This is a genomic window from Candidatus Poriferisodalis sp. (assembly GCF_965208925.1).
GTDB lineage: Bacteria > Actinomycetota > Acidimicrobiia > Acidimicrobiales > Poriferisodalaceae > Poriferisodalis.
This window is the reverse complement of record NZ_OZ242364.1, coordinates 115,344-171,767: the sequence shown is the minus strand read 5'-3', so window position 1 is coordinate 171,767 and position 56,424 is coordinate 115,344. Positions and strand designations below refer to the sequence as shown.

General features: G+C 68.2%; 54 protein-coding genes and 1 pseudogene (1 of these 55 cut by a window edge). 34 read left to right on the top strand and 21 right to left on the bottom strand.

Going from position 1 to position 56,424, the window contains the following annotated elements; genetic code table 11:
• The first annotated feature begins 20 nt into the window (after positions 1–20).
• Genes ACOGI5_RS00695 through ACOGI5_RS00680 form a run of 4 tightly spaced genes read left to right on the top strand, consistent with a single transcriptional unit; the run spans position 21 to position 1,605 of the window.
• Positions 21–317, top strand: coding sequence for a 4a-hydroxytetrahydrobiopterin dehydratase (locus tag ACOGI5_RS00695; RefSeq protein ID WP_419862552.1), 297 nt, complete (start codon positions 21–23; stop codon positions 315–317).
• A gap of 10 nt (positions 318–327) precedes the next feature.
• Positions 328–882, top strand: coding sequence for an NUDIX domain-containing protein (locus ACOGI5_RS00690; RefSeq protein WP_419862551.1), 555 nt, complete (start codon positions 328–330; stop codon positions 880–882).
• Positions 883–925: 43 nt separating this feature from the next.
• A complete protein-coding gene (locus ACOGI5_RS00685; protein WP_419862550.1) occupies positions 926–1,213 on the top strand; it encodes an AbrB/MazE/SpoVT family DNA-binding domain-containing protein in 288 nt (95 codons plus the stop codon).
• Positions 1,213–1,605: a PIN domain-containing protein gene (locus tag ACOGI5_RS00680; RefSeq protein WP_419862549.1), complete on the top strand. Its 393-nt coding sequence runs from the start codon at positions 1,213–1,215 to the stop codon at positions 1,603–1,605. Before ACOGI5_RS00685 ends, ACOGI5_RS00680 begins: the two co-directional genes overlap by 1 nt.
• 24 nt (positions 1,606–1,629) lie before the next feature.
• Here ACOGI5_RS00680 and ACOGI5_RS00675 read toward each other — a convergent pair whose 3' ends face one another.
• Positions 1,630–2,799, bottom strand: a complete 1,170-nt coding sequence (locus ACOGI5_RS00675; RefSeq protein WP_419862548.1) for an acyl-CoA dehydrogenase family protein — start codon at positions 2,797–2,799, stop codon at positions 1,630–1,632.
• Between ACOGI5_RS00675 and ACOGI5_RS00670 the strand changes: the two genes are divergently transcribed.
• The gene (locus tag ACOGI5_RS00670) at positions 2,733–3,056 is read left to right on the top strand and encodes a type IV toxin-antitoxin system AbiEi family antitoxin (RefSeq protein ID WP_419865410.1); all 324 of its coding nucleotides are present in this window, start codon (positions 2,733–2,735) and stop codon (positions 3,054–3,056) included. The two genes, ACOGI5_RS00675 and ACOGI5_RS00670, sit on opposite strands and share 67 nt — an antisense overlap.
• On the opposite strand, the pseudogene sufU reads toward ACOGI5_RS00670, so the two are convergent.
• The 5 genes and pseudogenes from sufU to ACOGI5_RS00645 all read right to left on the bottom strand — a co-directional run.
• Positions 3,006–3,302, bottom strand: a pseudogene (sufU, locus tag ACOGI5_RS00665) (Fe-S cluster assembly sulfur transfer protein SufU); the annotation flags it as partial. The gene ACOGI5_RS00670 and the pseudogene sufU overlap by 51 nt on opposite strands.
• 31 nt (positions 3,303–3,333) lie before the next feature.
• Positions 3,334–4,593 carry a SufS family cysteine desulfurase gene (locus tag ACOGI5_RS00660; protein ID WP_419862547.1) on the bottom strand — a complete coding sequence of 420 codons (1,260 nt, stop codon included), beginning with the start codon at positions 4,591–4,593 and terminating at the stop codon, positions 3,334–3,336.
• Positions 4,590–5,399, bottom strand: a complete 810-nt coding sequence (gene sufC, locus ACOGI5_RS00655) for a Fe-S cluster assembly ATPase SufC (protein ID WP_419862546.1) — start codon at positions 5,397–5,399, stop codon at positions 4,590–4,592. Before sufC ends, ACOGI5_RS00660 begins: the two co-directional genes overlap by 4 nt.
• A 70-nt stretch (positions 5,400–5,469) precedes the next feature.
• Positions 5,470–6,303 carry a class I SAM-dependent methyltransferase gene (locus tag ACOGI5_RS00650; protein WP_419862545.1) on the bottom strand — a complete coding sequence of 278 codons (834 nt, stop codon included), beginning with the start codon at positions 6,301–6,303 and terminating at the stop codon, positions 5,470–5,472.
• A gap of 29 nt (positions 6,304–6,332) precedes the next feature.
• Positions 6,333–7,706, bottom strand: coding sequence for a M20/M25/M40 family metallo-hydrolase (locus ACOGI5_RS00645; RefSeq protein WP_419862544.1), 1,374 nt, complete (start codon positions 7,704–7,706; stop codon positions 6,333–6,335).
• Between the two features lie 39 nt (positions 7,707–7,745).
• Here ACOGI5_RS00645 and ACOGI5_RS00640 point away from each other — a divergent pair, with 39 nt between their 5' ends.
• Genes ACOGI5_RS00640 through ACOGI5_RS00630 form a run of 3 tightly spaced genes read left to right on the top strand, consistent with a single transcriptional unit; the run spans position 7,746 to position 11,154 of the window.
• Positions 7,746–9,203 (top strand): amidase, encoded by a 1,458-nt coding sequence (locus ACOGI5_RS00640; protein ID WP_419862543.1) that lies wholly within the window; start codon positions 7,746–7,748, stop codon positions 9,201–9,203.
• 41 nt (positions 9,204–9,244) lie between these two features.
• On the top strand, positions 9,245–10,336 hold the full coding sequence (locus tag ACOGI5_RS00635; protein ID WP_419862542.1) for an ABC transporter ATP-binding protein: 1,092 nt from the start codon (positions 9,245–9,247) through the stop codon (positions 10,334–10,336).
• Positions 10,333–11,154 (top strand): ABC transporter permease, encoded by an 822-nt coding sequence (locus ACOGI5_RS00630; protein ID WP_419862541.1) that lies wholly within the window; start codon positions 10,333–10,335, stop codon positions 11,152–11,154. Before ACOGI5_RS00635 ends, ACOGI5_RS00630 begins: the two co-directional genes overlap by 4 nt.
• Positions 11,155–11,185: 31 nt before the next feature.
• Here the strand turns inward: ACOGI5_RS00630 and ACOGI5_RS00625 are convergent, their stop codons facing one another.
• Both ACOGI5_RS00625 and ACOGI5_RS00620 read right to left on the bottom strand, forming a co-directional pair.
• A complete protein-coding gene (locus ACOGI5_RS00625) occupies positions 11,186–11,827 on the bottom strand; it encodes an MBL fold metallo-hydrolase (RefSeq protein ID WP_419862540.1) in 642 nt (213 codons plus the stop codon).
• A gap of 138 nt (positions 11,828–11,965) precedes the next feature.
• Entirely contained in the window at positions 11,966–13,717 is a 1,752-nt protein-coding gene (locus ACOGI5_RS00620; protein ID WP_419862539.1) for a molybdopterin-dependent oxidoreductase, read from the bottom strand.
• A gap of 271 nt (positions 13,718–13,988) precedes the next feature.
• Between ACOGI5_RS00620 and ACOGI5_RS00615 the strand changes: the two genes are divergently transcribed.
• The 4 genes from ACOGI5_RS00615 to ACOGI5_RS00600 all read left to right on the top strand — a co-directional run bounded on the left by ACOGI5_RS00615 (position 13,989) and on the right by ACOGI5_RS00600 (position 16,662).
• Positions 13,989–15,101, top strand: a complete 1,113-nt coding sequence (locus tag ACOGI5_RS00615) for an acyl-CoA dehydrogenase family protein (RefSeq protein ID WP_419862538.1) — start codon at positions 13,989–13,991, stop codon at positions 15,099–15,101.
• 77 nt (positions 15,102–15,178) lie between these two features.
• The gene (locus ACOGI5_RS00610) at positions 15,179–15,625 is read left to right on the top strand and encodes a hypothetical protein (RefSeq protein ID WP_419862537.1); all 447 of its coding nucleotides are present in this window, start codon (positions 15,179–15,181) and stop codon (positions 15,623–15,625) included.
• A gap of 27 nt (positions 15,626–15,652) precedes the next feature.
• Positions 15,653–15,874: a hypothetical protein gene (locus tag ACOGI5_RS00605; protein WP_419862536.1), complete on the top strand. Its 222-nt coding sequence runs from the start codon at positions 15,653–15,655 to the stop codon at positions 15,872–15,874.
• A gap of 23 nt (positions 15,875–15,897) precedes the next feature.
• On the top strand, positions 15,898–16,662 hold the full coding sequence (locus ACOGI5_RS00600; RefSeq protein ID WP_419862535.1) for an alpha/beta hydrolase family protein: 765 nt from the start codon (positions 15,898–15,900) through the stop codon (positions 16,660–16,662).
• Here ACOGI5_RS00600 and ACOGI5_RS00595 read toward each other — a convergent pair.
• The 4 genes from ACOGI5_RS00595 to aceE form a co-directional block, all read right to left on the bottom strand.
• A complete protein-coding gene (locus ACOGI5_RS00595; RefSeq protein ID WP_419862534.1) occupies positions 16,659–17,141 on the bottom strand; it encodes a MaoC family dehydratase in 483 nt (160 codons plus the stop codon). The two genes, ACOGI5_RS00600 and ACOGI5_RS00595, sit on opposite strands and share 4 nt — an antisense overlap.
• 73 nt (positions 17,142–17,214) lie before the next feature.
• Positions 17,215–18,030 carry an SDR family NAD(P)-dependent oxidoreductase gene (locus ACOGI5_RS00590; protein ID WP_419862533.1) on the bottom strand — a complete coding sequence of 272 codons (816 nt, stop codon included), beginning with the start codon at positions 18,028–18,030 and terminating at the stop codon, positions 17,215–17,217.
• Positions 18,027–19,223 carry an enolase C-terminal domain-like protein gene (locus tag ACOGI5_RS00585; RefSeq protein ID WP_419862532.1) on the bottom strand — a complete coding sequence of 399 codons (1,197 nt, stop codon included), beginning with the start codon at positions 19,221–19,223 and terminating at the stop codon, positions 18,027–18,029. Before ACOGI5_RS00585 ends, ACOGI5_RS00590 begins: the two co-directional genes overlap by 4 nt.
• A gap of 31 nt (positions 19,224–19,254) precedes the next feature.
• On the bottom strand, positions 19,255–21,957 hold the full coding sequence (aceE, locus tag ACOGI5_RS00580; protein WP_419862531.1) for a pyruvate dehydrogenase (acetyl-transferring), homodimeric type: 2,703 nt from the start codon (positions 21,955–21,957) through the stop codon (positions 19,255–19,257).
• Positions 21,958–21,978: 21 nt separating this feature from the next.
• On the opposite strand from aceE, the gene ACOGI5_RS00575 reads away from it, so the two are divergent.
• Positions 21,979–23,043: an RNase H family protein gene (locus tag ACOGI5_RS00575; RefSeq protein ID WP_419862530.1), complete on the top strand. Its 1,065-nt coding sequence runs from the start codon at positions 21,979–21,981 to the stop codon at positions 23,041–23,043.
• On the opposite strand, the gene ACOGI5_RS00570 is transcribed toward ACOGI5_RS00575, so the two are convergent.
• The 3 genes from ACOGI5_RS00570 to ACOGI5_RS00560 all read right to left on the bottom strand — a co-directional run bounded on the left by ACOGI5_RS00570 (position 23,040) and on the right by ACOGI5_RS00560 (position 24,134).
• Positions 23,040–23,495, bottom strand: coding sequence for an SRPBCC family protein (locus ACOGI5_RS00570; protein ID WP_419862529.1), 456 nt, complete (start codon positions 23,493–23,495; stop codon positions 23,040–23,042). The genes ACOGI5_RS00575 and ACOGI5_RS00570 overlap by 4 nt on opposite strands.
• A gap of 24 nt (positions 23,496–23,519) precedes the next feature.
• A complete protein-coding gene (locus ACOGI5_RS00565) occupies positions 23,520–23,744 on the bottom strand; it encodes a hypothetical protein (RefSeq protein WP_323671563.1) in 225 nt (74 codons plus the stop codon).
• Positions 23,745–23,813: 69 nt separating this feature from the next.
• Positions 23,814–24,134 (bottom strand): hypothetical protein, encoded by a 321-nt coding sequence (locus ACOGI5_RS00560; protein ID WP_419862528.1) that lies wholly within the window; start codon positions 24,132–24,134, stop codon positions 23,814–23,816.
• A 226-nt stretch (positions 24,135–24,360) separates the two neighbouring features.
• Between ACOGI5_RS00560 and lpdA the strand changes: the two genes are divergently transcribed.
• Genes lpdA through ACOGI5_RS00540 form a run of 4 tightly spaced genes read left to right on the top strand, consistent with a single transcriptional unit; the run spans position 24,361 to position 29,850 of the window.
• Complete coding sequence (gene lpdA / locus ACOGI5_RS00555; RefSeq protein ID WP_419862527.1) at positions 24,361–25,824, top strand: dihydrolipoyl dehydrogenase; 1,464 nt, start codon at positions 24,361–24,363, stop codon at positions 25,822–25,824.
• A 39-nt stretch (positions 25,825–25,863) separates the two neighbouring features.
• Complete coding sequence (locus ACOGI5_RS00550) at positions 25,864–27,270, top strand: dihydrolipoamide acetyltransferase family protein (protein ID WP_419862526.1); 1,407 nt, start codon at positions 25,864–25,866, stop codon at positions 27,268–27,270.
• A gap of 2 nt (positions 27,271–27,272) precedes the next feature.
• A complete protein-coding gene (gene lipA, locus ACOGI5_RS00545) occupies positions 27,273–28,967 on the top strand; it encodes a lipoyl synthase (protein WP_419862525.1) in 1,695 nt (564 codons plus the stop codon).
• Between the two features lie 31 nt (positions 28,968–28,998).
• A complete protein-coding gene (locus tag ACOGI5_RS00540) occupies positions 28,999–29,850 on the top strand; it encodes a hypothetical protein (protein ID WP_419862524.1) in 852 nt (283 codons plus the stop codon).
• Positions 29,851–29,871: 21 nt separating this feature from the next.
• Here the strand turns inward: ACOGI5_RS00540 and ACOGI5_RS00535 are convergent, their stop codons facing one another.
• On the bottom strand, positions 29,872–30,696 hold the full coding sequence (locus ACOGI5_RS00535) for an enoyl-CoA hydratase/isomerase family protein (RefSeq protein WP_419862523.1): 825 nt from the start codon (positions 30,694–30,696) through the stop codon (positions 29,872–29,874).
• A 129-nt stretch (positions 30,697–30,825) separates the two neighbouring features.
• On the opposite strand from ACOGI5_RS00535, the gene ACOGI5_RS00530 reads away from it, so the two are divergent.
• The 6 genes from ACOGI5_RS00530 to ACOGI5_RS00505 all read left to right on the top strand — a co-directional run bounded on the left by ACOGI5_RS00530 (position 30,826) and on the right by ACOGI5_RS00505 (position 37,166).
• Complete coding sequence (locus ACOGI5_RS00530) at positions 30,826–32,211, top strand: 4-hydroxyphenylacetate 3-hydroxylase N-terminal domain-containing protein (RefSeq protein ID WP_419862522.1); 1,386 nt, start codon at positions 30,826–30,828, stop codon at positions 32,209–32,211.
• Between the two features lie 55 nt (positions 32,212–32,266).
• Complete coding sequence (locus ACOGI5_RS00525; RefSeq protein WP_419862521.1) at positions 32,267–33,214, top strand: ABC transporter ATP-binding protein; 948 nt, start codon at positions 32,267–32,269, stop codon at positions 33,212–33,214.
• The gene (locus ACOGI5_RS00520) at positions 33,211–34,161 is read left to right on the top strand and encodes a hypothetical protein (protein WP_419862520.1); all 951 of its coding nucleotides are present in this window, start codon (positions 33,211–33,213) and stop codon (positions 34,159–34,161) included. Before ACOGI5_RS00525 ends, ACOGI5_RS00520 begins: the two co-directional genes overlap by 4 nt.
• On the top strand, positions 34,158–35,183 hold the full coding sequence (locus tag ACOGI5_RS00515; protein WP_419862519.1) for an ABC transporter ATP-binding protein: 1,026 nt from the start codon (positions 34,158–34,160) through the stop codon (positions 35,181–35,183). Before ACOGI5_RS00520 ends, ACOGI5_RS00515 begins: the two co-directional genes overlap by 4 nt.
• Entirely contained in the window at positions 35,180–35,980 is an 801-nt protein-coding gene (locus ACOGI5_RS00510; protein ID WP_419862518.1) for an ABC transporter permease, read from the top strand. The genes ACOGI5_RS00515 and ACOGI5_RS00510 overlap by 4 nt, the downstream gene beginning before the upstream one ends.
• A gap of 136 nt (positions 35,981–36,116) precedes the next feature.
• The gene (locus ACOGI5_RS00505; RefSeq protein WP_419862517.1) at positions 36,117–37,166 is read left to right on the top strand and encodes a glycosyltransferase family 2 protein; all 1,050 of its coding nucleotides are present in this window, start codon (positions 36,117–36,119) and stop codon (positions 37,164–37,166) included.
• Here ACOGI5_RS00505 and ACOGI5_RS00500 read toward each other — a convergent pair.
• The gene (locus tag ACOGI5_RS00500) at positions 37,156–38,934 is read right to left on the bottom strand and encodes an acetyl/propionyl/methylcrotonyl-CoA carboxylase subunit alpha (RefSeq protein ID WP_419862516.1); all 1,779 of its coding nucleotides are present in this window, start codon (positions 38,932–38,934) and stop codon (positions 37,156–37,158) included. The two genes, ACOGI5_RS00505 and ACOGI5_RS00500, sit on opposite strands and share 11 nt — an antisense overlap.
• 81 nt (positions 38,935–39,015) lie before the next feature.
• Here ACOGI5_RS00500 and ACOGI5_RS00495 point away from each other — a divergent pair, with 81 nt between their 5' ends.
• Positions 39,016–39,918, top strand: a complete 903-nt coding sequence (locus ACOGI5_RS00495) for a biotin--[acetyl-CoA-carboxylase] ligase (protein ID WP_419862515.1) — start codon at positions 39,016–39,018, stop codon at positions 39,916–39,918.
• 114 nt (positions 39,919–40,032) lie between these two features.
• Entirely contained in the window at positions 40,033–41,529 is a 1,497-nt protein-coding gene (locus tag ACOGI5_RS00490) for a leucyl aminopeptidase (RefSeq protein ID WP_419862514.1), read from the top strand.
• Positions 41,530–41,544: 15 nt separating this feature from the next.
• Here ACOGI5_RS00490 and ACOGI5_RS00485 read toward each other — a convergent pair whose 3' ends face one another.
• A complete protein-coding gene (locus ACOGI5_RS00485) occupies positions 41,545–42,246 on the bottom strand; it encodes a hypothetical protein (protein ID WP_419862513.1) in 702 nt (233 codons plus the stop codon).
• A 161-nt stretch (positions 42,247–42,407) separates the two neighbouring features.
• Here ACOGI5_RS00485 and ACOGI5_RS00480 point away from each other — a divergent pair, with 161 nt between their 5' ends.
• The 7 genes from ACOGI5_RS00480 to ACOGI5_RS00450 all read left to right on the top strand — a co-directional run bounded on the left by ACOGI5_RS00480 (position 42,408) and on the right by ACOGI5_RS00450 (position 51,074).
• Positions 42,408–43,241, top strand: a complete 834-nt coding sequence (locus ACOGI5_RS00480; protein WP_419862512.1) for an SIR2 family NAD-dependent protein deacylase — start codon at positions 42,408–42,410, stop codon at positions 43,239–43,241.
• A gap of 135 nt (positions 43,242–43,376) precedes the next feature.
• A complete protein-coding gene (gene moeB / locus ACOGI5_RS00475) occupies positions 43,377–44,540 on the top strand; it encodes a molybdopterin-synthase adenylyltransferase MoeB (protein WP_419862511.1) in 1,164 nt (387 codons plus the stop codon).
• A gap of 147 nt (positions 44,541–44,687) precedes the next feature.
• Positions 44,688–46,055, top strand: coding sequence for an FAD-dependent oxidoreductase (locus ACOGI5_RS00470; RefSeq protein ID WP_419862510.1), 1,368 nt, complete (start codon positions 44,688–44,690; stop codon positions 46,053–46,055).
• Entirely contained in the window at positions 46,052–47,653 is a 1,602-nt protein-coding gene (locus ACOGI5_RS00465; RefSeq protein WP_419862509.1) for an LCP family protein, read from the top strand. The genes ACOGI5_RS00470 and ACOGI5_RS00465 overlap by 4 nt, the downstream gene beginning before the upstream one ends.
• A complete protein-coding gene (locus ACOGI5_RS00460; protein ID WP_419862508.1) occupies positions 47,650–49,029 on the top strand; it encodes a UDP-glucose dehydrogenase family protein in 1,380 nt (459 codons plus the stop codon). The genes ACOGI5_RS00465 and ACOGI5_RS00460 overlap by 4 nt, the downstream gene beginning before the upstream one ends.
• A 153-nt stretch (positions 49,030–49,182) precedes the next feature.
• Entirely contained in the window at positions 49,183–50,010 is an 828-nt protein-coding gene (locus ACOGI5_RS00455) for a hypothetical protein (protein WP_419862507.1), read from the top strand.
• 17 nt (positions 50,011–50,027) lie between these two features.
• Positions 50,028–51,074, top strand: coding sequence for a sugar phosphate nucleotidyltransferase (locus ACOGI5_RS00450; protein WP_419862506.1), 1,047 nt, complete (start codon positions 50,028–50,030; stop codon positions 51,072–51,074).
• On the opposite strand, the gene cofE is transcribed toward ACOGI5_RS00450, so the two are convergent.
• From cofE to ACOGI5_RS00435, 3 genes are read right to left on the bottom strand one after another with little or no spacing between them, the layout of a single operon-like run.
• Entirely contained in the window at positions 51,071–51,781 is a 711-nt protein-coding gene (cofE, locus tag ACOGI5_RS00445) for a coenzyme F420-0:L-glutamate ligase (RefSeq protein ID WP_419862505.1), read from the bottom strand. The two genes, ACOGI5_RS00450 and cofE, sit on opposite strands and share 4 nt — an antisense overlap.
• Positions 51,778–52,749, bottom strand: coding sequence for a 2-phospho-L-lactate transferase (cofD, locus tag ACOGI5_RS00440; RefSeq protein WP_419862504.1), 972 nt, complete (start codon positions 52,747–52,749; stop codon positions 51,778–51,780). Before cofD ends, cofE begins: the two co-directional genes overlap by 4 nt.
• A complete protein-coding gene (locus ACOGI5_RS00435) occupies positions 52,746–54,260 on the bottom strand; it encodes a cell wall-binding repeat-containing protein (protein ID WP_419862503.1) in 1,515 nt (504 codons plus the stop codon). The genes cofD and ACOGI5_RS00435 overlap by 4 nt, the downstream gene beginning before the upstream one ends.
• A 203-nt stretch (positions 54,261–54,463) precedes the next feature.
• Between ACOGI5_RS00435 and ACOGI5_RS00430 the strand changes: the two genes are divergently transcribed.
• Entirely contained in the window at positions 54,464–55,444 is a 981-nt protein-coding gene (locus ACOGI5_RS00430; RefSeq protein WP_419862502.1) for a GDP-mannose 4,6-dehydratase, read from the top strand.
• A 128-nt stretch (positions 55,445–55,572) separates the two neighbouring features.
• A protein-coding gene (locus tag ACOGI5_RS00425) for a SpoIID/LytB domain-containing protein (RefSeq protein ID WP_419862501.1) crosses the window boundary here: on the top strand, positions 55,573–56,424 show its start. It continues 1,338 nt past the right edge of the window; only the first 852 of its 2,190 coding nucleotides appear in the window; the start codon lies at positions 55,573–55,575; the stop codon falls past the right edge of the window.

The following is a 56,424-nucleotide window of genomic DNA, read 5'->3' as shown; positions in this document are numbered from 1 at the left end:
AATCTGGGGAGGGTGACCGGATGGCACGAGAGCTGTTGTCGCAGGACGAATTGGCCGAACTCGCCGCCGAGCTCGGGGCCTGGGAGGTGTCGGGCAGCGAATTGCGCCGCACGTTCCGCTTCGGGAACTTCGTGGAGGCGTTCGGATTCATGGCCGCCGCCGCCCTGGTGGCCGAGAAGATGGACCACCATCCCAACTGGTCGAACGTGTACAGCACCGTCGAGGTCGCGCTGAACACGCATGACCGTGGCGGTGTGACTGAGCTGGACGCGGCGCTGGCTCGTGCCATGGACGGCCTAGCGGGCGCCTCGGGCTGACTGCCGCTCGATGCGACTGCCACGCCTGCGACGGCGCGCAAAGCCCGACCAAGCTGAGCGTCCCGCGCCAGCGCCCGTTGTCGAGGGAACGGTCGAGTCGAAGCCGGGACTGCGCCGGCTGCTGCACCAGCTCTTCGAGTTCTGGGTGCGCTTGCGGCCCGCGCGGGTCACGCTCGGCGTGCGCGGGCTGGTGGTCGACCACAAGGGCCGCGTCTGTCTCGTGCGCCACACGTACCGGGACGGGTGGTTCCTGCCCGGCGGCGGAGTCAAGACCCGCGAGGCGCTGGTGGATGCGGTGGCCAGGGAGCTGCGCGAGGAAACCGGTGTCGTCGTCGCCGAGACGCCCCAGAACGTGCTCGGCGTGTACTCCTCACGTCACGGCAACCGCAGCGATCACGTCGTGGTGTTCGTGGTCACCGACTGGCGCGTCGAGGAATCGGTCTCCCCCGAGATCGCCGAAGTGGCGTTCTTTCCGCCTGGCGAGCTGCCCCCCGGCACCACGCCGGGCACGTCACGCCGCATCTCCGAATGGATGACCGGCGTCCCCCCCGGCCACCGCTGGTAACTGCCTGAGAGACGGTCCGCCGCCCGTAGTTATACTTCTCGGTATGACTCACAAGGTGGGGCCGAAGGGTCAGGTGGTGATCCCGAAGGAGATGCGCGATCAACTGGGCATCCGGCCCGGCGACCGTGTGAGCTTCTGGTGCGACGGCGATTCGGTGAGCGTCCGGCGCAGCGATGATGTCCGCTCCTTGTTCGGCTGCTTGCCTGGCGAGCCCAGCCTGATCGATGACCTGATGGCCGAACGGCGATTCGATCGTGAGCTTGAGGAAACCCGATATGCGCGGTACGAGGCATCGCTGTCCGACGACGAGACGTCCGGGCGGCCCGGCTGATGGCGGTGGTGCTGGACGCCTGGCCGGTCATGCAGTTCATGCAGGGCCGGGAATCGCTTGGGCGTCAGATGTCCGAGTTGCTCGAGGACGGCGAGGCCGTCATGTCCTGGATCAACGTCGGCGAGGTGTACTACTCGATTCGTCGCCGCTGGGGTCCATCGCTCGCTGACGAACTGTTGCCCCGGCTCTTGGCGAACGTTGCCGCCGAGATGCCGACCTCCCTGCGGGTCGTCGAAGCGGCGAAGCTCAAGTCGGAGTACCGGATGTCGTACGCCGACGCCTTTGCCGCTGCCACAGCAATTGCGTACGACGCCGAGTTATGGACGGGCGATCCTGAACTGCTCGCGCCCGACGCACCCTGGCGCTGGCGTGACCTGCGCCAAGTGCAATAGCGCCTTCGACGAGCCTCAGATCCGCTAGAGGCGGGGGGTGCGGGGTGGGTGGCCCATGAGGATTCGGCCGTAGGCCTCGAGGGCGGGGTCGAGCGCCGTGATGGCGTGCATGTTGATGGCCTGCAGATCGGCCTGCAGGCGGCCGATCCGGTTGGAGTCGCGCACGCCCCGGCCGCCGGTTGCCAGGTAGATCGCCTGGGTCGCTTCGAGGCAGCGGCGGACGGCGTACGCGCAGTCCAGGCGCACCCGTGCCCGCAGCGGCAGCTCCAGCGACTCGCCGATGCGCGCCGAGTCGATCAGCAGCTCAGCGGTGCGTCGCATCAGCAGCTCGCCCTGGTCGACGAGCGCATGGGCTTCGGCGAACTGGCGGTGCGTCAGCGGCCAGTCGGTCTGCAGCACGTCGACATGGCTGATGACTTTGCCGTCGACTTCCTCCGCGAATGCGGCCAGCGATGCCCGGGCGGCCCCCAGAGCCGGCGGGACCAGCGCGTAGGCCAGTGTCGGCATCAGCGAACTGCGCTGTATCCAGCCGGTGTTGCGGGCCATGCCCGGCGTGTCGCCCGACGCCAGCACCTCCCCGGGCACGAAACGGTGCGCGGGCACGAACACGTCGTCGGCCACGATGCTGCTGCTGCCGGTGGCTCGCAGCCCGTTGGCGTGCCAGTCGTCGAGCGCCGAGACGTCGTCGGCCGGAAGCACGAACATGCCCGAGACGTTGCCGTCGCCATCGGGTGACGGGAAGTGACCGCCCAGGATCACCCAGCCGGCGTGGTCGATGCCCGAACCGAAGGGCCAGAAGCCGCTCAGCCTCCAGCCGCCGTCCACGGGGGTGGCATCGCCGCGGTCCACCAGCACGCCGGCCACATAGATGTCGGGCCCGTCGCCGTAGATCTCTGCCTGACACTCGTCGGGCCAGTGGCCCACCAGCCAGGCATGGGCGTTGCCCACGCACGAGTGCCAGGCAGTCGACGGGCAGCCCTCCGCCAGCGCCGCGTTCACTTCCAGGTACGTGATCCAGTCGAGTTCTTGGCCGCCATTGGCGCTCGGCTGGCCGATTGTCATCAGCTCTGCGCCCCGCAGCTCGTCGATGACGTCGGGCTCGACCCGGCGAGCCCACGGGTCGGCCGCTGCCCGCGCAGCCAGCTTGGGGGCGAGCTGGCGCGCCCGCTCGACCAGTTCGGCGCGGCGGCTCACTCGCCCTCGGCCGTCTCGTCGAGGCCGGTGGCGAGCGCGTTCCAGCCGAGAGTGGCGCACTTGATGCGCACGGGGAACTTCACCACGCCCCGCAGCGCTTCCAGATCGCCCAAACGCAGCGCACCGCCGTTCGGGCCGGCGGACTCGCCGGCCCCGGCGCCGTCGAGCGCTTCGCTGCCGTCGCCGCCGATCGACTCCTCGTGAATGGACATCATGGCCTTGAACGCTCGGGTGAGATCTCGGATCTCGTCCACTGACTTGCCGATCACCGCAGCGGACATCATCGATGCCGACGCCTGGCTGATCGAGCAGCCGTACCCACCGACCCGCAGGTCGGTCACGACCCCTCCGTCCATCTCGAACGTCAGCACCACTTCGTCGCCGCACAGGGGGTTGAAACCCTCGCTGCGGTGCGCCGGGGGGCATTCCAGCTCGCCCCTGTTTCGAGGGTTCCGGTAGTGATCGAGGATGATCTCCCGGTACAGGTCTTCGAGCCCAGCCATGAGGTTTCGCTCTGCCCTCGTCCCGTCGCTCTCAGAGTCCGAACAGCGCGCCGACCTCGTCGAGCGCATCGGCCAGCGAATCTACGTCCGAAGAGTCGTTGTACACATACAGCGATGCCCGCGTGGTGGCCCCGACGCCGAGGCATGCCATCAGGGGCTTTGCGCAGTGGTGTCCTGCACGCACGCACACGCCGCTCTGGTCCAGCACTTGGGAGATGTCGTGAGGGTGCACATCGCGGTACAGGAACGACAGCACGCCGCCGCGCTGGGCGGGTTCGGGGGGACCGTGGATGGTGATGTGATCACCATGCCGATCGGTCAAGGTCCTCAGCGCGTAGCCGGTGAGGCTGACCTCGTGAGCCCGCACGGCTTCCATGCCGAGCCCTTCCAGGTACCGCACGGCGGCCCCGAGCCCGACAATCTCGGCAATGGGAGGCGTGCCGGCTTCGAACTTGTGGGGCACCGTATTGGGGCGGAATCCCTCCTTGGTGACATCGAGGATCATCTCGCCCCCGCCGAGGAACGGCGGCATCGCCTCGAGCAGCTCTGATCGGGCCCACAGCACCCCGACCCCGGTGGGGCCGCACATCTTGTGGCCGGTGAACACCATGAAGTCGGCTCCCATGGCGCTCACGTCGGTGGGCAGGTGGGGCACGTACTGGCTGGCGTCCACGCTGATCAGCGCCCCGGCGTCGTGCGCCGCGGCCGCGAGGGCCGGGATCGGGTTGAGCGTGCCGAGGACATTGCTCATGGCCGTCACCGACAGCAGCTTGGCGCCGTCGAGCAGCCGGTCCAGGTCGGCCAAATCGAGGTGGCCGTCAGGGGTGATCGGTACCCAGCGGATCTCGAATCCCCGCTCGGCAGCCAGGATGTGCCACGGCACGATGTTGGCGTGGTGCTCCATTTCTGTGAGCACGATCGCATCTGTGGGCCCGAGCTGGGAACCGCCCCACGACCGAGCGACCAAGTTCATGGCCTCGGTGGCGTTCTTGGTGAAGACGATCTCGTCTGCACTGGGTGCACCGATGAAGCGGGCCACGTCAGTGCGGGCGCGCTCCATCTCTGCCGTGGCAGCCGCGGCGATCTCGTACGCGCCCCGGTGCACGTTGGCGTTGATGGACCGGTAGTAGTCGTCCATGGCATCGAGCACCGCCGCCGGCTTCTGCGATGACGCCGCCGAGTCGAGATAGACGATCGGACGGCCGTGGACGCTGCGCTCGAGCAGCGGGAACTGCGCCTTCACGTTCGCATCGATGGGCCCATCGATTTCGGGGCTGTCCCCGGAGCTCACGCCGCGGCCTTCTGCTCGAATGGCTCGTAGCCGTCGCGTTCCAGTTCGGCAGCGAGCTCCGGGCCGCCCGAGGCCACGATCTGCCCGTCGACCAGCACGTGGACGTAGTCGGGCTCGATCTCGCCGAGCAGGCGCTCGTAGTGGGTGATGAGCACGACGCCCATGTGCGGCCGCTCGGCACGGACCTGCTGCAAGCCGGTGGCCACCACCCGCAGCGCATCGATGTCGAGGCCCGAATCGGTCTCGTCGAGCACTGCCACGTCGGGCTCGAGCAGCGCCAGCTGCAGGATCTCGTTGCGCTTGCGCTCACCGCCGCTGAAGCCCTCGTTGAGGTAGCGGTCCATGAACGACTCGTCCATGCCGAGCCGCGACATCCACTCGCCCATGGCCACGTAGATCTCGATGGCCGACACGTCCTCGCCGCGCCGTGCCGAGACCGCTTGGCGCAGGAAGTTGCGCACCGACACGCCGGGAATGTGCTGCGGGTACTGGAACGCCAGAAACAGCCCGGCCTTCGATCGGGCGTCGGGATCCCACTCGGAGATGTCGTCGCCCCGGTAGCGGATCTCGCCGCCGGTCACCTCGTATTCGGGCGATCCCAGGATCGTGGTGGCCAGCGTCGATTTGCCCGAGCCGTTGGGGCCCATGATGGCGTGACATTCGCCTGCGTTGACCACCAGATCCACACCGCGCAGGATCTGCGGGCCGTCGGCCGCTCGGACACCCAAGTCGTCGATCTCGAACAGGGGTGCGCCCTGCGCTGTGTTGCCTGCCGCGCCTTGCGGCGCTGTGTTGCCTGCCGCCATCAAGCGCAGTGTATGGCTGCCCCCAAATGCCTCAACCGGCGCAGACGAGGATCGCCCATCGGGTCCACCGTCAGCGAGGTCGATCCCGTCGTGCCTGCCCGACTCGCTCAACGAGCTGCTCAGAGCCGGCACGGATGCTGCGCATCGCTGCGGTGGCGAGCTGCGTGGCGGCTTCGCCGAGCGTCGGTTCCGGCGGTGCCGTGGCCTCGGGAACCTCCATCTGAGACTCCGGTTCGGTGCGTTCGTCCGGCGCTTCGGAGACGCGCATGAACCTCGCCGTCAGCACCCCGTATCGGCGTTGCGTGTTGGCATGGTCGAAGTAGATCCCCTGTTCGGCGCTCTGGTAGGCACCGTTGCCGAACTTCTCCAGGCAGCGAAACGACTGGACGGCGAATTCGGGACCGAAGAGCTCGACGACATCCCAGTCGAAGCAGATCGGCTCTTGGGGCGTCGGCCGGTCGTGCACATCGGTGATCACGAGCAGCAGGCCGCCAGGGGCCGTGAGACGCTTCATCTCGGCGATCACTGCTTCAAGATCGTCGACGTGGTCGAGCGAGTTGAACGAGCAGACAATGTCAAAGCTGGCATCGGGATACGGGATGGTCTCTGCGCCGGACGCGACATAGGTCATCGCATGCTCTGCAGCCCCCATCTGGAGATAGTCGTCGGCCAGCGGATCCACGCCGACGCGCTCGCGCGCCATCGTTGCCCACTCGAGCGACCCTCGCGGACCGCAGCCGATGTCGAGCACACGCTTGTCGCGGTAGTCGTCGTGTGTCAGGCCGAAGTGGTCGGTGTAGAAGCGTTCGAACCAGGAGTTCTCCAGCTTCCCCTCGGCGTCCTTGCGCTGGGACCAGTAGGCGAGCTCGCCGACGCCCTTGCTCACAACTTCGTCCTCAGACACTCGCGCCCGCTCCTCGTGCCCGCAGGACGCTAGCCCCAGAGGCTGTCGACTACGTCGAGCCACAGCTGGGTGGTGAGCGCCAGCGATTCGATGTCGATGCGCTCGTCGTTCCCGTGGAAACGGGCGCCGTATTCGCCGCCGTCGAGCTCGGGGCTGAACAGGCCGGCGCCGTAGGCAATGGCGCCCATGTCGCGGTACACCCGGGAGTCGGTGAACCCGATGATGAGCTGCGGGGTCAGCCGAGCCGTCGGGAATCGCCGCCCCACCGCCACCTGCAGCGCGTCCCACAGCGGGGTCTCCACCCGGCTCAGCGACGCAGGATCGTTCATGATGATCTCGACCTCGACGTCGTCGGCCAGATCGCCGAGCGCCTCGTCGAGATGCGCCTGCACCGCGGCGGCGCCCTCGCCGGGCAGTGTCCGCACATCCACCTCGATGTCGACGTGATCGGGGATGACGTTCGTCTTCATCGACGTCGGCGCGCCGATGACGTTCGGCGAGAACGAGGTGTGGGTGCACGAGTACAAGTGCGCGGCTACTGACGCGCTCGGGTGAGCGTCGAGCCAGTCCTCGATCAGATCCTCGTCGAGCATGATCGCCCGGGTTTCATCGTTGACCCCGAGCGTGTCGACCTGCTCGCGCCACAGCTCGTGGAACCTTGGCGGCGGTCGGTACTGCGAGATCCGGTGCACCACCGCTGCTGCCTTTACCAGCGCGTTCTCCTGGCGGAATGGGCGGGAGCCGTGCCCGGGCACGCCTCGCACGCGCAGCCGCCGCCACGCCACGCCCTTCTCGCCGATGTTCATGCCGATGAACGGAGCGTCGGGCGACCCTGAGTGCAGGCCGCCGTTCTCGGTCAGCACGTAGTCGGCGCCGATGACGTCCCAGTGATTCTCGGCCATCCAGCGAGCGCCGTAGCTCGATCCGGCTTCCTCGTCGGCGCAGGCGAAGTAGATGAGGTCGCCCTTGGGCCGGTAGCCGGTCAGGGCCAGATGCCGCATCGCCACCGCCATCGACGACGTCAGGTTCAGCATGTCGACGGCCCCGCGGCCCCAGACCTCGCCGTCGATCAGCTCGCCGCCGAACGGGTCGCGGCTCCAGCCGTCGCGATTCACCGGCACCACGTCGGTGTGGCCCATCAGGCACAGGGTGGGAGCGTTCGGGTCGCTGCCCTCGATGCGGGTCACGAGCGACCGCCGACCCGGTGCTGCGTCGTAGACCTCAAGATCCAGCCCGGCGCCTTCCAGGTAGGCCTGGATGGTGTCGGAGTTGCGGACTTCGCCGCCGGATTCGGGTGTGCCGTAGTTGACGCACTCGTTGCGGATCAGGGTCTGCAGCAACTCGACGGTCTGGCCGGTGCGACGGTTCTCATCGCTGGTTCCGGCAGTGAATGACTGGCTCATGGTCTGAAACTTAGGGTGCCGCTGTGGTCGAATGACTCGATGGACAGTGCTTCGGACGACGCGATGGGCATCTGCGGGCTGCCTGCTACGCAGATGGCGGCCATGCTGGCCGACGGCGAGATCTCGGCGCGAGAACTGCTGGCGGCACATCTCGAGCGCATCGAGCAGGTCAACCCGGCCCTCAATGCCATTGTCACGTTCACGCCGGAGCAGGCGGCTGCGCGTGCAACCGCTGCCGACGAGTCGCACGCCCGCGGCGAGTCACTGGGGCTCCTGCATGGGCTGCCCGTGGCCCACAAGGACTTGGCACTGACCGCCGGTGTCCGCACCACCATGGGCTCGCCGCTGTTCGCCGACTTCGTCCCCGATATCGATGCGCTGGTGGTGGAACGTCAGCGCGAAGCCGGGGCCGTGATGGTGGGCAAGACCAATACGCCCGAGTTCGGCGCCGGTTCGCACACGTTCAACCCAGTATTCGGCATCACCCGCAACCCGTATGACACCGGCAAAACCTGCGGCGGCTCCAGCGGGGGCGCAGCAGTGGCGCTGGCCGCCCGGATGCTGCCGCTGTGCGACGGGTCCGACCTGGGCGGCTCGCTGCGCAACCCGGCCGCCTTCTGCAACATTGTGGGATTCCGTCCATCGCCGGGACGGGTGCCGTCGACCACGGCAATGGACGCCTGGTTCCCGCTGGCGGTCGAGGGCCCGATGGGCCGGACAGTCGCCGACGTGGCGTTCTTCCTGCAGGCACTGGCCGGTCCCGATGACCGCTCGCCGGTGTCGAACCAGGAGTCGCCGGCGGTCTTCGCCGGCTCGCTGGAGCGGGACCTGCGCGGCGTGCGGGTGGCGTGGTCGCCCGACGCCGGCGGGCTCCCGGTCGACCCCGCGGTGCGGGCAGCCACGGCGAACGTGCCCGATGTGCTCGCCGGCCTGGGCTGCGAGGTGGTCGAGGCCTGGCCCGACCTGTCAGACGCCCCGCTGGTCTTCCAGGCCCGACGTGCCTGGTTGTTCGCCCTCGGCTTCGGACCCTTGCTGTCCCAGCACCCTGGCCAGTTCAAGGAGACATTGGCTTGGAACATCGAACAGGGGCTGTCGATGTCGATCGGCGAGTACGCCGAGGCCTGCCGGCGCCACACCCAGCTGTTCGCCCGGATGGACGAGTTCATGTCGGCCGACGGCGGCTTCGAGTTCCTGGCCTGCCCGACCACCCAGGTGCCGCCGTTCGATGTCGAGGTCGAGTATCCCACCGAGATCGAGGGCGTCACCTTCGACACCTACATCGACTGGATGCGCTCGTGCAGCGACATCACGGTCACCACCCACCCGGCCATCTCGGTGCCGGCCGGCTTCACCACAGACGGATTGCCCGTGGGCCTGCAGCTCGTCGGGCGCCACCGTGCCGACCGTTCAGTGCTTGAGCTGGCTCACGCTTGGGAGTCGGCAACCCGCCATATCGACGTTCTGCCGCCGCTGCCGGGCGAGCAAACGGTTTCATAATCTCCTGTTGCAGGCGCAGGCTGCTCGGTAGCCTGCCGCCCGTGTCCGAGTCGAATTCCGTGGCGCCGGTAACGGCGATAGAGGCCCACGGGCTCGTACGCGACTTTGGTGCCAAGCGGGCAGTGGACGGGGTGGACCTGCGCGTTCACCAGGGCGAGATCTTCGGTTTCCTGGGTCCGAACGGCGCCGGCAAGAGCACGACGGTACGCATGCTGTGCACGCTGCTGGCCCCGACGGCGGGTTCGGCGCGGGTTGCCGGCTACGACGTGGCCAAGAACCCCGGCGAGGTCCGCGTCCGCATCGGTGTGGCCATGCAGGAGGCCGCCCTGGACGAGAAGCAGACTGGCCGCGAGATCCTCGACCTGCAGGCCCGCTTGTACGGGCTTCGACCAGCGGACCGTCTTGCTTCAATCGAGCGGGCCATCGATCTAGCCGATATCGGCGACGCCATCGACGGCCGCGTCTCCACGTACAGCGGCGGGATGAAGCGGCGACTCGATTTGGCCGCTTCGCTGATCCACGCTCCCGAAGTGATCTTCCTGGACGAGCCCACCACCGGGCTCGACCCCGTGAGCCGAGCGCAGGTGTGGGACGAGGTGCGAAGGCTCAACAGCGAGTTGGGCGTGACGGTCTTTCTCACCACGCAGTACATGGAGGAAGCCGATGCCTTGGCCGACCGGGTAGCGATACTCGCCGACGGCCGAATCGTGCAGCAGGGCACGCCGACCGAGCTGAAGCGGGCCGTCGGATCCGATGTGATCGTGGTTGACCTGGAGCCAAGCGACATTGCACGGGCGGAGGAGGTGGCGGGGACCGTGCCGGGCGCAGACGGGGTGACTGCCGGCCGGCTCGGCGTCACGATCGCGACTGCCGATGGGGCGGGACTCGTCGGCGCAGTGGCGGTGGCGCTTGCCGACGCAGACGTGCATCCAACGGCGCTCACTGTCCGTACGCCGTCACTCGACGATGTGTTCCTGCAGGCGACGGGGTACCGCATGGCCGCGGCCGAAGAGGCTGCGGCCGAGGGTGCAGTCGCGGCCGAGGGTGATGCGGCGGCGAAGGAATCAGTCGGCGAGCGGGCCGCGGATGAGGCACGTGGAGCTCAGCCTGTCGCGCCTGGAGGCGCATCATGAGCGAGACGACGGTCACGCCCGGCGGCGGGCTCACGAATCGGGTCAGCTTTCTGACCGACATCGCCACTGTCGCTCGGCGGGCCGTGCGCAGCGTGGTGCGGGAACCCGAATACGTCGTGCCGGCGCTGATCATTCCCTTTTTCTTCTTTGTGGTGAACACGGGTGCGCTGGAGTCCTTCGTGGAGCGCCAGGCACCCAGCGGCAGCAGCGTCAGTCTCGACTACCGGGCGTTCCAGCTTCCCGTGGCGATCATCTTCGCTGTCACGGGAATCTCACGAGCCAGCGTGCTCGTGATCGACATCCAGTCCGGCTATCTCGACCGGATGCTCGTGACGCCGATACGGCGATCCACGCTGCTGTTCGGGCTCATGGTGGCCGACATCGTGATGGCGCTCGGATTGGCCCTGTTCGTGGTCGCTCTTGGGCTCGTCTTCGGTGTCTGGTTCGAGACGGGCGTCTTGGGGCTCTTGGTCTTCCTGCTGCTCGCGATTGCCTGGAGCGTGGCCTACAGCGGCATCCCGTACACGGTGGCACTGCGTACCGGGAACCCTGCCGCAGTGAACTCGTCGTTCCTGATCTTCTTCCCGTTCGCGTTTCTCACGCCGTCATACCTGCCGCGCGATCTGATGGGCGGCTGGCTCGAGGCAGTGGCGGCGTGGAATCCCGTCACCTACCTGATGGAGGGCATGCGAGCACTGCTGTTCATGGGTTGGGATGGGCTCGCCATAGTGAAGGGTGCCGCGGCCATCGTCGGGTTGGCGATCGTGACCTTCTACATCGCGTTCAGGTCGCTCGGCCGTCGCGTAGCGACGGGATAGACACAGCCGCCGAGTGGCGACGGGGTAGGGGCTACCAGCCGCGGTCGATCCACTCCTGCAGGTGCGGCGACTCGGTGCCGATCGTGGTGTCGAGGCCGTGGCCGGGCAACACCATGGTGTCGCCCGGAAACGCCGAGAACATCCGGTCCTCGATGCTGCGGATGATCTGCTCGAAGTCGCCGCCGTAGCTGGTGGCGCCGGGCCCGCCCGGGAACAGCGTGTCGCCGGTGAACAGCAGCGGCGTGCCCTCAACGTGGAAGCTCATGGATCCGGCGGTATGTCCCGGATTGTGAATGGTTCGGATGCGCAGCCGCCCCACCTCGAGCACCGCGTCGTCTTCGAGAATGAGGTCGTAGCTGGGCAGCATCGACGAATCCTCGGAGGTGATGGCCACCTCGATCCCGGCGTTGCGCACCGCCGGCACGGCCTGAATGTGATCCCAGTGACCGTGGGTCTCCACAACCAGCGTCACGCCGAGCTTCCGGCACACCTCCAGCAGACGCTCATGCTCGTTTGCGGCGTCGATGAGCATCGCTTCGCCGGTCTCGGTGCAGCGGATGGTGAAGACGTTGTTGTCGAAGTCGTCGGGAAAGCCGTGCGGCAGGTTGCCCTCGACTGGGCGCACGACGTGCTTATGGACTTCGATGCCGGTGGCGGACCAGTGCAGAGCCATGCACGCATCCTAAGAGGCTGCGCGATTCGGAGTGCCCGCTCCGGAGGCGGCAGGATCCTCTGCTCCCGCGATCCAGCCGGTCGCAACGTCGCAGAGTTCCCTGCCGCCTCCGGAGCTAGATCCGTTGCGACTGTCTGCTCAGGCGGCGTCTACGCGGACTGCAACTCGATGCCAGCCTTCGGCGCCGTCGGGACGGACGTCCTTGGGACCCTCGGGCTGAGTCATGCCGGTGCCGTCGATTGCCCGCACCTGCAGTGAGTGCGTGCCCTCGGTGGGTGTCCAGGGAAGGTGCCACTGCACCCAGCTCTCGTCGCCCAGCGCCTCGCCCAGATCGCACTGCTGCCACGGCCCGTCGTCAACCCGAACCTCGACCGCGCTGATGCCTCGCGTCGGCGCCCAGGCGATGCCGGCAATCGCCGTCTCGGTTCCCGCCACGGGGCGGTCGCCGCTGCCGGGCACGTCGATCCGGCTCTGCGTCTTCATCGGACCGCGCTTGGACCATCCCCGCGGCACCCAGTAGCCGTCGAACGCATCCCAGGTCGTCAAGTGGATTTCTTCGATCCACTTCACCGCCGACACGTAGCCGTACAGCCCTGCGACGATCAGGCGGGCCGGGAAGCCGTGCCTGGTGGGCAGCGGTTCGCCGTTCATGCCGACGGCAAGCAGCGCATTGCGGCCGTCGTACAGCAGCGGGGTGGGAAAGCCGGCAGTCCAGTCGTCGACAGAGCGGCCCACCACCTGGTCGGCGCCGTTCTGCACGCCGGCCCGCTCCAGCAGGTCGACTAGCGGCACGCCGGTCCAGACGGCGTTGCCGACCAGATTGCCGCCGACCCGGTTCGACACGCACGACAGCGTGACCACGTGCTCTTGGAGGTCCATCGCCAGGATCTCGTCGAAAGTCAGCTCGTAGGGGTTGTCGACCATGCCGGTGAAGCTGAGTTTCCAGTTGGCGGGGTCGACCTGGGGCACCGTCAGCGCCGTGTCGATCCGGTAGAAATCGCTGTTGGGGGTCACGTAGCTCGAGATACCGGCGACCTCGTCGAGCGTGTCGAGCGCGGCGACCTGGGTGGCGACCGAGGGCCCGGCCGCCGTGGTGGCGGTGGGCTGGGCGGCTGTGGCCGTGCCCGCAGCAGCGGTAGTCGACGGGGGCCTCGTCGCGCTCAGGTCGATGCCGGCCCGAGCGGTCTCCGCCGCCGACGGGCCGCGCACGCTACGCCCCAGCGCCACGAAGCCGACGGCCGCGACGCCGGCGCCGCCCACGCCGAGCAGGAACTTGCGACGACTGGCATCGGGCGCTCTATCGGGAGGCCTCCCAACCGCTGGCTCGGCGGGCTCGTGCTCGCTCACTTCCGTGCGGGCAGGCCGGTGAGCCGGGGCGAATCGCAGCAGCAACCGCAGCGTGAGGTAGCCGAGCGCAGCGGCAGCCAAGGCGACCACCCACGAGCCCGCGAACGGGCTCATCGGGTTGCGCGCCGCAGTCCAGCCGCCGATCAGGCCGAAGGCAGCGAATCCTGCGAACGGCACCCACCGGCGTCGTGGTGCCATGGCGCACGCACCTAGCAGGCCGCCGATGATCAGCGACACGCCGACGATGCCGATCGCCAGCACGGCCTTGTCCTTCTCGCCGAACAGTTCGATGCTCAGCTTCACTGCCCAGTCGGGCGAGTAGTCCACCAGTGCCTCGCCGACCGCCACCACGAGCGATGGGATCGAGTCGACCAGTCCATCGATGAACTCGCCGAAGGCCAGCGCAACGGCTGCGCCGGCAATGCCGGCAAGCAGGCCGGCGCCCGAGCCGGGCCGACGTATGAGGCGGCCGATGCCCCGGCCGTCCGGGGCCTCGGAACCGAGGGACGCATCGGCCGTGGCCTCGTGGGAACTGTCGCTCATGTCTGCCCGTTTCGCTGGAGGAGGCCGGCTCAGCCTCTGGGTCGAGTTGGACGGGCACCGGTCGGGGGGTCGAACCGGCGTACCCCGCTGAGGGGCGCCCGTCACGAAAGCTAACGCTCGACGTGTGCCGGAGGTTCCACCATGAAGGCATGAGTCGGTGAACCGTCTCTGAGTCGATCGGGCCGCTGGGTGATAGAACTTCGCCTGACTATTGCGCCGGCACGGCCGGTGCTCAGACTGCACTGGCTGCACCAGCCCCGGAGGCGCGTCCGTGAACTTCGCATTCACCGAGGAGCAGGAAGAGCTCCGCAACTTCGTCCGTTCGTTCCTTGAGGAGAAGTCCCCGGAGACCACCGTTCGGGAGCTGATGGAGACCGACGACGGCTACGACCCTGCCGTGTGGTCGCAGATGGCCGAGCAGCTCGGCTTGCAGGCACTGATCATTCCCGAGGAGTACGGCGGCCAGGGCGCCAGCTACGTGGAGCTCGGCATCGTGCTCGAGGAGATGGGCCGCAGCCTGCTGTGCTCGCCCTACTTCTCCACTGTGGTGCTGGCCGGCAACGCCATCTTGCACTCGGGCAACGAAAAGGCCAAGGAAGAGCTGCTCGAGAGGATCGCCTCGGGCGAGATCATCGCCACCTTGGCCCTGGCTGAGGCCAGCGGCCGTTGGGATGCCGAGGGAGTCGAGGTGGAGGCCACCGATACCGGCGACTCGGCGACGATCTCGGGCGAGAAGATGTTCGTGACCGACGGCGGCACTGCGAACCTGTTCGTGGTGGCGGCACGCTGCGACGGCGGGATTCACCTGTTCACCGTCGAGGGCGACGCAGCGGGGCTCAGCCGCGAGAACCTCGCCACCATGGACCAGACCCGCAAGCAGGCCCGCATCACGTTCGACAACACGCCGGCCAAGCACCTGTGCGACACCCACAACTTCGCATACATCGACAAGGTGCTCGACCTGGCTGCGGTGGCGCTGGCCAGCGAGCAGGTCGGCGGTGCGCAGTTCGTGCTCGACATGGCCGTGCAGTACGCCAAGGATCGGGTGCAGTTCGGGCGCCCGATCGGCTCGTTCCAAGCCATCAAGCACAAGTGCGCCGACATGCTGCTCGAAGTCGAGTCGGCCAAGTCGGCCGCGTACTACGCGGCCTGGTGCGCAGCGGAGATGAACGACGAGCTGCCCTCGGTGGCGTCGCTCGCCAAGGCCTACTGCTCGGAGGCCTACTTCCATTGCGCTGCGGAGAACATCCAGATCCACGGCGGCATCGGCTTCACCTGGGAGCACCCCGCGCACCTGTACTTCAAGCGTGCGAAGAGCTCCGAGCTGATCTTCGGCGATCCCGCCTACCACCGGGAGCAGCTGGCCCAGCGCATCGGCCTGTAGGCCGGAATACGACAGACTGAGGCAACCCGACGCGGCAGGCGTGCCGCACGGATATGTGAGCTGCCGGGGAGGCACCGGTGATCGTCGCGGTCATCGTCATCTCATTGGTGATCGGCTTCGTCGTCGCCGCCGGCGTGGTCGGCACCCAGGCGCAACGGCTGGGCCGCGAGCGACGCGAGCCCGTGTGGCGTCTCGCCGAGGCGGCGGATCTCGTCGCCGACCTCGTGCCGTTCGACATTGCGGCGGCACTGGATCCCAGCGAGCTTGAAGCGCTGCTGCGGGCACACCTCAACCAACTGCAGTTCGAGTTTCCGGCTATGCCAGACGGCGATGATCCTGACGCCGAGAGCGAGCAGGGCACGACGGTCACCGAGGACCAGTCCTCGGCGGCGGATCTGTACCGCAGCGCCCGCCGAGACGGGCTCGAGGTGTCGCTGGAGCAGGTCCAGGCGGTGACGGAGGCGCACCTCGAATACTTGCGCCTGATCGGCGCGCTCGCCATCGTGGACCCTGACGGCAACTGAGCGTTCGCCGGACGGCAGAATGTCTCCATGGACATCCCCAGGGAGCTCGCCGGCTGCCGATTCGTCGGCGACAAGCGCAGTCAGATCGTCTACGACATGGAACTGGAGTCTGATGATCCGGCGGTCACCGAGCAGCTCGCCGCAGCCGTCGCCGACATCGTGGCAGCGCAGTCCTACGCCACCTTCGGCCCCGACGAGCTGCCAGAAGCGCGTAACCGCGGCTACCGCCTGTCGCGGCTCTGCCGCTAGCCGGCGCTGACGCTGGCAGGGCAGTGAGCACCACCGTCACCGAGATCACGATCGACGGCAGTCCGCATCTTGCTGCGTTCATGGTGCGCCCGTCACGCTCGAACCGAAGCGGACCGGCGGTAGTGCTGTGCCACGGGTTCCCGTCCAAGCAGCGACCCGGCATTCCCAACCGCACCTACCAGCAGTTCGCCGAGCGCATTGCCGAAGCGCAGGGCTGGACCGTGCTCGCCGTCAGCATGCGGGGCTGCGGCGAATCGGACGGTGATTTCTCGCTGCTCGGCTGGATCGATGATGTCGGGCGTTCCATCGAGCATGTCCTCGAGGACGGCTGCCGCGGCGTGTGGCTGGTGGGCTCCACCACCGGCGGCTCGGTGGCGATCCTGGCTGCGGCTCGTGATGCGCGCGTGCGCGGTGTGGCGGCGATGGCGCCCCGGGCCGACTTCGACGACTGGGCCAGCGATCCCAAGGCATTCCTGCAGCACTGCCGCAATGTCGGCGTGATCAGGTCGGAGAGCTTCCCGCGCTCAGCGAGTGCGTGGAATCGCGAGCTGAAGCAGAACCGGGCAGTCGACGCCGTGCAGCAGCTCGCCGACCGTCCGCTGCTGATCCTGCACGGCATCAACGACCGGCAAGTGCCCTACGAGGAGGCCAGGCACCTGGCATCCCGGCATCCCAGTGCCGAGCTGCGCCTCATCACAGGCGCCGATCACCGCATCCGCCACGATCCCCGGGCCGTCGCCATCCTGCTGGGCTGGCTGGAGCACCAAGCCGCCGCCCAGTACGCCTAAGAGGCTGGTTTTTCCTCCGAGAGGCGGCGGGCGATCATCATGTTCGCCACCGAGCGCACCACCGTGGTGCCGTGCTGGTTGACGAGTTCATGGGCCATCTTGACGATGCCTCGGTCGGGCTTGGAACGGCTCGGGCGCAGCTCGAGCACCTCCACCACGAGGGTGAGACGGTCGCCTGGATGCACCGGCGCCAGCCAGCGCAGCTCGTCGAGACCGGGCGAGCCCATGCTCGACGGTCCCAGCAGGTGCTCGCCCAGCAGCCTCATCATGATCGAGCCGGTGTGCCATCCCGAAGCGATCAGCCGGCCGTAGACCGTGTCACGGGCGGCTTCGGGATCGATGTGGAAGGGCTGGGGATCGAACTTGCGGCCGAACTCGATGATCTCGGCCTCGTCGATCATCGTCGAGCCGAACGTGAAACGCTCGCCCGCCTCGTAGTCGTCGAACCATCGCTGCGGGCACGGGATATCGCTGGGCATCGAGACAGTCTGGCGGCGCAGGCCGGACATCATGGGACACGTCAGGCATGGCCGATGCCTGAGCGGTGGGCGGCTACAGCGCGTCGGGACCTGGCGGGCTCAGCTGCGCGGTGATGCCGCCGTCGACACAGATGACCTGGCCGGTCACGTAGCTCGATTCGGCAGATGCCAGGAAGGCAACCATCGCAGCGATGTCGCCGACCTCGCCCGCTCGCTGCAGCGGCACCTGGGCTGCGAGCGATTCGAGCCTGCGGGCGTTGCCCGAGGCGTGCCACCGGTAGGTCTCGGTGAGGCCCGGGGCGATCGCGTTGACCCGGATGCCGTAGGGACCGAGTTCGACGGCCATGGCGCGGGTCATCGCGTCGATCGCTCCCTTGGTGGCGTCGTAGGGCAGTCCGCGGTGGTGCGCTCGCTGTGCGCCCACGGACGAGATGAACACGATGCATCCCCCGGAACGGTCGCGCATGGCGACCGCGGCCCGCTGAGCGCACCGATAGGGGCTGCGGATGTTGGTGGCGAGCTGGCGGTCCAGCAGGTCGAGGTGATCGTCGAACGCGTGCACGCGGCGCAAATCGGCGGCGTTGTTCACCAGCAGGTCGACGGCGCCGAATTCGGCGAGCGCAGCGTCGAAAACCGCGTCGATGTCCTCGTCGCGGGACAAGTCCCCGCAGTGCGCTGCGACGTCCGCGCCGAGGCCGGCCAGCTCGGCGACGCACTCCCTCAGCGCGTCGCCGTTCATGTCGGCGACCACGAGTCGCATTCCCTCGGCCGCGAGACGCTGCGCGATGCCGCGGCCGATGCCGCTTGCCGCGCCGGTGACGACTGCGCTGCGGCCCCGCAGCTCGTCGTAGCGCGCGTGGGCGTCGGCTGGGGGCGCCAGATCGTTCACGGTCGGGCCGGGCTTCCGTCGACCAGCCGGGTCTGGGTCCACTCCTCGACTGCATCGCGAGCCGGATGGGCCGCCGCGAGCTGCTCATCGATGTCGATCCCGAGTCCGGGTCTGTCGTTGGGGTAGAGGTAGCCGTCAGCGACTTCTCCCAGCCCGGGGAACATCTCGTAGTCGAGATCGGTGGGGCGGTACCACTCGTGGATCCCGAAGTTCGGCGCCGAGATGTCGAGATGCAGATTGGCGGTGTGGCCCACCGGCGAGGTGTCAGCCGGGCCATGCCAAGCGGTGCGGATGCCGAACATGCGGGCGAACGCAGCAATGTCACGCGCGGGGGTCAGACCGCCGATCTGGCTGATGTGCATCCGCACGAAGTCGACGAGCCGATCGGTGATGAGGCCCTGCCACTCGTGCGGGTTGTTGAACAGCTCGCCCATCGCAATCGGCGTCGCGCACTGGGATCGCAACGTGCTGAACCAGCCGATGTCCTCAGGCGCGAACGGATCCTCGAGGAAGAACAGCTTGTACGGCTCGACATCCTTGGCGAACTGCACCGCGTCGATGGGGTGCAGTCGCTCGTGGATGTCGTGCAGCAATTCGACACGGTCGCCGACGGTCTCGCGTACGTGGTCGATCATCGCCAGGGTCGATGCGCTGTAAGCACGCGGATCGAAGTAGCTCCCCGCCGGAGCGTTGCGGGGCCGCGGCATCGGGGCCGCTGGGCCGCCATACGGCCCCAGTTGCACACGGATGTGCCGGTAACCCTGCTCGCGCAGCTCCTCGACGCTGTCCGTCACTTCGTGAGGGTCGTCGCCGCTTGCGTGGACGTAGACCGCAGCGGCTTCGCGGTTCTTCCCCCCGAACAGCTCGTACACCGGCATCCCGGCCCGCTTGCCCTTGATGTCCCACAGGGCCTGATCGACACCGGACACCGCGTTGTTGAGCACCGGGCCGTTGCGCCAGTAGCCGTTGACCATCGACATCTGCCAGATCTCGCCGATGCGGTTCACGTCGCGTCCGATGAGGAACGGGGCGAGATGACGGTCGATGACGGTCTTCACTGCGAATGCTCGCTGGGTGAAGGTCGCGCAGCCCAGCCCATGCAAGCCGGGTTCGGAGGTCTGGATCTTGACGATGACCAGCCGCGCAGTGCCGGGCTGGGTGAGGATCGCTCTGACGTCGGTGATGGTGACCATCGTGGAGATGTTGCCGAAGACAGGCAGCGGCTCAGTGCGCCGCAGATGACCAAGGGTCGGCGCTGTCGGTGGCCAGGCCGTAGCGCTTGACGGCCTCCGCCGCCGCCGTAGCGTCGATCTCGCCGAGCTCGGCGAGGCGCCACAGCACCGCCACCGTGATGTGCTCGGCAGTGATCTCGAAGTGCTCCCGCAGCCGGCTGCGGGTATCGCTGTGGCCGAAGCCGTCAGTGCCCAGCGACGTGTAGTCGCGCCCGATCCAGCGAGACACCTGGTCGGGCACGGCCCGCATGAAGTCGGTCACGGCCACCACCGGCCCTACGCCATCGGCCAACTGCCGGGTCACGAAGGGCACCTGCTGGGGATCGTCGGGATGGAGCGTGTTCCACCGCTCGCACGACAGCGCCTCCTCGCGCAGGGCCTTGTACGACGTGGCGCTCCACAGGTCCACGCCCACGTCGTGCTCGGCCGCCAGCAGATCAGCGGCCGCGCGCGCAGCCCCCTGCGCCGACCCCGAAAACAGGATCGTGCCCGAATGGGCGCGTCCGGGCGGTGACGGGGCGAAGCGGTAGAGCCCGGCCAGCAGGTCTTCGGTGGCGAGATCGTCGGGCTCAGGCGGCTGTACGTAGTTCTCGTTGTAGATGGTGAGGTAGTAGAAGACGTCTTCGCCCACGCCGTACATGCGCCGGATGCCGTCCTGCACGATGGCGGCCAACTCGTAGGCGAACGCCGGGTCGTAGGCCTGGCACGGCGGCACCACCGAGGCCAGCAGCGGCGAGTGCCCGTCCTGGTGCTGGAGACCCTCGCCCATCAAAGTGGTGCGACCCGCCGTGGCCCCCATCAGGAAGCCGCGCCCGCGCATGTCGGCCAGCGCCCAGATCATGTCGCCCACCCGCTGGAAGCCGAACATGGAATAGAAGGTGTAGAAGGGCACCATCGCCACGCCGCGGGTGGCGTACGACGTGGCCGCAGCGGTGAAGCTGGCCAGCGCGCCCGCTTCGGTGATGCCCTCCTCGAGGATCTGGCCGTCGATGTGCTCGGTGTACGACAGCAGCAGGTCGTGGTCGACCGGCTCGTACAGCTGCCCCTGGCTGGCGTAGATGCCCAGCTCGCGGAACAGCGAATCCATGCCGAACGTGCGGGCCTCGTCGGGAATGATCGGCACCACCCGGTCGCCGAAGCCGGGCTCACGCGTCATCGCCCGCAGCATCCGGGTGAACGCCATGGTGGTCGACACCGCCATCTCGCCCGACCCCGCAGCAAACTCCGAGAACGGCTTGGAGCTGGGCATCGGCAGCGCCTTGCGGCACCAGTTGCCGATGCGCTTGGGCAACGGCCCGTTCAGCGCCTTGCGGCGTGCCATCAGGTACTCGTGCTCGGCGCTGCCGGGCGCGGGCCGGCAGTAGGGCGGGTCGTCGGGATCGAACTCGGCGTCGATCTCGTCGTGCAGACGCAGCCGCTCGCGGATCGTCATGAGCTGCGTGCGGTTCAGCTTCTTGATCTGGTGCGTGGCGTTGCGGGCTTCGAGGTCGGGCCCCAATGACCAGCCCTTGACCGTCTTGGTCAGGATGACGGTGGGGCTGCCCTCGTGCTCGACGGCCGCCTGGTAGGCCGCGTACAGCTTCTTGTAGTCGTGACCGCCGCGGGGCAGGGTCTGGAGATCTTCGTCGGAGAGGTGCTGCACCATCTCGCGCAGCCGCTGATCGGGTCCGAAGAACCGCTCACGGATGTACTGCCCGCTCTCCACCGAATAGCGCTGGTACTCGCCGTCGATGGTCTCGTTCATCTTGTTGAGCAGCACGCCGTCGCGATCGCGGGCTAGCAGCTCGTCCCAGCGGCCGCCCCAGATCACCTTGATGACGTTCCAGCCCGAGCCGCGGAAGTTGGCTTCGAGCTCCTGGATGATCTTCCCGTTGCCCCGCACGGGTCCGTCGAGGCGCTGCAGGTTGCAGTTCACCACGAAGATCAGGTTGTCCAGCCGCTCCCGTGCAGCCAGGTGCAGCGCGCCGAGCGTCTCGGGCTCGTCGGTCTCGCCGTCGCCCACGAAGCACCACACCTTTGACTCCGATGTGTTGTCGATGCGGCGGTTGTGCAGGTAGCGGTTGAAGCGCGCGTGGTAGATGGCGGTGATCGGCCCGAGGCCCATCGACACCGTCGGGTACTCCCAGAATTCGGGCATGAGGCGGGGATGGGGGTACGACGACAAGCCGGTGCGGCCGATCTCGCGCCGGAAATGCTCGAGGTCGGTGTCGTCGAGACGGCCTTCGAGATAGGCGCGGGCGTAGATGCCGGGTGCCGCATGGCCCTGGATGTAGATGTGGTCGCCGGGCTCGCCGTCGTCCTTGCCGTGCCAGAAGTGGTTGAAGCCCACGTCGTACAGCGCCGCAGAGCTGGCGAAGGTGGACAGGTGGCCGCCGATGCCGTCCGACCACGAGTTCGCGTGGGTCACCATCGCCACGGCGTTCCAGCGGATGAAGGCACGCAGGCGCTTCTCGATGTCCTCGTCGCCGGGGAACCACGGCTCGTCTTCGGGGGCGATCGTGTTGATGTACGGAGTCGAGACGGTGGCGGGGAAGTCGACCTGCATCTCGCGGGCCTTGGACATGAGCCTGCGAATGAGAAACCGCGCGCGGTTCTTGCCCCGTTCCTCGACGACGGCGGCGAACGACTGCAGCCAGTCGTCGGTCTCGTCAGGATCGATATCGGGGATCTGCTCATGCAACCCGTCGAAGAGCATGGGTTCTAGTGTCGCACCTGGATGAGCCGGCAATCGAACGCGCCAGCAACAGAGGTGTTCACCGACGGATCGTGCCTGGGCAATCCAGGTCCCGGCGGCTGGGCCTATGTCGTCGACGGCGGACCGTGGGCGTGCGGCTTCGAGCCCAAGACCACCAACCAGCGGATGGAAGTCGCGGCTGCGGCGCACGCCGTCGAGAACCTGGATGGGCCACTGCGGATCGTCAGCGACTCCACCTACGTGGTGAAGTGCTTCACCGACGAATGGTGGAAAGGCTGGCACCGGCGCAACTGGCTGAACACCGCGAAGAAGCCGGTAGCCAACCGCGACTTATGGGAGCCGTTCATCGAGGCTGTGCTGGAGCGCGGCGACGTGACGTTCGAGTGGGTCAAGGGTCATGCAGGCCAGCGGCTGAACTCCGCAGCCGACGCGCTGGCCGTGCATGCTGCGGGAGCAGGTGCCGGCCAGAGCGGCAATCGGTTCGATGATGACGTGCTCGATCGGCTGAGCGACCCGCGATCGGCACCCCAGCGCCCCCTCAAGGGTGCCGTCAGCACCGACGAGCCGACGTCGGGGAACCGGGAGATCACCGGTCACGCGGTGGCAGTGCTGGGCCACCGGCCGCCCGAGCTCGGCGGTTACAACGAGAACCCGGTCTCGCGCAGGGTGCTCCGGCAGCTGAGCGACGTCATTGCCGCCAAGCGCCAGCTGCACCCCGATCTCGTCGTGGCGACTGGCCTCGGCCTCGGCGCCGAGACGCTGGGTGCCGAGGCTGCACTCGCGGCCGATGTGCCCTATGTCGTAGTGCTGGCGTTCGAGGGCCTCGAGCGGCGGTGGCCGGGGCCGTCACGCCAGCGGTTCGCAGAGCTGCGCCAGCGTGCAGCGCAGGAATTCGTGCTTGCCAACCGCGTGCCGACTGATGCCGAGGCATTCGGCAAGTCCATGCGTCGGCGGGACACCTGGTTCATGCACAACTGCGACGAAGCCGTGCTGGTGCGCCGCGCCGACGACCGCACGTTGGGCGATCTGAACCGGCGCCTGGAGGATGCGCTGGACGACGTCTGGGTGATCGAGCCGGGCGACTAGTCGTCGTCGGGCGTCTCGACGAGCGCAGCCAGCCGTTCGAGCGTCTTTTGCATGTTCGGCACATTCTTGCGGTGAGCCCCGATGAGCTCGACGCTTCGCGGCAGCTTTGCCGTGGACCAGTCGAAGGTTTCGCGTACCAGCGTGCCCCCGTCGGGTTGGGGCTCGAGCCGGTAGCTCCATCGTTGTCCCTGCCAGTGCGCCCAGGTGATCAGGCGGTTCTCCTCGAACTCCAGGACACGATTCTTCACGGTGTAGGAGAGGCCCACCTTGATGCGCATGGAGAAGGTGCTGCCCAGTGTCAGCGGCGCATTGCTCGTGGTCAGGCGAGCCAGTGTTCCCGAGCCGTCGATTTCGCAGTGACGGCTGGGGTCGGTCAGCACCGCGAAGATGTTCTCCGCCGGAGCGGCGATGAGCCGCTCGACACTCACGCTCCGCTGGGTCGGCTTGGCCATGTTGTCCTTCGGGCGGGATCGGCCTCAGGCGGGCGTGAGGGCGTCTTGCACGATGTCGGGCGGGGGAGTGCCGCCGCCGCGCTCGATGCTGCCGTCGGCTCGCACCAGCACCCACCTCGGCTGGTAGCTCACGCCGAGCTGACCCCACAGCTCGCCGTCTTCGTTGGCGACCTGCGGGACGTCGCCCAGCTGGTGCTTGGCCACGAAGCGCCGGTACGAATCCTGGGAGTCGCCGCCGGGCACTCCCACCAGGACCAAGCTGTCGCCGTGCTCCGCCTTCAGCGCTGCGACCGCAGGCGCTTCACGATTGCACGCCGGTCACCAAGGCGCCCAGAACCACAGGAGGACGTCGTTCCCGGCTGTCGCAGCCAGATCGAATTGCTGCCCGTCGAGCAGCGCACCTTCCAGCAGCAGGATCTCGGCTCGGTTCTCCTGTGCGGCCGCGGCGGTGGCAGCCGGCTCGGCAGCCGCAGCGGTGTCAGTGCCGCCGGCAGTGGTCGCGGGCGCCTCGGCAGCAGATGTCGTGGCCGCGGTGTCGCGGGACACGCTGACCTCGACGCTCCCGCAGCCGGCCAGAACGCCGATGCCTGCCAGTCCGGCCAGCAGCACGATGACCGCCCGGGATCGCGAATGCGTCACCTTGCCGAGCCTATCCCTGGGCCTGGGATGGGAGAGCGCGGGTTACATTCGGCTCGGTGAGCACCCGGGCGCTGATTGCTTTGGCTCTCGTCACCGGGATGGTCATCCTGATGGCGTTCGCGGTCCAGGTGCTCATCGCGCTGTAGCACTGCCCGGCTCGGCCGCAGCGCATGCTGCGAGGCCCCGGTGCGAACCGGTCGAGAACGCGGCGTACCCTCGTCGCGCGATGGCAGATGACACGAATACCGGCGAGACAGGCAGTCCGGTTCGGTACGACCTTGTGGTGATCGGCGGGGGCCCCGCGGGCTACGGGGCAGCCTTGTATGCCGGCGCCGCAGGCATGAGCGTCGCCCTCGTGGAGCGCGACCGGCTCGGCGGGACGTGCCTGCATCGAGGCTGCATTCCCGCCAAGGAACTGCTCGAGACCGCCGCTGTCTGGCGCACCGTCGGCGAGGCTGCCGAATTCGGCGTCAACGTCGAGCCGCCCGAGCTGGACTTCGCCGTCTCGCAGGGCCGCAAGCAGCGCATCGTCGACGGCCTCGAGACCGGGGTGAAGGGGCTGCTGCGCCGCCGCAAGGTCACGACCTACGAGGGCACGGGACGGCTGTGTGCCGATCGTTCCGTCGAGGTCGATGCCGGCGATTCCGGCACCCAGACGCTGCAGGGCGACCACGTCCTGCTCGCAGCGGGATCAGTGCCGATCACGCTGCCCGGCTTCGATCGCGACAGCACCTTGGTGATGACCTCCGACGAGGTGCTGGCACTCGACGAGGTGCCGAGCCGAGTCGCCGTGATCGGCGGGGGTGCCATCGGCTGCGAGTTCGCTTCGATGCTCGCCGACCTCGGCGCCGAGGTCACCGTGCTCGAGTACGCGCCGCAGATCATCCCCGGTGTCGACGCCGACATTGCCAAGGCCCTTGCTCGGGCGTTCTCCAAGCGGGGAATCACGGTGCTCACGGGCTGCCGGGTCACCGGGCACACGCCGGATGGCGGCGGCACGACCGTGCAGTACGAGATCGCTCCCCGGTCTGGCAATGGCGACATAGTGGACGCGTCCGTCGAGGTCGACGCCGTAGTGGTGTCGGTGGGACGCCGGCCGTACCCGGATCATCTCGGCCTCGACGGCACCGGGGTCAAGCTCGACGAGCGGGGCTTCGTCGTGGCCGACGAGTTGTGCCGCACCACCATGGCCGGCGTCTATGCCATCGGCGATCTCATCAACACGCCCCAGCTCGCCCATGTCGGGTTCGCCGAGGCGATCGTGGCCACGAGAGACATGCTCGGCGAGGATCCGGCGCCGGTCGACTACGCGAACGTGCCCTGGGCCATCTACTGCCATCCCGAGGTGGCGTTCGCGGGGCTCACCGAGGCGGCGGCTCGCGAGGCGGGCTACGAGGTGGTGACCTCGAAGCACCGTTTCACGGGCAACTCGCGGGCGATGATCGTCAACGACACCGAGGGCCTCGTCAAGATCGTGGCCGAGCGCGAGGCCGACGGCTCGGCCGGGCGAGTGCTCGGCGTGCACATGATGGGACCATGGGTCACCGAGCAGCTCGGTCAGGGCTACCTGGCGGTGAACTGGGAGGCCACGGTCTCCGAGGTGGCGGCGCTGGTGCAGCCCCACCCCACGCTGTCGGAGCTGTTCGGCGAGACGATGCTGTCGCTCACCGGACGAGGACTTCACGGATGAGCCCGGCGCCAGCCGCCGTGTGCCGGTTGAGGCAGCGGCATGGCTGACCTGGTGCTGCCCCAGCTCGGCGAGACCGTCACCGAGGGCACTATCACCCGCTGGTTCAAGAACCCGGGCGATGCGATCTCGGTGGGCGAGATGCTCTACGAGGTATCGACCGACAAGGTCGACAGCGAGGTGCCGTCGCCGATGGAAGGCGTCATCACCGAGATACGCGTCCCCGAGGGCGAGACCGTGGATGTCGGGACGGTGCTGGCGATCGTGGAGCTGGCCGAAGGCGCTGTCGCGCCGCCGCCCGATGCAGCCGTACCCCTGCCCAGCGGCGCGCCGGCCGAACCGGTTGCCGCTTCTGCAGCCGCGCCGGCACCGGCCGAACCGGCTGCGGTGCCTGCCGCGGCCTCGGTCGCGGCGCCTGCGGCTGCTGCACCGGCCAACGGCGCAGCAAACGGGCCAGCGCCCGACAGTGGGAGCCATTTGCTCTCGCCGGTCGTCCGACGCTTGGTACGAGAGCACGGCCTCGACCCCGCGGCTCTAGTGGGCACGGGCGTGGGCGGTCGCATCACCCGGTCCGATGTGCTCAACGCCATCGACGAGCGTCAGCGCACTGCGGCTGCGACCGCGGCCCCCATTGCGGCGCCCGCGAGGCCGGCCGCCGGCGAACGTCCATCGGCCCCCAGCCCGCCGCCGGTGCCGGCACCGGTCGCTGCCGCTGCCGCTGCTGAATGGACCGACGGCGACTCGCGCTACGAGTCGTTCAACAACATCCGCCGCCGGACCGGTGAGCACATGGTGAACTCCATGGCCACGTCGCCGCACGCACTCACCGTGGTCGAGGTCGACTATGAGAACGTGGAGCAGGTGCGCCGGGCTCAGCGCGAGGCGTGGCGCGCTGCGGAGGGATTCAGCCTCACCTACCTGCCGTTCATCGTGGTCGCCGTCGCAGATGCTCTGTCTCACTGGCCGCGGCTGAACGCCTCGGTGGAGGAGGGCGGCCTGCGTATCTGGCGCCGTCGCAACGTGGGCGTGGCAGTCGACCTCGACTACGACGGGCTGGTCGTGCCGGTGCTGCGCGATGCCGACTCGTTCAGCCTGCGAGGCGTTGCCCGCACGATGAACGAGCTGGCGGCGCGTGCCCGGGAACGGCGCCTGACGCCCGACGACATCAGCGGCGGAACGTTCACCATCTCCAACAACGGATCCTTCGGCACCTACACCACGGCAGCCATCATCAACCAGCCCCAGGTTGCTGTGCTCTCGACCGACGGCGTCGCCCGGCGGCCGGTCGTGGTCACGGACCGGTTCGGCAACGAGAGCATCGTGGTGCACTCGGTGGGCCACCTGGCGATGGGCTGGGATCACCGTGCGTTCGACGGCAGCTATGCAGCAGGCTTCCTGGGGCACATCCGCCAGATGCTCGAACAGCATGACTGGGGAGCGGAGTTCTAACTGTGCACTCCGTGCTGCAGGTGCGCTGGCTCGGAAGGGTCGGCTTCCGCGAAACGCTCGACCTGCAACGGCGCCTGTGGGCGCACAGCGCGGGCAACTACCTGCTGCTGCTCGAACACCACCACGTCTTCACTGCGGGCCCGAGCGCAGACGAGGCCAACCTGCTCGTCGATCCCGGCGCGGTCGGCGCCGATTGCGTCCGCATCGACCGTGGCGGCGACTTCACGTACCACGGTCCCGGCCAGCTCGTCGGCTACCCGATCCTGACGCTGCCCGGTCGCCGCGGCGGGGGACTTGCGGAGACCGCGGCGTACGTGTGCGACCTGGAACAGGTGCTCATCGACGCGCTGGCCGACCTGGGGATGGGTGGCTGCGGCCGGTTGCGCGGCTACCCGGGGGTATGGCTCGATCTGGAAGGCACGCCTCGCAAGATCGCCGCCATCGGCGTGCGCCTCAGCCGCGGCCGCACGATGCACGGCTTCGCGCTGAATGTCGACACGGACCTGGCGTGGTTCGACCGGATCATCCCCTGCGGCATTCGCGACTTCCGGCCGACGTCACTGCAAGCCGAGGGCTGCGCAGCGACCATGCGCGAGGTGGCCGACGCGGTGGCCCGGCGTGCCGCCGAACAATGGTGCGAAGCGGGCTGCGAGCGAGCCGATGTGGCCTGGCGTCATCGGCCGCCAGACATGGGTGCCGATCTCAGCGCGTTCAGCCGGGGTCTGGGACCGGGACAACCGTCCGGACCGGTCGAGATCTCACCGCCGCGTAGTCGTGCCCGCCTGGCACAGGCAGGCGTCGACGGCGGGCTGCCGCTTGCAGAGCGAAAGCCGTCGTGGCTGCGTGCCTCGGTGGACCTCAACGACGGCTACCTCCGGCTGCGCCGCGTCATGCGACAGCACGACCTCGTCACGGTCTGCGAAGAGGCGGGTTGCCCGAACATCTTCGAATGCTGGGGTTCGGGCACTGCCACATTCATGCTCAACGGCGAACGGTGCACGCGTGCATGCGGCTTCTGCCTCGTCGACACTCGCCAGCCGGCACCGCTCGACCCTGGCGAGCCCTGCCGGGTGGCCGACGCAGTGGCCGAGATGGAGCTGGATCATGCGGTCGTCACCGCCGTGGCCCGCGACGATCTTCCCGACGGCGGGGCCGCCGCGTTCGCCGAGACCATTGCTGCCATCCGAGCTCGGTCGCCGGGCACGACCGTCGAGGTGCTGGTGCCTGATTTCGGCGGCGATGCCTCCTCGCTGCAGACCGTCCTCGATGCGGGTCCGGACATCCTGAACCACAACATCGAGACCGTCGCTCGGCTGCAGCGGGCCGTGCGCCCGTCCGCAGGCTATGCCCGCAGCCTCGCCCTGCTGGCACGCAGCGCTTCGGCGGGGCACGTCACCAAGTCAGGCATCATCGTCGGCATGGGCGAAGAGGACGCAGAGGTTGATGTCGCGCTGGCTGATCTGGCAGCCGTCGGTGTGAGCATCGTGACCATCGGCCAATACTTGCGTCCAACGAGTCACCACATCCCAGTGGCCCGTTGGGTGCCGCTCGCAGCCTTCGAGCGGTGGCGGGCGGTAGGCACTGCGCTCGGCCTCGACCATGTCGAGTCGAGTCCGCTGACTCGCTCGAGCTATCACGCCGCCGAATCCGCCGCGGCTGTAGAGCTCAGCGCCCGCGCTCGCCCCGTGCCGGCGTAGCGCGCCCCGGTCAGCGAGAGGCAGCACCGCTATGGCTGAGGGCGCACCGGTGGATGTGGCAACGGTGCTGTGCCAGTGGGCCGCAGGGGGCTTGGCGTACCTGTGGGTGACCACGCGGCGGCGCGAAGTCGGGCTCGGCTACGGCTGGCTGCTGCGTTCGCTGTACGGGGTGATCGCCGCTGTCGGGGCAGTCGCCGGACTCGTGTTCCAGCCCAACGCCGTGCGCGACGTGGCCTGCATTGCGATGGCGCTGTGCGCCGTTGCGACGCTCGTGCGCTCGGCCGTACCCAATGAGGCCGCAGCGAGCCATGACGTAGGAGTCGGGGATGCCGGCAGCGACGGCGGGGCACCGGCCGGCCCCGCCCCGAGGAGGACGATCGAAGGCTTCGACCCGCGCTGGGACCTCGCAGCGCCGCTCGCCGGAATGGTCGGGGTAGTGGCGGCAGGGCTCGGCTCGAGCGGCGACATCGCGCCGACGCTTCACCTAGCGCGGGTCGTCGTCGGCACTGCGTTCCTGGGCGTCGTGAGCAATTCGATGCTGCTGGGCCACTGGTACCTCGTGCAGCCCGGTCTGCGCCGGGAGCCGCTGCGGGAGCTGGTACGCCATCTCGGCGGCCTCTGGCCCATCGAGGTGGGACTGCTGCTGCTGCCTACCGGCATGATCGCCGTGCTGACCGGCAGCATCGACGACGGCTATGGCGGGCTGCTGGGCTGGTTCTGGGCTGCGTGCGCGGTCACCACTGTGGCGCTGGCCGCCGTGGCCATGGCGGCGCTGCGCGAGCGCCAGTACGCGGCCGTCATGGCGGCCACCGGGTTGCTCTACCTGGCGATCCTCACGGGTTTCGGCACCGACCTCGTGGCCCGCCTCACCCTCGCCGGCTAGCTCTGGTCAGCGGCTGAGCGGTCAGGTGCCTGTCCATTCGGGCGGACGCTTCTCGGCGAACGCTCGCCCGCCTTCCTTGGCGTCATCGCTGTCACCCACGATCTTGCGGATCGACTCGCCCATGCGCAGGGCCTCGGTCCAGCCCATGCGCTGGCTGCGCCACGCCACTTCCTTCACGGCCCGCACTGCAAGGGGCGCTCCCTGGCAGAGCCGCTCGGCCAGGGTGCGAGCCTCGTCCATGAGCGTGTCGTGGGGCACGACCTTCCACGCGAGCCCCAGGTCGCGAGCTTGCTCCGCGTCGAAGTTCTCGCCGGTCAGCAGGATCTCCATGGCGTTGGCCCAGCCGATCTTGTGCGGCATCCGCATGGAGCCCACGATGGTCGGCACGCCGATCCTCACCTCGGGCATGCCGAAGATGGCGCGGTCCGATGCGATGAGGAAATCGGCGACCAGGGCTCCGGTCAGGCCGTAGCCGATGCATGCGCCGTTGATGGCCGCGATGATCGGCTTGTACAGCTCGAGGCCGCTCTCGAGGCTGTTGATGGTCGGGATCTCGAAGTAGGAGCCCGACCACGTCCCTGCTGAGCCCCGGGTCGGGTCACGCAGGTCAGCGCCGGCGCAGAAGGCGCGGCCCTCCCCGGTCATGATCGCCACCCATGCGTCAGGGTCGTTATAGAACTCCATCCATGCGGCGTTCAGGCACTGTCGCATGTCGCCGTTGATGGCGTTCATCGCCTCGGGCCGGTTGTAGGTGATGGTGGCGATGTGCCCGTCGAGCTGGTACGTGGCAGCTGCGCTGGGGTCCGAGATGTCGGGCACGGGGCCCTTGTAGGAAGGATCCGTCATGGGTGCCGTTCTAGCGCACTGATCCCGGCAGCGGCCCCTGCTGCGTGCTGTGGCCCCGGTGAGCTCCGCAGCGCACCACTAGCGTGACTGCCGCTCGCGACGGCGACTGTGACGAATGGGGAGCTCACGATGCGCACCGGCCAGCAGTACAAGGAATCGCTCGCAGACGGACGCCTGACGTACTTCGAGGGCAAGCAGATCGACGACTTGGAGACCCACCCGATCCTGGGCCAGACAGTCGATGCGACGGCTGCGGGGTACGACCGCTTCTACGACCCGGCACCCGACGCCATGTCGCCCCTGATGACGGTGCCGCGCAGCGCAGACGACCTGCGCGAGATGATCCCCCTGCTGCATTCGGCGGGGATGATGGCGCATGTCACCTACACGTCCATCCAGACGCTGAAGACCGCCGCAGGCCGCATGGTGGACTCCAAGCCGGACTACATCGAGCGGATGGACGCCTTCATCGACGAGGCGCAGCGCGGTGACGTGCGGATCACCCAGTGCATCACCGACGCCAAGGGCGACCGCAGCCGGCCGCCGGCCCGCCAAGACGACTTGGACTCATACGTGCGCGTGGTGGATCGCCAGCGGGACGGCGTGGTGATCCGCGGCGCCAAGCTGCACATCACCGGTGCATCGTTCGGCCACGAACTGCTCACCATCCCCACCAAGGCCATGAAGCCCGGCGAGGAGGACTGGTCGATCGGCTGCTCGGTGCCGGTGAACGCGCCAGGCGTCAAGATCATCAACACCACCTACGCGCCGCGCCATGAGGACCCTCGGGCGTTCCCGGTATCGGGCGAGCACCACTATCCCGAGGGCTTCGTGATCTTCGACGACGTGTTCGTGCCCCACGAGCGTGTCTTCCTGGACGGTGAGACGCACTACGCCGCCGTGTTCGCCCATGCACTGGGGCTGTGGGAGCGCCTCGGCGGCCTGTCCGCCTTCGTGGAGGAAGCCGACCAGCTCGTCGGCTTGGCCCAGCTTGTGGCCGAGGCCAACGGCACGGCGGGGATCGGCCACGTCAAGGAGAAAATCTCCGAGATGATCATCCACGCCACGCTCATCCGGGCGACGCTCGAGGCCGCCATCGGGCACTGCTCGATCGGGCCAGAAGGGGCGGCGTTCCCCAACGAGCTGTACACCAACGCCGGCAAGTTCCACGCTGCCGCGAACTACAGCGCCATGGTGCGCCACCTGCACGACATCGCCGGGGGCGCCGTGCTCACCTCGCCAGTCCCGGCCGATTTCGAGAATCCCGATGTCGGCGCGCTGGCGCGCAAGTACATGTCCACCCGCAACGACGTGGACGGCGAGTACCGGGCACGGCTGATGCACACCATCCGGGACCTCACCGCCGACTCCTACGGCGGCTGGAAGTTCGTGACCAATCTGCAGGCCGGGGGCGGTCTGTACGCCCAGCGCATCGTGACGCGCAAGCACTATGACCTCGACGCCGCCAAGCAGAAGGCGCTGGCCGTGGCCGGTCTCGCCGACACCGAGCACTAATCCCCAATTGCTCCGCTGACAGTGGTCGCGAGGGCGGCTCGCCTAACTTGACGGCGTGAGCGAATCCTCATACGAGCCGGCAGTGATCGCCTCGACGACTTCGCTGACACAGCAGTTCGGATCGACGGTGGCGCTGGACGCGATCGACATTCAGATGCGGCCCGGCGTGACCGGACTCGTCGGGGCGAATGGTGCCGGCAAGACCACGCTGCTCAACGCGTTGCTCGGCTTGCGTCCGCCGACCTCGGGTTCGGCCACGGTGCTGGGGCTCGATCCACGCAGTCAGGGCGCCGCACTGCGCGCGCAAGTCGGATTCGCGCCTGAGCGCGACGTGCTTCCCGACGAGATGCGGGCCGTCGATTTTGTGCGCCATCTGGCACAGGTACGCGGCCTGCCTCGCAGCGAAGCCCGCACCCGGGCGTCGGACAGCCTGTGGCTGGTCGGACTCGGCGAGGAGCGCACGCGCACGCTCGGCACCATGTCCACCGGTCAGCGCCAGCGCGTCAAGCTGGCGCAGGCCGTCGCGTCCGACCCGCAGCTCGTGCTGCTGGACGAGCCCACCTCCGGGCTCGACCCGACGCAGCGCAGCGAGATGCTCACGCTCATCGGCGAGATCAGCAACGAGCACTCGGTCAACGTGATCTTGTCGTCGCACCTGCTCGAGGAGGTCGAACGGGTGTGCGACCACATCGTCGCCCTCGACGCGGGGCGCTTGGTTGCCGACGGGCCCATCGACGAGTTGGTCGGCGACGGCGACGGCATCACCTTGGAACTCGTCGACATCGCCGAGCCTGCTGGCTCGGTGGAAGCGGTCGAGCGCTCGCTTGCTCAGGCCGGCATCGAGGTGGAGCGCACTGGCACCACGCTGCGCCTCGGCGGCGCAGACCGAGATGAGCTCAGCGACCGGGCGCGCGATGCAGTCGCCGAAGCGGGAGCGCGCATCCGGCGCCTAGAGGCCCGCCAGCGCACGCTTGCCGACTTGTTCGAGGGTCCGACGATATGAGCGACGCCACCGGCGTCGGCATGCCGGCGACCGACGTCGACGACGACGCTGCGCAGATCCTCGATCAGCGGTACCGGCCCTACAGCGGCACCCGCCACCGGCTCGGCGGCGCCATGCGTGCCGTGGTCGGCTCGTCGGTGAGATTCACGCTCGGGCTGGGGCGGCCGGCCAGGCACAAGTTCCTGCCGTGGCTGGCCGTGGTGGTCGCCTTGGTGCCCGCCATCGTGTTCGTGGGCATCGCGACGGTGCTCGACATCGATCTGATCTCTGAGAACATCCTGCCCGAGTACCACCAGTACTACGGCTTCATCGAGGCGGCGCTGTTCTTCTTTTGCGGGATCGTGGTGCCCGAGATCCTGGTGGCCGACCGGCGCAACGGGATGCTCCCGCTGTACTTGGCCACCCCGCTGCGGCTGTGGAGCTATCTCGCTTCGAAGGCAGCCGCGGTAGCGGTGACGCTGGCAGTCATCACTGTGGGGCCGCTGCTGTTCCTGCTCGTCGCCTACACCATCGAAGGATCCGGTCCTGATGGGCCGGGGGATTGGCTGATCGTGCTCGTGCGCATTCTGGGCTCCGGCATCGCCATCGCCGCCACGATCACTGCCGCCAGCCTGGCGATCTCGAGCTTGACCGACCGGCGGGCATTCGCCGTGATCGGCGTCATCTTGCTGCTGCTGGGTTCCAGTCTCGTGACCAGCGTTCTGGTCGAAGTCGCCGAGATGGATGCCCGCATCTATGCGTTCAACCTGGGCGAGATGGGTGATGCGCTGAAGGACCGGATCTTTGGCGTCGGACCGCCTCCGCCGCTTGGCGACAACGAAGGCTCGCCTGGCCAGCGCATCAGCGAGCTGTCGACGCTGTTCGTCATTGCCGTGAACGCGGCGTGGGTGGCGGCAGGGGCGGCAGTGCTGTGGTGGCGCTATCGCCGCATTGAGGGGGGTAGATGAACACCCGACCTCGTCCCGCCCCTGCTCCGGCCCCCAAGCCTGACGGTGCCGGCGACGAGCGGGCGCTGGAGCCGACTTCAGGGGCCGCCGCGGCCCCCGCGCCATCCGCAGGCATGGTCGAGGTGCGCGGCGTATCGAAGTTCTTCGGCGATGTGGTTGCCGTGTCCGACGTGACCTTCGCCGTGCGTGCGGGCGTCACGGCACTGCTGGGGCCCAACGGCGCAGGCAAGTCGACGCTGTTCCGCATGATGTGCGGGCTCACCCCGCCATCGAGGGGAACAGTGCGCGTGCTGGGAGCTGACGCCAGGCGCGATCGCGACGTGCGAGGCCGGATCGGGCTGTCGCCGCAGCAGGACGCCTTGTTCGACCGGCTCGACGCGCTCGAGTTCGTGACGGTCGCAGCCGCCACGCAGGGTGTGGCGGATCCCGAAGCGGCCGGGCGACACGCTTTGGGCATTGTGGAACTCGACCCCGACGATCATCGGCCGGTGTCGGGCTATTCCAAGGGCATGCGGCAGCGCACCAAGCTGGCCGCCGCTCTAGTCCACGATCCGGAGGTGCTGATCCTGGACGAGCCGCTCAACGGTCTCGATCCGGTGCAGCGCCGCCGCATGATCGAGCTGCTCGAGGGCCTCGGCGCGCAAGGGCGTTGCGTGCTCGTGTCGTCCCATGTGCTCGAGGAGGTCGCCCGGCTCGGATCGAGAATCCTGGTGATCGCCCAGGGTCGCCTCGTCGCCAGCGGCGACTACCGCGAACTCCGCGAGCTGATGGACGACCGCCCGCACCGCATCAGCATCGAGGCCGACAGGCCCCGCGATCTCGCCGCTGCGCTGGTCACGTCAGGCACCGTCGTGGGAGTGCGCATCGACGGCGATGTGGTGGTGGCCGACACGCTGGAGGCGGACCGGCTGGGGCGCGAGATAGCACCGCTGGCCAAGGATCTCGGCGCCCGACTGCGGCAGGTCATCCCGCTGGATGAAGACCTCGAATCGGTCTTCCGCTATCTGGTTGAACGACGATGAGCGCTGGGCCCGACACGCAGGCGAATACGGAACAGCGGCGCCGTGTCGGCGCGCTGCGGGCCACGGCGTTGTGCTACCGGGTCCTCATCCGCCAGATTGTGTCCGCTGGCCGCCTGGCGGCGCTTGGTGCACTCGGGGCCATCATGGTCGTGGTCGGCTGGGTCGTGGGCAACTCGACGAACGGCGGCGGCCCCGAGAACACGGGTGCGCTGTTCAACGGCGCCAACTATGCCGACGGCTTTGGCTTGATCGTGATCGTGCCGATCGTCTCGCTGGTGTTCGCGGCCGCCTCGCTGGGCGATGTCCGCGATGACGGCACGCTCGTGTACCTGTGGCTGCGCCCCATGGGCCGCGCCCCGCTGGTGGTGGCTGCGGCGGCTGCGGCCGTGACAGTCTCGTTGCCGCTGTGCGTCATCCCGACCACGCTGGGCGGCTGGTTCGCGGCTGACTTCGTTGTCGATTCAGGAGGCGTCGCGCTGGGAGCGCTGGCCGCGGCGGCGCTGGGCACGGTCGCGTACTCGTGCCTGTTCGTGCTGTTGGGCCTGCTGTTCCGCAAGGCAGTCCTGTGGGGGATTGCCTACATCCTGCTGTGGGAGGGACTGGCCGTCGGCTTGGGCGATTTCGCCGAGCGGTTGTCGCTACGCGGGTACGCCCGCTCGCTGCTCTCGCAGATTGCCGATGTCAATCTCGGCTTCACGAACTACGGGCTGGTGACGTCCATCATCGTGCTCGCGGGTGTGTCGGTTGTCGGCCTCGCTCTAGCCGCCGTGCGACTCAGCCGCCTCAACGTCGACTGACCGCACTAAGGCGGGCAACCGGGGGTCATAGCTGTGGAGGCGGCAGGGAATTCTGCGACGTTGCGACCAGCTGGATCGCTGGTCGCAGAATTCCCTGCCGCCTCCACAGCGGGCGCGCGCCCGACACAATGGGCGGGTGCGTTTGGTGATTCAGATCCCCTGTCTCAACGAGGCAGAGACCCTGGGTCAGACCATGAGCGAGCTGCCGCGCCAGGTGGACGGCTTCAGCGAGGTGCTGTGGCTGGTCATCGACGATGGCTCCACCGATGACACCGTGAAGGTGGCCCGGAATCACGGCGCCGACGCCGTCGTCAGCCTGACGCAGAACAAGGGACTCGCCGTGGCCTTCGCCAGCGGTCTCGACGCTGCGCTGCGCATGGGCGCCGATGTCATCGTGAACACCGACGGCGACAATCAGTACGACGCGGGCGACATCAGCAAGCTGACCGAGCCGATCGTGGCCGGTCGTGCCGACCTGGTGATCGGCTCGCGGGACATCCGCAACCACCCTGAGTTCTCGCCGCTGAAGAAGCGGCTGCAGCGGCTTGGCTCGTGGACGGTCCGGCAGGCCTCGGCGACCGACGTGGCCGATGTCACCTCTGGATTCCGCGCCTACAGCCGTGAGGCTGCACTCGCAGCGAACGTCGTGTCCCGGTTCACCTACACGCTCGAGACGGTGATCCAGGCCGGCAAGTCAGACCTCGCGGTCACCGATGTGCCAGTGCGGGTGAACCCCACCACCCGGCCGTCGCGCCTGTTCAAGTCGAAGCGCCAGTACGTGCGCAGGGCCGCCAGCACCATCGCCCGCGTCTACACGATGCATGAGCCGCTGCGGGTCTTCGCGGTGCCTGCGGCACTGTTCGCCGCGGTCGGCCTCTTCCTGTTCGCCCGCTTCGGGTGGTTCCTGGTGACTTCGGACGGTTCAGGTCACGTGCAGTCGCTCATCATCGGCGCAGTTGCACTGCTCGTGGCCATGCAGCTGGTGATGCTCGGCGTCCTGGCCGACCTGCTGCGCGCCAACCGCGTCATCGCAGAACGAACACTGCGCCGCGTCCGCGCCATCGAACTCGACGTCGGCACGCTGCGGAATCATCAGCGGGTGGAGGGGGCGGAGTCTGCGACGTTGGGATCTGCTGGGTCACGGGAGCAGAGTCCGCCCCCTCCACCCGCCGCGTCTACGAAATAACGACCACAACGTCGCCGGCGCCCACCGTGTCGCCCGGCTCGACCTTGATCTCGGCGACGGTCCCCGAGCGGTCGGCGTTGATGCTGTTCTCCATCTTCATGGCTTCGAGCACCACCACCCCCTCGCCAGCAGTGACCTCCTGGCCGACCTCCACCAGGACCTTGACAATGGTCCCCTGCATCGGCACGGTCACCTGACCGGTACCGGCACCCGCCGATGCGCCGCCGCTCACTCGACGGGGGCGAGCCGACGTGTTGGCCGAATTGCCTGTGCCGGCCGAATTTGGCGGCGCCGATTCGGGCACCCACGCGCTCACCGCGAACCGCTTGCCGTCCACTTCCACCACGACATCCCGTCGCACGCGCGGCATGCCGTCGCCGTCGGACTCAGCGGGGGGTTCTGTGTCGGTCTTGCCGGAAACGCCGCTGAGATCGAGCCGTTCTTCCACCCACTTCGTGCTGTGGACACCGGCCTGAAAGTCCTCTGAGGCCATGATCCGCGCATGCGCCGCTGCAGTCGTCGCGACACCGCCGACGCTCAGTTCGCCGAGGGCCCGCTGCATGCGGCCTATGGCGGTCTGGCGATCGGAGCCCCACACGACGAGCTTGCCGATGAGGTTGTCGTAGTACTGGCTGACGGTGTCGCCTGCCTCATATCCGCCGTCCCAGCGAACGCCGAATCCGTCGGGCACCACCAGCGACGTCAGTGAGCCCGGAGAGGGCAGGAAGCGACCGCCGGCCGGATCCTCGGCATTGATGCGCGCCTCGATCGCGTGACCGACCGACGTCACCTCCGATTGCGTGAACGACAGCGGCTCCCCAGCGGCCACCCGGATCTGCTCGCGCACCAGATCGATGCCGGTCACCATCTCGGTGACCGGGTGCTCCACCTGCAGCCGGGTGTTCATCTCCAGGTAGAAGAACTCGCCGTCCTGGTAGAGGAACTCCACCGTGCCGGCGTTCGTGTAGTTGCAGCCACGGGCCACGGCGACCGCCGCGTCGCCCATCGCCTTGCGGACGGCATCGTCGAGCAGGGGCGCGGGACTCTCCTCCACCAGCTTCTGGTGCCGGCGCTGCGCCGAGCAGTCACGCTCGCCCAGCCACACGGCGTTGCCGTGGTGATCGGCCATGATCTGCATCTCGATATGGCGGGGCCAGGTGAGATAGCGCTCCATGTAGCACTCGCCCCGCCCGAAGAACGCCTCGGCCTCCCGCTGCGCTGAAGCCAGGGCGGCCTCGATCTCGTCAGGGCTGCCGACGACCTTCATGCCGCGGCCGCCGCCCCCGTAGGCCGCCTTGATGGCAATGGGGTAGCCGTGCTCATCGCCGAATGCGGCGACCTCGCCGGTGGAGTTGATCACCTCGGTGGTGCCCGGAACGCCAGCGACGCCAGAGCGTTCGGCGGCTAGGCGAGCGGAGATCTTGTCGCCCATCACCTCGATGGCCTCGGGCGGCGGCCCTACGAACGTCACGCCCCGCTCGGTGATGGCGCGGGCGAACTCGGCATTCTCGGAATAGAAGCCGTAACCGGGATGGACTGCATCGGCGCCACAGCGCGAGATGACATCGAGGATTGCCTCGGTGTTGAGGTAGCTCTCCGCCGCTGTCTGGCCGCCGAGGGCGAACGCCTCGTCCGCGAGCCGCACATGCATGGCGTCGCGGTCGAGTTCGCTGTACACCGCGACCGACGGAATGCCTAGCTCTCGGCACGCTCGGATGACACGCACCGCGATCTCGCCCCGGTTGGCGATGAGGAGCTTGCTGAACACGGATCAGGACCCCAAATTGCCGGACATAGATTGGCGACGCTATTGCTCGTCGCTGCGGTTCGCTACCGGTACTGTCGCTGCGTGCCTGCCGAGCGCGACCCGGGGGAATTCGACTCGCTGCACTTCAGCTCGGTCGCCGGCACTCGCTTTGCTGATGTCGAGTGGCGCGATGAGATCGGCTCGACCAACACCGAGCTGCTCGATCGGGCCCGCAGCGGGGCGCCCGAGGGAACGGTGCTGATCGCGGACCTGCAGACCGCCGGGCGCGGCCGCCGCGGCCGCCGGTGGACGGCGCCGCCGGGCACCTCGCTCATGATGTCGGTGCTGCTGCGCCCGCCGCCGGGCCCGCTGCCTCCCTCCCGAGCGGCCCTGGTGACGCTTGCGGTCGGGCTGGCCGCCGCTGACGCGTGCGAGCAGGTGAGCGGCGTGCGGCCGCGGCTGAAGTGGCCCAACGACCTCGTGATTGCCGGCCACGACGGGGCAGATCACGGCGCGGACCGCGACGATCGCAAGCTGGCGGGCATCTTGGCCGAGTCCATCACCACCCAGGGGCTGCTCTCGGCGCTGGTCGTGGGCATGGGCCTCAACACGGGTTGGCCGGAGGTGCCAGCGGAGCTCGAAGGCGTCGCCACCAGCCTGAACCTGGAAGCGGGGACACCCGTGGACCGCACGTTGCTGGCGCGTCGGGTGCTTGAGGGCACCGAAGCCCGCTACGAGCTGCTGTGCCGGGCCGGCGATGGCGCCGGAGCAGCCGCCGTGCTGGACGAGGCACGTCGGAACTCCGCCACGCTCGGCCGCCGTGTACGCGTCTCGCTCGATGCGCCGGCAAGCAATGGGCCCGAGTCTGGCGGAAGCTGGCTCGACGGCATCGCCAGCGACCTCGATGCCGAAGGCAGACTGCTGATCACCGACGATGCCGGGAGAGTCCACACGGTGGCGGTCGGCGATGTGGTGCACCTGCGCCCGGCGCGGCACGAAGCATGACCTCCGCTCGGCGCAGGACACACATCTGCTGCGTTGAGCGCCGGCGTCGGGTAGAACCGCAGTGCGAGCGACGCTCTCCGTCGCTGGTGACATCCCCGACAGAGCGAGGACGCCGTGCCGCTGACTGTATCGATTGACGCCTTCGAGGTCGTGACCGACCCGGCCGCTGCGCCGCCGACTGCCGCCTCCGACAGGCCGGTGCGCAGCGATGCGCTGGACACGCTGGGGGCCACGCCCAACTACCTGGCAGCCAGCGGCTTCGATGGCACAGCGGGCAGCACGGCGCTCATGGCCGGCATCGCCGACACGGCGGACGACACCATGCCCATTGCCGTCGGGCTCGGTTCCGACGATCTCACTGCGGCTGAAGTCCGCACGGCGGCAGCGAATCTCTGGCGGGCCGCGTCGAAGGTCGACTCGCTGACGTCGGCATTGGCGGCAGTTGCAGCCGACGATCTCGGTGCCGATGTCGCACTCGCGGCCGTCGTCGAAGGCATGCTCCTGGCCTCGTACGGATTCGACGAGCACAAAGGCGAACCGCCCGATGCCGACGCGCTCGGCCACGTCGTCCTCGCTGCGCCCGACGGCACTGACACCGCCGCCGCCGTCGCCCGCGCCGCAGCTGTGGCCGGCGGCATCGCACTGGCCCGCGACCTGGTCAACCAGCCGGCTGGTGCACTCACGGCCAGCGGCCTCGCCGATGCAGCGACTGAGGCCATCGAAGCAGCCGCCGCAGGCGGCGATCCCGCAGCAGGCACCGCATCGATCGAGGTGTGGGACCGCGAGCGGCTGGAGGCGGAGCGATGCGGCGGGATCCTCGGTGTCAATGCCGGCTCGACGGAGCCGCCGGCGCTCATCCGCATGCGCTGGCAGCCGGCCGCTGAGCCGCGCGCCACCGTGCACCTCGTCGGCAAGGGCATCACGTTCGACACGGGCGGGCTCAACCTCAAGACCTTCGAGGGCATGGAGTGGATGAAGATCGACATGGGCGGCGCTGCCGCGGTCATCGGGGCGATGAGCGCGATCGTCCGGCTGGCGCCCGATGTCGCGGTGACGGGCATCTGCTGCTGCACCGACAACCAGCCAGGACCCACGGCCACCAAGCCCGGCGACGTGCTGCACATCCGCAACGGCAAGACCGTGGAAGTGCTGAACACCGACGCCGAGGGTCGCCTCGTTCTCGCTGACGGTCTGTCGCTCGCAGTCGAAGAGGAGCCCGACCTGGTCGTCGACCTCGCCACGCTGACGGGCGCCTGCATGGTCGCACTGGGCGACAAGTACGCCGGGCTCATGGGCAATGACCCCGCAGCGATCGAACGTGCCCAGGCTGCGGCGCGGGACGCTGGGGAGCTGCTGTGGCACCTGCCCTTGCCGCCCGAGTACCGCGAGCAGCTTGACTCGCCGATCGCCGACCTGCGCAACATCGGCAAGAACCGCTACGGGGGCACGCTCCATGCGGGCCTGTTCCTGTCGGAATTCGTCGGCGAGACGCCGTGGGTGCATTTCGACATTGCCGGCCCCGTACGCACCGACGCGGACGCAGGCGAGCTGTTCCCCGGAGCGTCCGGCTTCGGTGTGCGCACGCTGGTGGAGTTGGTCTGCGGTTGGTGACACACCGCCGGGCGGCTAGCTGCGCCGACGCGGACGGGAGCGGGTGCAGTGCTGCGCCCATGCCCACGCCGTTGCCTCGTTGGCGGCATTGGGCGCGAGTCCCAGCGTCACCAGGCGTTCGGCTGACTCGTGCAGGCCGTGGCCGAGCATCAACATGCATGAAGCGAGCAGGCGGGACTCGCCGACCGAGAAGTCCGCACCCGCATCGGTGCGGGACCAGCGTCCGACCTCGTCACGGAGCTCCTGGGGCATCCGGTCGTACAGCCGGCGCGGCACGGGCGGAAGGCGCCTGCGCACTATCAGCACGGCGTCGTCGGTGAAGCACGCCAGATTGAACATGGCACAACGGTCGATGGTGCGCATGAAGCTGCTCGTGCGGCCGCCGCGGTGCTGGAGCCCGAGTCGCCGAGCGGTGGAGTCGAGATCCAGCTGCAGGTCTTCGCCTGGAGCCAGCTCGTCGAATTCCCGTGCCAGCAGGCGCAGAAGCCAGACGGCGCTCGGTCCCAGGATGGCTACCCAGAAGCGCTCCACGTAGGCCGAGCGCGGATCGTGGCCACGGCGCCACAGGCTGGGGTCATCCCACGGCCGCGCCAGCAGCACACGCAGCGGCTCGCCCTGCGCAGTCGCCGTGCCGCCGACGAGTTGCAGCGTGGTCGCCGCGGCGTCGCCGCTGGCGGCCCGAGGCGGGGGAGTCGTGGGCTTCTCGTCGGTTCTCATGCGGGTCTCCTTGGGCGTCTCGTGTCGCGTTCGGCCGCGATCGCCGTTCGTGTGCAATGCAACTGTTATATATCAAAAAATATTTATACATCATGAAATATGTTTTTAATCACACAAGACTGGGGGAACCCGGCACCCCGCGATCAGTCAGACTGTGAGGCATGAATCCAGCTGAGACGGGCACAGGGCCCGAAACGAGTTCTGGCACCGACGACGATGTCCGGACTGTGGCTGGGTGGATCGACGAGGCAAGCGCCATCACGGTGCTGACTGGCGCCGGGATCTCCACCGACTCGGGAATTCCGGACTTCCGCGGCCCCAATGGTGTCTGGACCAAGAACCCCGCCGCCGAGAAGCAGGCGACGCTGCAGAACTATCTGGCCGATCCGGAGGTGCGTGTGCTGGCCTGGCGGGCGCGCATGGATCACCGTGCGTGGGGTGCCGAACCCAACGACGGGCACCGAGCTCTCGTGCAGCTCGAGCGTCGTCGCAAGCTGGTGTCGCTGCTGACGCAGAACGTGGACGGGCTGCATCACGACGCCGGATCCGACCCCGACAAGATCGTCGAGGTGCACGGCACCATCCGCGAGGTTGCCTGCCTGGAGTGCGAATACCGCGCTGACATGGGGGTGGTGCTCGATCGGGTGCGGCTCGGCGAGGATGACCCGCCGTGTCCGCAGTGCGGCGGGATTCTCAAGAGCGCCACGATCAGCTTCGGCCAGCAGCTTGTGGCGCGAGACCTGCTGCGAGCACAGATCGCAGCGGAGAACTGCGACCTGATGCTGGCGGTGGGAACGACGCTGGCCGTGTATCCGATCGCTGCGGTGGTGCCGACGGCGAAATCGGCAGGCGCGCGTGTCGTGATCGTCAATGCGGAGCCCACCGAGATGGACCACCTCGCCGACATGGTGCTCCGCCGATCCATCTCCGAAGTGCTCCCCCAGATCTGCGGCGGCACTAAATCCCGACCAACTGGCTGGAGCGCTTGGGGTTGAGAATCGGCGCGATTGTGGGAGAACACACCGCGGGTGAAGAAAAGTTGACCTGATAGGTAGGATTTAGGGCCTGAGCCTGGTCGCAGGACTGGGCGCTATCGAACGCGACACCAAGCGACGAACAGGGAGGCCCCGATGCCCTCGTTCCGCGAACTGCTGACAGCGACCAAGCGCGAGATCACCGAGATCACGACGGCCACGGCGTCCGAGTGGATTGCCGGCCGTTCGCCCGTGGTGCTCGACGTGCGCGAGCCCGACGAGTACGAGCAGGGTGCGCTGGCCGACGCAATTCACATCCCACGCGGGCATCTCGAGGCGCAGATCGAGAACCGGCTGCCCGATCACGATGCCGAGATCATCGTCTATTGCGCAGGCGGCGTGCGTTCGGCTTTCGCTGCGAAGACGCTCGCTGAATTGGGATACCCGAACGCAGTGTCCATGGACGGCGGCTTCGGCCAGTGGAAGGACGAAGGCCGGCCATGGTCGACGCCGGCCTCGCTCGGTGCCGAGCAGCGCAACCGCTACCAGCGACACCTGCTGCTTCCCGAGGTAGGCGAGGCAGGCCAGCTCAAGCTGCTCGACGCCAGGGTGCTCATGCTCGGCGCTGGCGGCCTCGGCTCGCCTGCGGCGCTCTACCTGGCAGCCGCCGGTGTCGGCACGCTCGGCATCATCGACATGGATGTGGTCGACGAGTCCAACCTGCAGCGCCAGATTCTCCACAACGTCGACCGTGTCGGCGACCGCAAGGTGGACTCGGCCAAGAAGACGCTGACTGCGCTGAATCCCGACGTCAACGTGGTCACCTACGACACGCGGCTCGGCGCCGACAACGTGCTGGAGATCCTGTCGGGTTGGGACGTGATCGTGGACGGCGCGGACAACTTCCCGAGTCGGTACTTGCTCAATGACGCCTCGGTGAAGCTGGGCATTCCCGTGGTGCACGGCTCGATCTTCCGCTTCGAGGGCCAGGTCACCGTGTTCGATCCGCAGCATGGGCCGACCTATCGCGATTACCTGCCCGAGCCGCCGCCGGCGGAACTCGCCCCGTCGTGCGCGGAGGCCGGTGTGCTCGGGGTGTTGCCAGGAATCGTGGGCTCGATCCAGGCGCTCGAGACCATCAAGCTGATCCTCGGCGTCGGCGATTCGCTGTCGGGCCGCATCATCGCTTTCGACTCGCTGGAGATGACGTTCCGCGAGTTCCGGCTGCGTCCAGACCCCGCCAATGAGGTCACCTACGACAACCGCGAGCGCATCGCCGTCAGCGAGCTCGACGGACTCTGCAGCCCCACGCTGAACTGAGCTAGTCGCCAGAGGCTGAGCCGGACGGCGAAGCCGTGGCCCGAGCGGCCCGTGAGCCCGTATCGAATCGAAGTCGGGAACAAGAGCGGGAAGTAAAGGACGGCGCGACGGCAGTGGCGCCAGAGAGCACCGGTACGCTGCGAGTCCATGGCCCAGAAGCGCTTCGTCGTGATCGGCGGTGGCCCGGCGGGTCACGCGGCAGCCACCTATGCGGCGCGCTACGGCGCAGACGTGACACTCATCGAGCGCGACATCGTGGGCGGGTCCGCCCACCTGCGCGATTGCGTGCCATCCAAGACCATGATTGCCACCGGCTCGGCGCTCAGCTTTGCCGGTCATCTCGACGAGCTGGGTCTCGCAAATGTGTCCACGTCGGTGGACACCCCGCACCTTCGTCAGCGCATCGGCGACATCGAAGACCGCCTCGCCGAGGTTGCCCGCCAGATGCTGGTCAGCCAGGGCGTGCGGATCCTGTCGGGCTCGGGCCGTCTGCTCGGGCCTAACGAAGTCTGCGCAGACACCGCCGACGGGGCGGTGGAGCTGTCGGCCGATGTCGTCGTGCTGTCAACCGGCAGCCGTCCCCGCATCCCCGAGTGGGCGCCCATCGACGGCGAGCGGGTCCTGACCACCCGCGACGCTTATCCGCCCGCAGAGCTGCCCGAACATCTCGTGGTGGTGGGCTCGGGGGTGACCGGTGTCGAGTTCGTGCACATGTTCACCTCGCTGGGCTCCCGGGTCACGCTGATCGTGAGCCGGCAGCAAGTGCTGCCCCACAAAGATCCTGAAGCTGCCGCGGTGCTGGAGCAGACCTTCAGCGATCTCGGCGTCGCCATGCTCAAGGGCGCACGTGCGGTGAGCATCGTGCGGGACGGCGACGCGGTCGAGGTGGTGTGCAGCGACGGCCGCACGGTACGGGCCACACACGCCCTGCTCGCCATCGGCTCGATCCCCAACAGCGACGGCTTGGGGCTGGAGAACACCGAGGTGCGAGTGGACGGCGAGGGGTACGTGGAGGTGGACCACAACCTGTGTTCGTCGGTGCCGAGCATCTATGCCGCAGGCGACCTGTCGGGCAAGCTGCCGCTCTCGTCGGTCGCAGCGATGCAGGGCCGCAAGATCGTTGAGCACGCGATGGGCCTGCACGAGACCCGGCCGCACCGCCATCTCGACTACGACAAGGCGGCTTCGGCCATCTTCACCGAGCCCGAGATTGCCGATGTCGGGCTCGCCGAGGCGGAGGCGTTCGCCACAGGCCGCAAGATCCGTGTCACGAAGGTGCCGTTCGGTGCGAACGCCAAGGCGCTGATCGAGGAGAATCCCCGCGGCTTCGTGAAGATTGTCTCCGACCCGCTCACCGGTCAGGTGCTGGGCGGCTCCATCGTGGGCCGGCATGCGGCCGAGCTGATCTCCGTGGTGGCACTCGCCGTCAGCGCGAACCTGCGAGTCCAGGACATCGCCGAGAGCCTGTTCGTGTACCCATCCCTGAGCGAGGCCCTGTCCGAGGCAGCTGAGTGAGCCAACGCAGCTGGCGGGCCCGCCTCATTCTGGTCTCGCTGGCGGTATTGACTCTCGTCGGGGCGATCGCGACGGGTGCGTCTGCATTCGTGCTGCTGCAGCTCGGACGGATCGAACGACACGAGCTGGCCGATGTACTGACATCCGCTCCCCAGCGGCCAGTGACAGCGGCCGACGTGTTGATCGGCCATTCGCGCACCGTCGCGGCGAATCCTGACGGCGTGACCGGCGGGGGCGTCGCGGGCCTTGGCGACGACTCCAGCGCTGACGATGTCGTGTCCGGCGGCGAGCAGGATGAGCTCTCGGGCTCGTCAAGCGCCGGTAGTCTTGCTGCGGGTGAGCCGGTGCTGCCGGGCGGGCCGGCCGGGGAGAACTACCTGCTTGTCGGCACCGACAGCCCACTGGGACTCGCTGCCGACGATCCGCTGCGCGCCGGCCACTCGGATCACAATCGGCTGGCGGATGTCATCATGGTGATCCGTCTGCGCGACGACGGCACCGCAGCGATGATGTCCATCCCGCGCGACCTGGCGGCAGAGATCGCCGGCACGAGCGACATCGCGGGCACCGGCGTCATCGCCAAGATCAACAGCGCCTACAACCGCGACCGCACCACCGCGGGGCGCGCTGCCCGCCTGATCGACACCGTCGAGGAGAACCTCGGCATCACGCTGCAGCACTTCATCGAAGTGGACTTCCAGGCGTTCCTGAGGCTGGTGGACGCGGTGGGCGGCGTCGAGATGACCTACGACCGACCGTTGCGTGATCAGCCGCAAGACAACGCCACCGATCAGACGCAGAGCCGGAGCGGGTTCGTCACTGGTGCGGGCACCCATCTCCTCGACGGCAGGCAGGCGCTCGCCTACGTCCGCAGCCGTCATCTCGAGGAACAGCTGCCTGACGGAACCTGGCAGCAGCACGGAGCCTGGAACGATCTTGCCCGCACCAACCGCCAGCGCGAATTCATGCGCACCGCCGCTGCGCACGTCGCACCGGCGTTGCTCGCCAACCCGATCAACCTGCTCGCAGTGCTGGACATCGCAGCCGACCACCTGTCCACGTCCGACACGCTGGGAATCGTGAGCGACGGCCGGAGACTTGCGAACAAGTTCGCCGGCATCGATGTCGATGCTGACATCGAGGATTACCAGCTGCGGGTCGTGGACGTGCACGAGCCCGTGAGGTGGTCGCTCGGGCTTGACCCGCAGCGTGCAGAGCACAATCAACGCGTGCTGGAGGTATTCCGGGGCATCGGCTGGGACGACATCGTCGAGTCGCGCGTGCGGGTGCAGGTCACCGGGACGGCGCGGCACCAGGTGGCTGCCAGGCTGAGCGAGCTCGGATTCAATGCAGAAGCGGCGGGGCCGGTGCCCGAGGGCACCTCGCACGATCCTGGGGCCACCGTCGTCTATCTGGCCCCGCAGGGACGGCTCGCGGCTGGGCTGCTGGCCAGTCACCTGCTGCCTGTGCCAGAATTCGCCGGCCATGCCGAGCTTGACGCAACCACGGTGATCCTGCATGTCGGCGATGAACCGCCGCGCATCGATCCCGGTTACCGGAGAGTCGACGTGCCCTCGGCCGATGAGTTGACGTCATGAGCGGCACATCGCCCGGGCCCGAACACCGCATCCTCGTCGTCGGCGCCGGCTACGTCGGACTCACGACGGCCGCGTGCTTCGCCCACCTCGGCCATGACGTCATCTGCGCGGACATCGACCGGGCCAAGGTGGCGTCGTTGTCGGCCGGCGTGGTCCCGATACGCGAAGCCGATCTTGATCGCCTCGTCGCCGAGGGCATTGCCGAACGTCGCCTGCGGTTCGTGATCTCGGCCGAATCCGTTGCAGCCACGTGCGATTTCGTCTTCGTCTGCATGCCGACTCCGCTGCGTGCCGATGGCGAGACCGAGCTCAGCTACTTGCTGGCGGCACTCGATTCGGTGGCGCCGCGGCTGCGGCCCGGCTCGGTGGTGGTGACGAAGTCGACGGTGCCGGTCGGAACCGCACCGAAGATTGCCGCGGCGCTCGGGCGCACCGATGTGGCGTTGGCGTCGAATCCTGAGTTTCTGCGGGAAGGCTCGGCGGTGGCCGATTTCCTCTCTCCTGACCGGATCGTCATCGGAGCCGAGGATCTCTCGGTAGCACGCAGGGTCGCGGCGCTGTATGCCGGCGTAGAAGCGCCGGTGATCCTCAGCGATCCCACGTCGGCCGAGACCGTCAAGTACGCGGCCAACGCGTTTCTGGCCGCCAAGGTTTCGTTCGTGAATGCGCTCGCCGCCGTGTGCGAGGCGGTCGGCGCCGACGTTGACACAGTGCTCGCCGGGGTGGGCACCGATCACCGCATCGGCTCGGCATACCTCCAACCCGGACCCGGCTGGGGCGGCTCGTGCCTGCCGAAGGACACCCGTGCCCTGGTATCGGTCGCCAACGACGCTGGCTACGTCTTCGACTTGCTCGAAGGTGTCATCACGGTCAACGAGCAGCAGCTCGACCGGGTGGTGGCGAAGGTCGCCCGGATGGTCGGGGGCGAGCCCGGCACGGTGACCGATCCCGATGCCGGCGACGGAGCCTCGGGATCTGTCGACCTTGACGGTGTCGCTGTGGCCGTGATGGGCCTCACCTTCAAAGCTGGCACCGACGATCTGCGCGGTTCTCCCGCACTGCGAGTAGCCGAGCGGCTCGGCGCGTCGGGCGCGCGCCTCGTGGCGTATGACCCGGCGCTGGTCAATCTCGACGACCGTCCCGACATCGTTTCGCAGCTGCCAGCGGCCCTAGACGTTCGAGGATCGGCGTTCGAGGCCCTGCATGGTGCCGATGTGGCAGTCGTGCTCACCGAGTGGCCCGAGTTCGCTGCCCTCGACTGGGAGCGGGCAGCGTCGGAGATGGCGGCGGCGCGTGTCGTGGACGCACGCAACCTGCTCGACGCCGACCAGCTGCGCGCCGCAGGCTTCGCCTACGAGGGCCTCGGCCGCCGCTAAGCGCCCACGCGGCAAGGCACTGCCGCGATAGCTGCGGGGGCGGCAGTGAGCTCTGCGACGTTGCGACCTGCTGGATCGCGGGAGCAGAGGGCGCTGCCGCCCCCGCAGCGGGCGCACCCATCGGCGCTGAGCGCCGGTAGCTTGTCGCCCCGTATGGCGAGATCAGCCGCTGCCAAGAAGGTTGCCAAAGCAGCGAGCGCCGGCGGGAGCGGCAGGAGCTTTCGCCCCCGGCGCGACATCCTGTTCCCGGCGGCAATGCTGCTCGTCGTCCTCTTGGGCGTCGTGCTGATCCTGGTGGCCCGCAACGAGCGGTCCTCGAATGCGCCGGCAGGCCCGCCGCGCCTCGGCGATCACTGGCACTCGCTCTACGCGATCTACGACTGCGACGATTTCATCCTCGACCTGTACCCGAACGACGTCGATGACCAGTCGGGCATCCACACGCATGGTGACGGGCTCATCCACATTCACCCCTTCCACACCGGCGTGACAGGTCAGTTCGCCACCGTGGGTGCATTCATGCGGGAGATCGAGTTCGAGTTGACCGACTCGAGGATCGAGCTGCCCGACGGGACCATCCTCGACGAGTCCGGCGAGGGCTGTGCATCGCCCGATCCCGACAGCGACGATCCCGACGTCGCCGAACCGGGCGCAGAGCTGCGGATCATGCGCTGGGAGACCCTGCAGGCGGAAAAGGCGCTCGCGTTCACCGAGGATCTGCGCGATGTGCGCTTCCTCGACGATGGTCAGATCTTCGTGTTCGCATTCGTCCACCCGAGCATCGAGAACGCAGACGTTCCGCGACCCGACGACGCATTCCTGCGGGCCTACCTCAATCTGCCGCCCGAGGATCAGCCGCTGATCGACGGTTCGACCGAAGAGGGACCGGTACTTGACGACGGCAGCGACAGCGAGCCGGTCGAAGGCGACCTTCCTGCCACGTCGGGGCCCGCGGAAACCTCCGAGCCCGCAGAGGGCTAGCCCGCGGCGCCTCCACCATGAAGGCGATTCTGCTGCTGGGCGGCTTCGGCACCAGGCTGCGTCCGTTGACCAACGACACTCCCAAGCAGATGTTGCCCGTGTGCGGGCGGCCGATGATCGAGTGGGTCTGCGAGCACCTGCACCGGCACGGGATCACCGAGATCGTGCTCTCGCTCGGTTACCGGGCCGAAGCGTTCACCGCGGCCTACCCGCACGGTCGCATCGGGCAGCTTGCGTATCGGGTGGCAGTCGAGCCTGACCCGCGCGGCACGGCGGGAGCCGTCCGGTTTGCTGCGGAGACCAGCGGCATTACGGGCACCTTCCTGGTGCTCAATGGCGACGTGCTGACCGACCTCGACGTGGGCGCCCTGGTGAGCCGTCATACAAGCTCGGCAGCCGAAGCCACCATTGCGCTGCAGCCGGTTGCCGATCCGTCGCCGTACGGCCTTGTGGTGGCCGACCCATCGGGCCGGGTGCTGTCGTTCTCAGAGAAGCCGGAACCGGGTTCTGCCCCCGCCGCGCCGCCGCACGGCGGCGATCGGCCCACGATCAGCGCTGGTACCTACGTGCTGAGTGCCGCAGTGCTCGATCGCATCGCGCCCGACCGGGCCGTCTCCATCGAACGGGAGATCTTCCCCCAGATCGCCGCGGACGGGGCGCTGGCAGCACTGGTTGATGACACCTACTGGCTCGACACGGGCACGCCGCAGCAATATCTGGCTGCCAACCTGGACGTTCTGGCGGGCCGGCGCCCCGGTGCCGAAGTAGTGGACGCCGGGGTGCCAGTCGGCGTTCATCCCGCGGCGCAGATACGCACGTCGGTGATCGGCCACGGGTGCGAGATCGGACCCGGTGCTGTCGTGCAGCGCTCAGTCGTGGGCGACGGCTGCCGTCTCGCCGCCGGCGCCATCGTGATCGATTCGGTGCTCGGCGCAGGCGTTGCGGTGGGAGCCGGGGCAACGCTCTGCGACTATTCGGTGGTCGGCAACGGCGAGCAGGTCGGCCCGGGCGCCGTGCTGCGCGCGCAGCGCCAACCGACGCCCGAGCCGGTGCCTGCCAGCTAGCGGAACAGGTCCTCTGCGGGATCCCGGATGATCTCCGAGCGCACCGAGGCACGCCGCAGCCAACCCGGGTCGACCCCCCGCACGATCGCGACCGGCACGCCCCGCGCCTTGCCGCACACCAGGTCGGCAGCAGAGGCGATCTCGTCGGCCACGCACACCTCGGTAACCATCAGCTCCCTCCCCAGTGCATCGGCAGTGCCCTTCAGGTCGACGACGGCAGCAATGCCGGCGCAGCCGATGGCCACGTCGGTGACGCCGCGCCGCCAGGGACGCCCGAACGTGTCGGAGATGATCACCCCGACGGTGCACCCCGACAGCGCCCGTATGCGATCACGGATCTTGTTGGCAGAGCGGTCGCTGTCATCGGGCAGTAACGCGGCGTAGCCCCGTTCGACATTGGACAGATCGATGCCTGCGTTGGCACAGATGAATCCGTGCTTGGTCTCGCTGATGATGAGGTCGCCGCGCCGGCGCAGAATGCGGACCGACTCACGCTCGACCAGCGGCTTGTGCGACAGCGGGTCGTTGGGGTCGATCTGCTCCATCGCTCCCTCAGCCTTGGAGACGATCTTCTGCGTCACGACGAGCACGTCGCCGTCAACCAGACCGGCAGGCGATGCCTCGCAGGCATCGGCGATCACTGCCCCAAGATCAGTGCCGAGCGTGATCTCGTCGATGCCTTCGAGCGGATGCAATTCGATGGTCATGTGATGTTCCTTGCGCCTGCTGCTTCCAGCGCTGCAGTGGCCAGCCTGGCCGCACGGTCCGGATCGGCCATGATCGTGTCGGTCACCACCGGTGTCATCCCCGCTTGGGCCACGGCGGGAGCGAGTTCGGCGTCGGCGTGGTCGATCACCAGCGTGCCGGCGAATGCGGCGTAGAGCCGCGCCACGCCGGCGACGCTGGGTTCGTGGCCCAGCTCGCGCATCATTGCGCCTGCAGGCCCCTTGATCGACGCGCCGCCCACGATGGGCGACACGGCTACCACGCTGTCCCGCCGGCTGCACAATGTCTCGCGCACCTGGGGCACGTCGATGACGGGGCCGATCGAGACAAACGGGTTCGACGGAGCGACCACCACGGTGCCGGCGCTGCTCAGGGCGTCCAGCACGCCTGGCGCCGGCTGGGCCGACTCGATTCCCGCGAAGCGAACCGAGCGCACGGCGATGCCGTGCTGGTGGGCGACGAAGTAGTCCTGGAAGTCGATCTCCGCAGCCCCGTCGGGCTCAGCCGGCGTGATGCGGGTGGCGATGGGGTCGTCGCTGACCGGCAGCAGCGTCAGCTCGAGCCCGAAGCTGGCGGCAATCTCGCCGGTCACCTGCGACAGGGACGCACCCTCGCTGCGGCGCTGCGTGCGGAACAGGTGCAGTGCAAGGTCCAGATCGCCGAGCTTGAACCAGTCCTGCCCGCCGAGCCGCCCCAGCTCGGTGAGCACACGCCAGGTCTCGCCGGCACGGCCCCAGCCGGTCTCGGGATTGATCTGCTCCGCAAGCGTGTAGGTGACCGTATCCAGATCTGGGCTGATGTTGAGGCCGTGCAAGGTGAAGTCGTCGCCGACGTTGACGATCGCGGTGACATCGGCGGGCCGGCGGATGCGCAGCAGTCCGCGGAGGAACCGGGCCGCGCCGACGCCTCCGGCCAGCACGGCAACCGTTGCCGGGCGAGCGGCGATCATGCCGACGTGGCCCCGGGCGGACAGTCTGGCGAGGTGGTGTTCGCCGGCGGGCTGGCGGCCAGCGATACTGCCGCGGCACGGTGGCTATGGCTGACGCCGCCTGAAGCGGCCGACGCGGCGATACTCGCCGCATCCGAGGGGGTCGCGTAGCCGCTCGGACTCCACACCTCGTAGCCGCTGCCGTCGGCGCGTACCTGCACCTCGTACAGGGCAGTGTTCTGCAGTCCTGAGATGGCTGCGGGCGAGCTGACATCGCGCGTCGTGATCCACTGCCCGCCGACGGGCCGGTACCTGATCCGGTAGCCGGACGGGGGGTCGCTTCCGACCGTGGCCGGGGGGTTCCAGCTGACTTCGAGGGCGCCGTTGAGCGGAAGCACCGTCACGTCACGCGGCACTCCGGATGCGTCCGTGCGGGGATCGCACTCGCGGTCCAAGCCCCGCAGTGCATCGACCGCTGCGGCCGCCACCGAATCGGGCACCGCAGCGGTGCCGCCGAAGATCGTGAGCTGCACGGTGCCCGCATCGGGAACCGGGCCTGCCAGGAATCGGCGAGTCGCATCGGGCAATACCGGCTCTGCCAGCAGCAGCGGTGCACGCCGCAGACCCAGCAGTGCGCCGCCGACCAGCGCATCTGGGAATTTCCGGCCGTCTGCAAGACCGAACTCGTCGGACCCGAAGCAGCGATCAGCGAGCTCCCCGGCGATCTCTGCAGCGGTCGCGAAGCGGTCTTGCCCCCACATGCGCTGGATCTCGATGCCAAGAGCAGCAAGCTCAGCCTCGACTGACGCCGAGACCGCCGCCGTTCCGCCGGCAATCACCACCTGTTCGATGGCGTAGTCGGCGACGAACTCCCTGACGGCTGCGTGCAGCTCACCAGGTGCCGTCAGCAGCACCGGATGCGGGCCCGCGTAGGCCAGCGGCGACAGTGCCAAGGCGTCGGCGAACTTCTCCCCGGTCGCCAGCAGGGCGGTACGGCGACCATCGCTGCAAAAGCTGCCGATCTGGCCGGCGTTGATCTTGCGGGCGATGTTGACCACGGTCCGGTAGCGATCCGATCCCGCCAACCGCTCAGGCCTGCCGCTGATCAAGCCGGCCAGCACATTTTCGACCTCAAGAGAAACAGCGTTGGTGCCGCCGGCGATGATGATGTTGTCCACCCGGTGCCGCTCGATGAATTCGCGGGTCGCGGGATGCAGCGCATCTGGCGGTGACAGCAGGATCGGCGCGTTGCGCGTGCGTGCGAGCGGGGTGGCTGCCAGTGCGTCGGCGAACGCTTCGCCGGAGGCCACGATTGCTGTGTCGATGGGCCCGGAAGCGGCGGTGTATTCCTCCGCGATCTCCGCCGCGGTCTCGTAGCGGTCGGCACCCCACAGCCGATCCGTGTCGACCCGCGACGCTGCGCCTGCCTGGCCTGCTATCCCGGCGAGCGCGGTGCCGGCCAGCAGCACTGCTGCCAGCGCCCGCAGCGAGCGAATCCAGCCGCGGAAGCTGAGCCCCGCGCGAAGTGCCATTCGCGGCACCGTACCGGAACCCGTCGGCGACGCGAGTGAGGGCTGTCGTGCCGCTCGTGTTTCCCATTCTCATTGGATACGGGCTCACGGGCCGCGTGGGCCGCGGCGTCGCCTCGGAGCTGACTTCACAGCGTCAACGGTGACCCGTACCCTGAACTGCGCCCCACACGCCTGCGGGGCAATCGGAGAACCGGAGCTGACCCGTGCCGACGGCCCTCATCACCGGAATCACCGGCCAGGACGGCCAATACCTGGCCGAGCACTTGCACGGCGAGGGATACCGGGTGGTCGGGCTGATCACGGGGCAGCGCAACCCGCGATCGGAGACGATGGCGGCTGATCTGCCCTATGTCGAGCTCGTGCCGGGCGATCTCGCTGATCTGGCGTCGCTCATTGCGGCGCTCGAGTACACCCAACCCGACGAGGTGTACAACCTCGGCGCCATCAGCTTCGTGGCGCTGTCGTTCAAGCAGCCCGAGCTGACGGCCAACGTCACCGGTCTGGGTGTGCTGCGACTGCTCGAGGCCATCCGGCTCGTGGGCGGCGTCGACAACCCGATCCGCTTCTACCAAGCCTCCTCCAGCGAAATGTTCGGCAAGGTACGCGAGACGCCTCAAAACGAGCTGACGCCACTGCACCCGCGCAGCCCCTACGGCTCGGCCAAGGTGTTCGGGCACAACACCACCGTGAACTACCGCGAGAGCTACGGGCTGTACGCCTGCAGCGGCATCCTGTTCAATCACGAGTCGCCCCGGCGCGGGCTCGAATTCGTGACTCGCAAGGTCACCAACGCCGTCGCACGCATCAAGCTCGGACTGCAGGACGAGGTGGCGCTCGGCAACCTCGACGCCAAGCGCGACTGGGGTTTCGCTGGCGACTACGTGCGGGCGATGCATCTCATGCTCTCCCAGCCCGAGCCCGACGACTATGTCATCGCAACGGGCCAGACGCATGCCGTGCGCGATTTCGTGCAGCTCGCCTTCGCCGCAGCCGGCATCGACGACTGGGAGCGTTACGTGCGGATCGATCCCCGGTTCTTCCGGCCTGCAGAGGTCGACCTGCTGGTCGGCGATGCATCCAAGGCTGCACGATTGCTGGGGTGGGCGCCCCAGATGTCATTCGAAGAGCTGGTGACGTCGATGGTCACGAACGACATTGAGATCGAGCGGCGCAAGCTGACGTGACGATCCCGATGCGGACATCCTGGACCCGCAGCGGCAAGCTGCGTCGAGGGGGGCCCATCCGAATGGGGGCGATATCCGACCTGCACTGCCTGCAGGCCGGTACCACTACAGGGGTGCGGGAACTCCCGATGTCGCGGCGCGCCCCGGCAAGGCGGCGCCGGCTCGCCGGCATGGCCGTGGCATGTGCGCTGGCGGCGGGAACCTTGACGTTCGCGGTGCCGCCGGCAGGCGCACAGCCGGCGAAGATCCAGTCGCCGCAGCTGGCTCCGAGTGTGATCGTCGTGGAGGGCCGGGGCTTCGGACACGGCAACGGGCTCAGCCAGTGGGGTGCGCTGGGCTATGCAGTGGACCATCGATGGTCCAGCGACCAGATCGTCCAGCACTACTACAGCAACACCACCGAGTCCGATGCGAGCAATCCAGACGTCTGGGTGCATCTCACCGGCAACGACCGCAACGACCTGCTCGTCACATCTGCCTCGGCGTTCACCGTGGCCGACGAGCACTTCGACGGCGGCGATGTCGTGCGGCTCGGCGTCAGCTCCGGCGCGTTCTGGCTGCGCTCGAACGCCGGCTGCGGGCGCCGTGGCGACCTCGTCGCCGACAGGCTTGCCGCGTCGAGCCGCCGCGGCGATCGCTACATCGAAGCCGTCCCGGCCAACAGCGACTACGCCGTAGACGACCAGTCGCAGTTCCTGGTGATGATCTACTGCGACGGGCGAGACACGGCGGTGGAGTCAAGGCGGGTCGCGTACCGGGGGACGCTCGGAGTGGTCGACCAGAACGGCCCGTTCTCGTTCAACCGGGTCCCGCTGGAGCAGTACCTGCGCGGCGTCGTGCCCCGCGAGAGCATTCCCGAGTGGGGTACTGCGGGCGATGGCCGGGGCATTGCCGCCCTCGAGGCGCAGGCCATCGCGGCGCGCTCATATGTGCTCTCGCTCGCAGCCTCGCGCGCGAGCAGCGGAAGCCAGGGAAGGTTC

Excerpts from the sequence above, each read along its gene's own strand:
- sufC (WP_419862546.1), bottom strand. The coding sequence starts at position 5,399 with ATGGCGGCAGGCAACACAGCGCCGCAAGGCGCGGCAGGCAACACAGCG.
- ACOGI5_RS00540 (WP_419862524.1), top strand. The coding sequence starts at position 28,999 with ATGGCTGAGGGCGCACCGGTGGATGTGGCAACGGTGCTGTGCCAGTGG.
- ACOGI5_RS00620 (WP_419862539.1), bottom strand. The coding sequence starts at position 13,717 with ATGAGCGACAGTTCCCACGAGGCCACGGCCGATGCGTCCCTCGGTTCC.
- ACOGI5_RS00535 (WP_419862523.1), bottom strand. The coding sequence starts at position 30,696 with ATGACGGATCCTTCCTACAAGGGCCCCGTGCCCGACATCTCGGACCCC.
- ACOGI5_RS00570 (WP_419862529.1), bottom strand. The coding sequence starts at position 23,495 with ATGGCCAAGCCGACCCAGCGGAGCGTGAGTGTCGAGCGGCTCATCGCC.
- moeB (WP_419862511.1), top strand. The coding sequence starts at position 43,377 with ATGCCCTCGTTCCGCGAACTGCTGACAGCGACCAAGCGCGAGATCACC.
- ACOGI5_RS00480 (WP_419862512.1), top strand. The coding sequence starts at position 42,408 with ATGAATCCAGCTGAGACGGGCACAGGGCCCGAAACGAGTTCTGGCACC.
- ACOGI5_RS00685 (WP_419862550.1), top strand. The coding sequence starts at position 926 with ATGACTCACAAGGTGGGGCCGAAGGGTCAGGTGGTGATCCCGAAGGAG.
- ACOGI5_RS00640 (WP_419862543.1), top strand. The coding sequence starts at position 7,746 with ATGGACAGTGCTTCGGACGACGCGATGGGCATCTGCGGGCTGCCTGCT.
- ACOGI5_RS00690 (WP_419862551.1), top strand. The coding sequence starts at position 328 with ATGCGACTGCCACGCCTGCGACGGCGCGCAAAGCCCGACCAAGCTGAG.
- cofD (WP_419862504.1), bottom strand. The coding sequence starts at position 52,749 with ATGATCGCCGCTCGCCCGGCAACGGTTGCCGTGCTGGCCGGAGGCGTC.
- ACOGI5_RS00515 (WP_419862519.1), top strand. The coding sequence starts at position 34,158 with ATGAACACCCGACCTCGTCCCGCCCCTGCTCCGGCCCCCAAGCCTGAC.
- ACOGI5_RS00435 (WP_419862503.1), bottom strand. The coding sequence starts at position 54,260 with ATGGCACTTCGCGCGGGGCTCAGCTTCCGCGGCTGGATTCGCTCGCTG.
- ACOGI5_RS00585 (WP_419862532.1), bottom strand. The coding sequence starts at position 19,223 with ATGGTCACCATCACCGACGTCAGAGCGATCCTCACCCAGCCCGGCACT.
- aceE (WP_419862531.1), bottom strand. The coding sequence starts at position 21,957 with ATGCTCTTCGACGGGTTGCATGAGCAGATCCCCGATATCGATCCTGAC.
- ACOGI5_RS00695 (WP_419862552.1), top strand. The coding sequence starts at position 21 with ATGGCACGAGAGCTGTTGTCGCAGGACGAATTGGCCGAACTCGCCGCC.
- ACOGI5_RS00645 (WP_419862544.1), bottom strand. The coding sequence starts at position 7,706 with ATGAGCCAGTCATTCACTGCCGGAACCAGCGATGAGAACCGTCGCACC.
- ACOGI5_RS00450 (WP_419862506.1), top strand. The coding sequence starts at position 50,028 with ATGAAGGCGATTCTGCTGCTGGGCGGCTTCGGCACCAGGCTGCGTCCG.
- ACOGI5_RS00630 (WP_419862541.1), top strand. The coding sequence starts at position 10,333 with ATGAGCGAGACGACGGTCACGCCCGGCGGCGGGCTCACGAATCGGGTC.
- ACOGI5_RS00550 (WP_419862526.1), top strand. The coding sequence starts at position 25,864 with ATGGCTGACCTGGTGCTGCCCCAGCTCGGCGAGACCGTCACCGAGGGC.
- ACOGI5_RS00485 (WP_419862513.1), bottom strand. The coding sequence starts at position 42,246 with ATGAGAACCGACGAGAAGCCCACGACTCCCCCGCCTCGGGCCGCCAGC.
- ACOGI5_RS00530 (WP_419862522.1), top strand. The coding sequence starts at position 30,826 with ATGCGCACCGGCCAGCAGTACAAGGAATCGCTCGCAGACGGACGCCTG.
- ACOGI5_RS00455 (WP_419862507.1), top strand. The coding sequence starts at position 49,183 with ATGGCGAGATCAGCCGCTGCCAAGAAGGTTGCCAAAGCAGCGAGCGCC.
- cofE (WP_419862505.1), bottom strand. The coding sequence starts at position 51,781 with ATGACCATCGAATTGCATCCGCTCGAAGGCATCGACGAGATCACGCTC.
- ACOGI5_RS00605 (WP_419862536.1), top strand. The coding sequence starts at position 15,653 with ATGGACATCCCCAGGGAGCTCGCCGGCTGCCGATTCGTCGGCGACAAG.
- ACOGI5_RS00520 (WP_419862520.1), top strand. The coding sequence starts at position 33,211 with ATGAGCGACGCCACCGGCGTCGGCATGCCGGCGACCGACGTCGACGAC.
- ACOGI5_RS00680 (WP_419862549.1), top strand. The coding sequence starts at position 1,213 with ATGGCGGTGGTGCTGGACGCCTGGCCGGTCATGCAGTTCATGCAGGGC.
- ACOGI5_RS00595 (WP_419862534.1), bottom strand. The coding sequence starts at position 17,141 with ATGCCCAGCGATATCCCGTGCCCGCAGCGATGGTTCGACGACTACGAG.
- ACOGI5_RS00470 (WP_419862510.1), top strand. The coding sequence starts at position 44,688 with ATGGCCCAGAAGCGCTTCGTCGTGATCGGCGGTGGCCCGGCGGGTCAC.
- ACOGI5_RS00625 (WP_419862540.1), bottom strand. The coding sequence starts at position 11,827 with ATGGCTCTGCACTGGTCCGCCACCGGCATCGAAGTCCATAAGCACGTC.
- ACOGI5_RS00575 (WP_419862530.1), top strand. The coding sequence starts at position 21,979 with ATGAGCCGGCAATCGAACGCGCCAGCAACAGAGGTGTTCACCGACGGA.
- lpdA (WP_419862527.1), top strand. The coding sequence starts at position 24,361 with ATGGCAGATGACACGAATACCGGCGAGACAGGCAGTCCGGTTCGGTAC.
- ACOGI5_RS00510 (WP_419862518.1), top strand. The coding sequence starts at position 35,180 with ATGAGCGCTGGGCCCGACACGCAGGCGAATACGGAACAGCGGCGCCGT.
- ACOGI5_RS00460 (WP_419862508.1), top strand. The coding sequence starts at position 47,650 with ATGAGCGGCACATCGCCCGGGCCCGAACACCGCATCCTCGTCGTCGGC.